Origin of the sequence: Cytobacillus firmus NBRC 15306 (assembly GCF_001591465.1) — a bacterium.
GTDB lineage: Bacteria > Bacillota > Bacilli > Bacillales > Cytobacillaceae > Cytobacillus > Cytobacillus firmus.
The window spans coordinates 57672-112229 of the sequence record NZ_BCUY01000003.1; the positions used below are offsets into that span (position 1 = coordinate 57672).

55 protein-coding genes (1 of these 55 cut by a window edge) are annotated in these 54558 nt (G+C 41.0%); all 55 read right to left on the minus strand.

Annotated elements, in window-relative coordinates; genetic code table 11:
- On the minus strand, positions 1-2894 hold the 5' portion of the coding sequence (locus BFI01S_RS01545) for a PolC-type DNA polymerase III (protein WP_115596720.1). It extends 1417 nt beyond the left edge of the window; 2894 of the gene's 4311 nt are visible here — the first part of the coding sequence; it begins with the start codon at positions 2892-2894; its stop codon lies beyond the left edge, outside the window.
- Between the two features lie 208 nt (positions 2895-3102).
- Complete coding sequence (rseP, locus tag BFI01S_RS01550; protein ID WP_061791034.1) at positions 3103-4365, minus strand: RIP metalloprotease RseP; 1263 nt, start codon at positions 4363-4365, stop codon at positions 3103-3105.
- A gap of 100 nt (positions 4366-4465) precedes the next feature.
- The gene (locus BFI01S_RS01555; protein ID WP_061791035.1) at positions 4466-5608 is read right to left on the minus strand and encodes a 1-deoxy-D-xylulose-5-phosphate reductoisomerase; all 1143 of its coding nucleotides are present in this window, start codon (positions 5606-5608) and stop codon (positions 4466-4468) included.
- Positions 5609-5774: 166 nt separating this feature from the next.
- Positions 5775-6569, minus strand: coding sequence for a phosphatidate cytidylyltransferase (locus BFI01S_RS01560; RefSeq protein WP_061791036.1), 795 nt, complete (start codon positions 6567-6569; stop codon positions 5775-5777).
- Between the two features lie 16 nt (positions 6570-6585).
- Positions 6586-7365, minus strand: coding sequence for an undecaprenyl pyrophosphate synthase (uppS, locus tag BFI01S_RS01565; protein ID WP_061791037.1), 780 nt, complete (start codon positions 7363-7365; stop codon positions 6586-6588).
- 354 nt (positions 7366-7719) lie between these two features.
- Positions 7720-8277 (minus strand): ribosome recycling factor, encoded by a 558-nt coding sequence (gene frr / locus BFI01S_RS01570; protein ID WP_061791038.1) that lies wholly within the window; start codon positions 8275-8277, stop codon positions 7720-7722.
- Positions 8277-9002, minus strand: coding sequence for a UMP kinase (pyrH, locus tag BFI01S_RS01575; protein WP_035329014.1), 726 nt, complete (start codon positions 9000-9002; stop codon positions 8277-8279). The genes frr and pyrH overlap by 1 nt, the downstream gene beginning before the upstream one ends.
- A gap of 137 nt (positions 9003-9139) precedes the next feature.
- Positions 9140-10021, minus strand: coding sequence for a translation elongation factor Ts (gene tsf, locus BFI01S_RS01580; protein ID WP_061791039.1), 882 nt, complete (start codon positions 10019-10021; stop codon positions 9140-9142).
- Positions 10022-10210: 189 nt separating this feature from the next.
- On the minus strand, positions 10211-10912 hold the full coding sequence (gene rpsB, locus BFI01S_RS01585) for a 30S ribosomal protein S2 (protein ID WP_061791040.1): 702 nt from the start codon (positions 10910-10912) through the stop codon (positions 10211-10213).
- Between the two features lie 147 nt (positions 10913-11059).
- Positions 11060-11659, minus strand: coding sequence for a DUF6115 domain-containing protein (locus BFI01S_RS01590; RefSeq protein WP_061791041.1), 600 nt, complete (start codon positions 11657-11659; stop codon positions 11060-11062).
- Positions 11660-11668: 9 nt separating this feature from the next.
- The gene (locus BFI01S_RS01595) at positions 11669-11980 is read right to left on the minus strand and encodes a hypothetical protein (RefSeq protein ID WP_061791042.1); all 312 of its coding nucleotides are present in this window, start codon (positions 11978-11980) and stop codon (positions 11669-11671) included.
- An 89-nt stretch (positions 11981-12069) separates the two neighbouring features.
- Positions 12070-12825 carry a FliA/WhiG family RNA polymerase sigma factor gene (locus BFI01S_RS01600; RefSeq protein ID WP_061791043.1) on the minus strand — a complete coding sequence of 252 codons (756 nt, stop codon included), beginning with the start codon at positions 12823-12825 and terminating at the stop codon, positions 12070-12072.
- A 276-nt stretch (positions 12826-13101) separates the two neighbouring features.
- Positions 13102-13599 (minus strand): chemotaxis protein CheD, encoded by a 498-nt coding sequence (locus BFI01S_RS01605; protein ID WP_061791044.1) that lies wholly within the window; start codon positions 13597-13599, stop codon positions 13102-13104.
- A complete protein-coding gene (locus BFI01S_RS01610) occupies positions 13592-14233 on the minus strand; it encodes a chemotaxis protein CheC (protein ID WP_061791045.1) in 642 nt (213 codons plus the stop codon). The genes BFI01S_RS01605 and BFI01S_RS01610 overlap by 8 nt, the downstream gene beginning before the upstream one ends.
- Positions 14230-14706, minus strand: a complete 477-nt coding sequence (locus tag BFI01S_RS01615; protein WP_061791046.1) for a chemotaxis protein CheW — start codon at positions 14704-14706, stop codon at positions 14230-14232. Before BFI01S_RS01615 ends, BFI01S_RS01610 begins: the two co-directional genes overlap by 4 nt.
- A 25-nt stretch (positions 14707-14731) precedes the next feature.
- Positions 14732-16768 (minus strand): chemotaxis protein CheA, encoded by a 2037-nt coding sequence (locus BFI01S_RS01620; protein ID WP_061791047.1) that lies wholly within the window; start codon positions 16766-16768, stop codon positions 14732-14734.
- An 18-nt stretch (positions 16769-16786) separates the two neighbouring features.
- A complete protein-coding gene (locus BFI01S_RS01625) occupies positions 16787-17884 on the minus strand; it encodes a protein-glutamate methylesterase/protein-glutamine glutaminase (RefSeq protein ID WP_061791048.1) in 1098 nt (365 codons plus the stop codon).
- 6 nt (positions 17885-17890) lie between these two features.
- A complete protein-coding gene (locus BFI01S_RS01630) occupies positions 17891-18763 on the minus strand; it encodes a MinD/ParA family protein (protein ID WP_061791049.1) in 873 nt (290 codons plus the stop codon).
- Complete coding sequence (gene flhF / locus BFI01S_RS01635; protein ID WP_061791050.1) at positions 18760-19908, minus strand: flagellar biosynthesis GTPase FlhF; 1149 nt, start codon at positions 19906-19908, stop codon at positions 18760-18762. The genes BFI01S_RS01630 and flhF overlap by 4 nt, the downstream gene beginning before the upstream one ends.
- Complete coding sequence (flhA, locus tag BFI01S_RS01640) at positions 19905-21941, minus strand: flagellar biosynthesis protein FlhA (protein WP_061791051.1); 2037 nt, start codon at positions 21939-21941, stop codon at positions 19905-19907. Before flhA ends, flhF begins: the two co-directional genes overlap by 4 nt.
- A gap of 121 nt (positions 21942-22062) precedes the next feature.
- Entirely contained in the window at positions 22063-23148 is a 1086-nt protein-coding gene (gene flhB / locus BFI01S_RS01645) for a flagellar biosynthesis protein FlhB (RefSeq protein ID WP_061791052.1), read from the minus strand.
- A 1-nt stretch (position 23149) separates the two neighbouring features.
- Positions 23150-23926: a flagellar biosynthetic protein FliR gene (fliR, locus tag BFI01S_RS01650; RefSeq protein WP_061791053.1), complete on the minus strand. Its 777-nt coding sequence runs from the start codon at positions 23924-23926 to the stop codon at positions 23150-23152.
- Positions 23927-23930: 4 nt separating this feature from the next.
- Positions 23931-24200, minus strand: a complete 270-nt coding sequence (fliQ, locus tag BFI01S_RS01655) for a flagellar biosynthesis protein FliQ (protein WP_009330744.1) — start codon at positions 24198-24200, stop codon at positions 23931-23933.
- A gap of 17 nt (positions 24201-24217) precedes the next feature.
- Entirely contained in the window at positions 24218-24883 is a 666-nt protein-coding gene (gene fliP / locus BFI01S_RS01660) for a flagellar type III secretion system pore protein FliP (RefSeq protein ID WP_035328986.1), read from the minus strand.
- The gene (locus tag BFI01S_RS01665; protein ID WP_235831073.1) at positions 24876-25568 is read right to left on the minus strand and encodes a flagellar biosynthetic protein FliO; all 693 of its coding nucleotides are present in this window, start codon (positions 25566-25568) and stop codon (positions 24876-24878) included. Before BFI01S_RS01665 ends, fliP begins: the two co-directional genes overlap by 8 nt.
- A gap of 29 nt (positions 25569-25597) precedes the next feature.
- Positions 25598-25960 (minus strand): response regulator, encoded by a 363-nt coding sequence (locus tag BFI01S_RS01670; protein ID WP_035328984.1) that lies wholly within the window; start codon positions 25958-25960, stop codon positions 25598-25600.
- Positions 25961-25978: 18 nt separating this feature from the next.
- Positions 25979-27274 (minus strand): flagellar motor switch phosphatase FliY, encoded by a 1296-nt coding sequence (gene fliY / locus BFI01S_RS01675; protein ID WP_061791054.1) that lies wholly within the window; start codon positions 27272-27274, stop codon positions 25979-25981.
- Complete coding sequence (fliM, locus tag BFI01S_RS01680; RefSeq protein ID WP_061791055.1) at positions 27264-28262, minus strand: flagellar motor switch protein FliM; 999 nt, start codon at positions 28260-28262, stop codon at positions 27264-27266. Before fliM ends, fliY begins: the two co-directional genes overlap by 11 nt.
- A gap of 40 nt (positions 28263-28302) precedes the next feature.
- Positions 28303-28731 (minus strand): flagellar basal body-associated protein FliL, encoded by a 429-nt coding sequence (gene fliL / locus BFI01S_RS01685; protein ID WP_048009017.1) that lies wholly within the window; start codon positions 28729-28731, stop codon positions 28303-28305.
- Positions 28718-28942 (minus strand): flagellar FlbD family protein, encoded by a 225-nt coding sequence (locus tag BFI01S_RS01690; RefSeq protein WP_061791056.1) that lies wholly within the window; start codon positions 28940-28942, stop codon positions 28718-28720. The genes fliL and BFI01S_RS01690 overlap by 14 nt, the downstream gene beginning before the upstream one ends.
- A gap of 53 nt (positions 28943-28995) precedes the next feature.
- Positions 28996-30177: a flagellar hook protein FlgE gene (locus BFI01S_RS01695; RefSeq protein WP_061791057.1), complete on the minus strand. Its 1182-nt coding sequence runs from the start codon at positions 30175-30177 to the stop codon at positions 28996-28998.
- Positions 30178-30260: 83 nt separating this feature from the next.
- On the minus strand, positions 30261-30647 hold the full coding sequence (locus BFI01S_RS01700) for a TIGR02530 family flagellar biosynthesis protein (RefSeq protein ID WP_061791058.1): 387 nt from the start codon (positions 30645-30647) through the stop codon (positions 30261-30263).
- Positions 30648-30665: 18 nt separating this feature from the next.
- Positions 30666-31304 carry a flagellar hook assembly protein FlgD gene (gene flgD / locus BFI01S_RS01705; protein WP_061791059.1) on the minus strand — a complete coding sequence of 213 codons (639 nt, stop codon included), beginning with the start codon at positions 31302-31304 and terminating at the stop codon, positions 30666-30668.
- 12 nt (positions 31305-31316) lie between these two features.
- Positions 31317-32561 (minus strand): flagellar hook-length control protein FliK, encoded by a 1245-nt coding sequence (locus tag BFI01S_RS01710; RefSeq protein WP_061791060.1) that lies wholly within the window; start codon positions 32559-32561, stop codon positions 31317-31319.
- Positions 32562-32588: 27 nt separating this feature from the next.
- Complete coding sequence (locus tag BFI01S_RS01715) at positions 32589-33203, minus strand: MotE family protein (RefSeq protein WP_061791061.1); 615 nt, start codon at positions 33201-33203, stop codon at positions 32589-32591.
- An 8-nt stretch (positions 33204-33211) separates the two neighbouring features.
- Positions 33212-33655 (minus strand): flagellar export protein FliJ, encoded by a 444-nt coding sequence (gene fliJ, locus BFI01S_RS01720; RefSeq protein WP_061791062.1) that lies wholly within the window; start codon positions 33653-33655, stop codon positions 33212-33214.
- A gap of 3 nt (positions 33656-33658) precedes the next feature.
- Entirely contained in the window at positions 33659-34975 is a 1317-nt protein-coding gene (gene fliI / locus BFI01S_RS01725; RefSeq protein ID WP_061791063.1) for a flagellar protein export ATPase FliI, read from the minus strand.
- Positions 34972-35757 carry a flagellar assembly protein FliH gene (gene fliH, locus BFI01S_RS01730; protein ID WP_061791064.1) on the minus strand — a complete coding sequence of 262 codons (786 nt, stop codon included), beginning with the start codon at positions 35755-35757 and terminating at the stop codon, positions 34972-34974. The genes fliI and fliH overlap by 4 nt, the downstream gene beginning before the upstream one ends.
- Positions 35741-36757 carry a flagellar motor switch protein FliG gene (gene fliG / locus BFI01S_RS01735; protein ID WP_061791065.1) on the minus strand — a complete coding sequence of 339 codons (1017 nt, stop codon included), beginning with the start codon at positions 36755-36757 and terminating at the stop codon, positions 35741-35743. Before fliG ends, fliH begins: the two co-directional genes overlap by 17 nt.
- A 12-nt stretch (positions 36758-36769) precedes the next feature.
- The gene (fliF, locus tag BFI01S_RS01740; RefSeq protein ID WP_061791066.1) at positions 36770-38383 is read right to left on the minus strand and encodes a flagellar basal-body MS-ring/collar protein FliF; all 1614 of its coding nucleotides are present in this window, start codon (positions 38381-38383) and stop codon (positions 36770-36772) included.
- A 149-nt stretch (positions 38384-38532) separates the two neighbouring features.
- Entirely contained in the window at positions 38533-38838 is a 306-nt protein-coding gene (fliE, locus tag BFI01S_RS01745; RefSeq protein ID WP_061791067.1) for a flagellar hook-basal body complex protein FliE, read from the minus strand.
- A gap of 12 nt (positions 38839-38850) precedes the next feature.
- Complete coding sequence (gene flgC / locus BFI01S_RS01750; protein ID WP_061791068.1) at positions 38851-39303, minus strand: flagellar basal body rod protein FlgC; 453 nt, start codon at positions 39301-39303, stop codon at positions 38851-38853.
- 2 nt (positions 39304-39305) lie between these two features.
- Positions 39306-39701 carry a flagellar basal body rod protein FlgB gene (gene flgB, locus BFI01S_RS01755; RefSeq protein ID WP_061791069.1) on the minus strand — a complete coding sequence of 132 codons (396 nt, stop codon included), beginning with the start codon at positions 39699-39701 and terminating at the stop codon, positions 39306-39308.
- Positions 39702-40129: 428 nt separating this feature from the next.
- The gene (codY, locus tag BFI01S_RS01760; protein ID WP_035328947.1) at positions 40130-40909 is read right to left on the minus strand and encodes a GTP-sensing pleiotropic transcriptional regulator CodY; all 780 of its coding nucleotides are present in this window, start codon (positions 40907-40909) and stop codon (positions 40130-40132) included.
- 147 nt (positions 40910-41056) lie between these two features.
- Entirely contained in the window at positions 41057-42460 is a 1404-nt protein-coding gene (gene hslU, locus BFI01S_RS01765) for an ATP-dependent protease ATPase subunit HslU (RefSeq protein WP_061791070.1), read from the minus strand.
- An 18-nt stretch (positions 42461-42478) separates the two neighbouring features.
- Positions 42479-43021: an ATP-dependent protease subunit HslV gene (gene hslV, locus BFI01S_RS01770; RefSeq protein WP_035328945.1), complete on the minus strand. Its 543-nt coding sequence runs from the start codon at positions 43019-43021 to the stop codon at positions 42479-42481.
- A 73-nt stretch (positions 43022-43094) separates the two neighbouring features.
- A complete protein-coding gene (gene xerC, locus BFI01S_RS01775; RefSeq protein ID WP_061791071.1) occupies positions 43095-43997 on the minus strand; it encodes a tyrosine recombinase XerC in 903 nt (300 codons plus the stop codon).
- 64 nt (positions 43998-44061) lie between these two features.
- Complete coding sequence (gene trmFO / locus BFI01S_RS01780; RefSeq protein ID WP_061791072.1) at positions 44062-45369, minus strand: FADH(2)-oxidizing methylenetetrahydrofolate--tRNA-(uracil(54)-C(5))-methyltransferase TrmFO; 1308 nt, start codon at positions 45367-45369, stop codon at positions 44062-44064.
- A gap of 223 nt (positions 45370-45592) precedes the next feature.
- Entirely contained in the window at positions 45593-47668 is a 2076-nt protein-coding gene (topA, locus tag BFI01S_RS01785; RefSeq protein ID WP_061791073.1) for a type I DNA topoisomerase, read from the minus strand.
- Between the two features lie 400 nt (positions 47669-48068).
- Positions 48069-48944 (minus strand): DNA-processing protein DprA, encoded by an 876-nt coding sequence (gene dprA, locus BFI01S_RS01790; protein WP_061791074.1) that lies wholly within the window; start codon positions 48942-48944, stop codon positions 48069-48071.
- A 114-nt stretch (positions 48945-49058) separates the two neighbouring features.
- A complete protein-coding gene (sucD, locus tag BFI01S_RS01795; RefSeq protein ID WP_035328940.1) occupies positions 49059-49961 on the minus strand; it encodes a succinate--CoA ligase subunit alpha in 903 nt (300 codons plus the stop codon).
- Positions 49962-50095: 134 nt separating this feature from the next.
- A complete protein-coding gene (sucC, locus tag BFI01S_RS01800) occupies positions 50096-51256 on the minus strand; it encodes an ADP-forming succinate--CoA ligase subunit beta (protein ID WP_061791075.1) in 1161 nt (386 codons plus the stop codon).
- Between the two features lie 304 nt (positions 51257-51560).
- On the minus strand, positions 51561-51857 hold the full coding sequence (locus BFI01S_RS01805; RefSeq protein WP_061791076.1) for an EscU/YscU/HrcU family type III secretion system export apparatus switch protein: 297 nt from the start codon (positions 51855-51857) through the stop codon (positions 51561-51563).
- Positions 51854-53710, minus strand: coding sequence for a TP0910 N-terminal domain-containing protein (locus BFI01S_RS01810; RefSeq protein WP_061791077.1), 1857 nt, complete (start codon positions 53708-53710; stop codon positions 51854-51856). Before BFI01S_RS01810 ends, BFI01S_RS01805 begins: the two co-directional genes overlap by 4 nt.
- Before the next feature lie 22 nt (positions 53711-53732).
- Positions 53733-54500: a ribonuclease HII gene (gene rnhB / locus BFI01S_RS01815; RefSeq protein WP_061791078.1), complete on the minus strand. Its 768-nt coding sequence runs from the start codon at positions 54498-54500 to the stop codon at positions 53733-53735.
- Between the last annotated feature and the right edge of the window lie 58 nt (positions 54501-54558).

Genomic DNA, 54558 nt, shown 5'->3' on the forward strand with positions numbered 1-54558 from the left:
TCGGGAACCTTATCTCCCTTGAAACCAAGGAACGTTTCGAACGGAATATCATGTCCATCCTTTTTATATTTAGCTCCGCAGCCCGGGCAATCTTTATCAGGCAGGTCGAAGCCGGAGCCCACTGACCCGTCATTGAAAAACTCGGATGTTTTGCATTCCGGGCAAACGTAATGCGGCGGCAGCGGATTTACCTCCGTTATTTCGGTCATCGTCGCAACAAAGGAGGAGCCGACAGATCCACGGGAACCAACCAGATAGCCATCATCCAGTGATTTTTTTACAAGCTTATGAGAGATCAGATAGATAACCGCGAAACCATGTCCGATAATACTCTTAAGTTCTTTTTCAAGACGCGCCTCAACAATCTCAGGAAGCGGATCACCATAGATGCTTCTTGCCATTCCGTAACTCATGCTGCGCATCTCTTTATCTGCGCCTTCAATTTTTGGGGTATATAAATCATCTTTAATCGGCTTTATTTCTTCAATCATATCTGCTATTTTGTTCGTATTCTCTACAACAATTTCCTTCGCTTTGCCTTTGCCGAGAAATGAAAAAGCGTCAAGCATTTCATTGGTAGTCCTGAAATGAACATCAGGAAGCTGATGGCGATTCAGCGGATTCGCTCCTCCCTGTGAATTAACAAGGATTTTCCGGTAGATTTTATCATTTGGATTCAGGTAATGGACATTACCTGTCGCGACTACCGGCAGGCCAAGCTTGTCCCCCAGTTTTACAATATTGCTGATGATTTCTTCCAGGGCTTTTTCATCTCTTACAAGTTCAAGCTCTAAAAGGTGTGCATAAACGGCTTTTGGATGCACTTCAAGATAATCATAGAATTGCGCTGTATCTTCCACTTCGTCCGGAGATTTCTGCATCATGCCTTCAAAAACTTCCCCTTTATCGCATCCGGAACCAACCAGTATTCCTTCACGATGCTTTTGAAGGACTGACCTCGGAATGCGCGGCACTCTGTAAAAGTATTCCATATGCGAGATGGATACGAGTTTAAAGAGGTTTTTCAGACCTGTTTCCGTTTGTGCAAGCAGGGTGCAATGGGCCGGTCTTGCACGCTGATAAGCATTTCCCTGTCCCATATTATCATTGAATTGATCATGAAATTCGATCCCTTTTTCCTCTGCACCTTTTAGCATCTTAAGAAGCAGATAGCCTGTTGCTTCCGCATCATAAATAGCACGGTGATGCTGGGTAAGTTCAACATCGAATTTTTTGGCAAGGGTATTCAGACGGTGATTTTTCATGTCAGGATATAAAAAACGTGCGAGTTCAAGAGTATCTATTACAGGATTAGGCGCCTTGCCAATACCGATTTTTTTATAGCCGACATTCAGGAAGCCCATGTCGAATGAAGCATTATGTGCTACTAAAACAGCATCTCCTGTCCATTCATGGAATTTCTTCAGAACATCTTCCACTTCCGGTGCATTCTCCACCAGATCATCTGTTATTCCAGTCAGATTAATAGTTGTTGCGGATAAAGGGTGATGAGGGTTTGCAAAGGATTCAAACCGATCAATGATTTCACCATCATGAATCTTAACTGCGGCAAGCTCAATAATCTTATCATATACAGCTGATAAGCCGGTTGTCTCAACATCAAAAACAACAAAGGTATCTTCACTAAGCTTGCGATGCGCATCATTATAAGCAATCGGCACACCATCATCCACAAGGTTTGCTTCAATTCCATACAGAATCTTAATATCATTCTTTTTCCCGGCACCATAGGCTTCAGGGAATGACTGAGCAACAGCATGGTCTGTAATGGCTACTGCTTTATGTCCCCATTTCTTCGCCTGGGAAACCAGTGCGCTGACAGATGAAACTGCATCCATTTGGCTCATCGGTGTATGAAGATGAAGTTCAACCCTTTTTTCTTCAGCTGGCGATGTATCCTGCCTTTGGATAGGTTTGATTTCATTAATATCGTTCCCTATCATTACCAGGTCACGGACAAATGTATCGTTTTGAATGCTTCCGCGGACCTTTAGCCACATCCCTTTTTGAATATGCTGGTATAAAGCGGCATCCTCTTTATCCCGAGAAAACATTTTTACTAGAATGGAACTGGTATAATCGGTAATTTTAAAAGTTAAGAGTGTCCGGCCGCTGCGGAGCTCTCTTGTCTCAGCAGCAAACACGTAGCCTTCAATGGCTACTCGGCGTTCTTCATCTACTATATCAATCAATTTGCGATAATCTGCATCGTCTTTAATGGTAAGACCAATTGTAAGCGGCCCCTGAGGTGCTGTGTGATCTGCAGATTCAGCTTCCGCTTCTTTCTTCTGCATCTCGATTGCTGCCTGGAGACCACGCTCCTGGTCTTCTTTTCGTTTGGCCTCCACGAATTTTTCATATTCTTCATTGGAGCCATCTGAGGATACTTCCGTATCAATCGTTAATGCCGGAAAGCCAAAGACTTGAAAAACATGTGAAATAGTGCCGGCATACTTCTTTTTGATAGACAATCCTTCCAATTCATTACGGACTTTTATGATAAGTTTGTTGCCCTGTACAGAAGGAACCTGTTCATTCAGAAGCTTTAAAAGCGGCGGCGCCATGCCATCCATTTCTTTAATGCAGTTATGCCAGTATTCAAGTACAAGCTGTTCAGTAAAATCCTGATTTCTCACAGTGATGCTGTATGAAATTTCTGCGATATGGGAAAATGTTTTTTCCAGCTGATCTGTGAAACGGCTATATACACTGCAAGGCAAAATCTTTGGAAAGGCAAAATAAAAATGCCATTTCCGTGACTGTCTTTCGACTATGACCCTTTCGATTTGGGCATCATGAAAGTGCTGCACAAAGGCATCTTCAGTTAGCTGCATCTGCTGGAGCAAGAGCTGAAATCTAGAAGGTTCGCTCATCTTTCTCTCTCCCATCCAATAATCTTGGTTTCTATTTTTAGTTGAATTTTTTTGATGTATTTTAAAAAACAGACGGACTTAATTATAACATATCGTAGCAGATAGTGATTGAAAAAACGGATTCCATTTTGGAACCCGTTTTTTGAGTCTAAATCAAAGGATTTTGCACATACTTTTTATGCAGGAATACTGCAGCTGCATTAACATTTTACAGGAAAAACCTCTGAATATCGTTCCAAGTGACAACTAGCATTAATAGCATTAAAAGGGCAAAGCCAATAAAATGGACCATTCCCTCTTTATGGCGGTCAATCGGCTTCCCTCTTACAGCCTCAACTGCAAAGAACATTAATCTTCCGCCATCAAGAGCCGGAATTGGAAGAAGGTTCATAATTCCCAGATTTATGCTTAGAATTCCTGCCCATTTCATCAGGTAGAAGATGCCGGATTTGGCTACAGTATCTGTTGAAACATAAATGCCTACCGGGCCAGATAATGCATCAATTGAAAACTGTCCAGTAACAAGCTTGCCAAGCATGACAAAAATTTCTTTCGTCCAGAAATAGGTTTCCTTAGCTCCGTAGGTAATGGCCTTTAATGGAGATTTTTCCATCGGGCTATACACACCTATGATTCCTATTTTTTCACCTTCTACGTCCTGAACCTTTGGTGTAACCGTTATTGTATGTTCCTGGCCGTTTCTTTCCACTAAAAATTCCAGTTCTTCACTTGGATTCTTTCTAATGATTTCCACTACATCTGACCAGCTTGAAATTTCGGCTCCATCCACACTTTGAACCATATCGCCTTCCTTAAGTCCAGCTTCATATGCTGCACCATCTGGTGTCAGCTTGCCAAGTGCAGGTTCATTTGTCGGTATGCCCTGCAATAAGGCTATTAGAACAAAAACGATAAAAGCCAGAACAAAATTCATCATTGGGCCTGCGAAAATCGCCATTGTTCTCTGGCCCAAGGTTTTAGATGCAAATTGACGGTCATACGGAGCAATGAGCGTTTCGGTCCCATCCTCAACCAGTACCGCTGAACGGCTCACTTTGAAAATTTGGATTGACTCATCCTCTTCTCCCTCAACATATCCTTTTATTACAAGGGTATGCTCAATATCAGCATCTTCAACTTCAACGATTCTTGCATCCGGATACTTATCTTTGTTGTTTAATATTATTTTGCTTACTTCCTCGTTTTTATCAAGGATTAATCCAATGCGGTAGCCGGGTTTAATTTCCACCATTTCAGGATCTTCACCGGCCATGCGGACAAATCCGCCAATGGGCAGAAGACGAATCGTGTATACTGTTTCATCTTTTTTAAAGGAAAACACCTTTGGCCCGAATCCAATTGCAAATTCCCGGCAGAGAATTCCTGCCCTTTTTGCAAATATTAAATGTCCGAGTTCATGAAAAAATACCAGTGCCCCGAAAATAACAATAAAGGCTATTACTGTACTCAAGTTTTAACCACCTTTTTTTAGAGGTTGTTCAAATGCCGCTGGCAAGTGCATTACATTAAGAAATCATCTGTTACGCACTCTTCAGCACTTGAACACAAGCTTATAGAAGCGAATTTACATATTTTCTCGTTTCCAAATCTGTCTCCTGAATTTCAATCAGGCTTGGATTTGAGATAATGTCATGGCTGCCCAGTGCTCTTTCGATGAAATCTTCTATTTGCAGAAAGGTAATCTTTCCATCCAGGAATGCAGCAACAGCAGCTTCATTCGCTGCATTTAATACGGCTGGCATTGATCCGCCGGCTTTTCCGGCTTCATAGGCAAATTTCAGACAGCGAAAACGATTATAGTCCATTTCTGCAAAATGAAGCTTGCCGATTTCAGCAAGATTCAGCCGTTTTGCTGTTCGCAGCGGAAGTCTGTCAGGATAAGTTAAAGCATACTGTATAGGTACTCTCATATCCGGGGTGCCAAGCTGTGCGATTACACTGCTGTCTTGATATTCCACCATGGAATGGATAATGCTTTCTTTATGAAGAAGAACATCTATTTTACTGTAATCCATGGAGAAAAGCCAATGCGCTTCAATAACTTCAAGTCCCTTATTCATCATAGTGGCAGAATCGATGGTTATTTTTGCACCCATTGACCAATTCGGATGATTAAGCGCCTCTTCAACAGTCACATTTTCCAGTTCCTTGCGGGAGCGGTCTCTGAAGCTGCCTCCCGAAGCTGTTAAAATGAGTCTTTCAATATTTTTTTCTCTTTCCCCCTGCAGGGATTGAAAAATAGCAGAGTGTTCACTGTCTACAGGAAGGAGCGTTACACCATTTCGCTTTGCTGCTTCCATGACCAGATGGCCGGCTGTCACAAGGGTTTCCTTATTCGCGATGGCGATTGTCTTCTTTTCCTCAATCGCCTGCAGGGTGGGGTTAAGGCCTACACTGCCTAATACAGCATTAACCAGTATTTCTGATTGATCGTAAACGGCAACTTCTATCAAACCTTCATGTCCATATGTAAATGTTATGCCGGGAAACTCCGCTTTAAGAATATCTGCGGAACTTTTTTCTGATAGTGAGACAAGTTCCGGCTGAAAGTCAGAGATAATCTTCCTGGCAAGGTCTATATTCCTGCCTGCAGACAATGCGGCAAGCTTAAATTCCTCGGGGTGCTCCTTAATAATATCGAGGGTCTGTGTGCCAATAGACCCTGTAGCCCCCATCAAACTGATATGTTTCATAGTCTCCTCCTAATAAGAAAAGCGGAAGCGCCTTGCCCACCCCCGACAAGCATAAGACGAGCCTTCCTGAAAGGCGTTCTCTTCATTTCTGGAGGACCGTCTTATGATCTTGAGGTGGCAGGCGCTGGAGCTGGACAATTGTATATTGCTCTTTTAACCAACAGGTTTAAAGCAGGTGGAAAAAGTGGAGCAATGGCAGGACGAATAACAAGCTGTCAAAACGGTCCAGAATTCCGCCATGGCCAGGCAAAATATTTCCTGAGTCTTTTACATTATAATGACGCTTTAATGCTGATTCCACTAAATCCCCTATTTGTCCAAACACGGACAGGATGGCTGTAATTATTAATAGCCCCAGCAGGGACTCATCAATATCTGTAAAGATAATAAATAATACCGCAACTGCAAGCGCACAGGCTACACCGCCAAGCGAACCTTCAACAGTCTTATTCGGGCTGATTTCAGGCCAAAGCTTCTTCTTTCCCAGCGATTTTCCTATAAAGTAGGCACCTGAATCTGTTGCCCAAATAAGGAATAATGCAAAAAAGAGATATGTCAGGCCTTGATCGGCGAAGCGGGTCTCCATAAAATAGTAAAATCCTATGCCAACATAAAAAGTAGACATAATCGAAAAAGCCACATCGTCAAAAGTAAATTTATTTTTTGTTGCGACAGTATACGTTAAGAAAAGAAGCACTCCAAAAAGAGCTACCTCAATTTTTGTATAATTCAAATCATCCAGGATTGATTGAAATTCTTTAGGCAAAAGGAAAATCCACAGTAATAGTAAAGAGATAATGCCTGGAATCGAAAATAAACTTAAATTCCTCATTTTCAATAGTTCATACAGTGCAATGGATGCCAGCAAATATGCCAGGATGATGATTGGCATGCCTCCATAAATAATGATCGGCAGGAGGATTGCTCCAAATATAATGGCTGTGATAATACGCTGTTTCATTCAATTTTCAACACCTTTATTGTACTCCACCAAAACGCCTTTGGCGGCTTTGGAATACTTCGATCGCTTCAAGCATTTGCTCTTCATTGAAATCCGGCCATAAAACATCAGTAAACCAGAATTCTGTGTATGCAAGCTGCCAGAGCATAAAATTGCTTAATCTGATTTCACCGCTTGTGCGTATCAGCAGATCAGGATCCTTCATCCCGCCTGTCATAAGGTAGGATGAGAATTTTTCTTCATTCAATTCATTTTCATCCAGTATACCACTTTTGCAATCATTTAAGACATGCCTGACGGCTTCGAGTATTTCGGCTCTGCTCCCATAATTCAGTGCAAAGTTCAGCACCAGTCCCGTGTTATTTTTTGTCTCTTCCATTGCTTTGGAAACTGCTTTGCGGGTATGGGCAGGCAGATGGTCAAAATAACCTATCATTCTTACTTGTACATTTTCTTCTACCAGCTCAGGCAGAAAAGTGCCCAGAAATTCCTCAGGCAGTTTCATCAGAAAGTCCACTTCCATTTTTGGCCGTTTCCAATTCTCAGTTGAGAATGCATATAAAGTTAGAGTCTTCACTCCAATATCGCTTGCAAACCTGGTGATTTTTCGGACAACCTTCATTCCCTCATGGTGGCCGGCAACTCTTGGAAGCGCTCGTTTTTTAGCCCATCTGCCATTCCCATCCATAATGATGGCAACATGCTCAGGAATATGCAATTCTTTTATTTTTTCAACTCTCTCTCGGAGATCGGAAGAACTGTTTTGGGACTTCCATAACTTCATTTTATCAAACATAAGTCTGCTCCTTTAAAATAGGTTAATCCTCCGATAAAAGACAAAGTGTGAAACTTCAATCAGCCGGGGCTTTTTCACCGCAAATTGATAGTTGATATTCAGTCATAGTATCTTTTAGAGATTATTCTAATGGTAAAATTATGATATTGCCTCTTTCCGCATGATAATATCATACCAAAAATAATTAAATATATCTCTATAAAAGAGTATGTTACCAGAAAGTTAATTCAGATAGGAAACTGCCTTCTTCGCATATTTCAGCTGAGTCGGCGCCTTAACGCCTGAGCAGATTATGTAAGCTCCCAAAGAGTAAAAGAACCCCCTATTGATAGAGGGTTCTAACTATAGAATAAATTAGACTGCAAGGATTTCTTTTTCTTTTTCTTTTGTTAATTCGTCAATCTTGCTGATGTGGTCATCAGTAAGTTTTTGAATATCATCAGAAAAACCGCGGAGATCATCTTCAGTGATCTCTCCATTTTTCTCAAGCTTTTTCAGGTCATCATTGGCATCGCGGCGAACATTTCGGATGGCAACTTTTGCTTCTTCTGATTCTTTTTTAACAACCTTAACAAGCTCTTTACGGCGTTCTTCTGTAAGCTGTGGAATAGCCAGTCTGATTACACTGCCGTCATTTGAGGGATTTAAGCCGATATCAGATTTAAGGATGGCCTTTTCAATTTCTCCAAGAATTGATTTGTCATAAGGAGTTATGACTAAAAGGCGCGCTTCAGGAGCAGACACCCCGGCAAGCTGGTTAACAGGAGTAGGCGCACCGTAGTAATCAACAGTGATGCGATCAAGCAAAGAAGCGTTGGCTTTACCTGCACGGATGCTCGCAAGCTCCCTTGTATAAGCTGAAATCGCTTTAGTCATTCTTTCTTTTGCATCTGCAATAACTTGTTTTGGCATTATTTTTTCCCCCTAACGATTGTTCCAATTGTTTCACCCATTACGGCGCGGTTAATATTTCCTTTTTCCATGATTGAAAATACAATTAACGGAATGTTGTTATCCATGCATAAAGATGATGCTGTAGAATCCATTACAGCCAATCCTTCTTTCAATACATCAAGATAGGAAAGTTCATCGTATTTTTTTGCGTTTTTATCAATGCGGGGATCAGCTGAATAGACCCCATCCACATTGTTTTTCGCCATAAGAATTACTTCTGCTTCAATTTCCGCAGCTCGCAATGCTGCTGTAGTATCAGTGGAGAAGTACGGATTTCCGGTTCCTGCAGCAAAGATCACAACCCGCTTTTTCTCAAGATGGCGGATAGCTCTTCTGCGGATGTACGGTTCAGCAACCTGTCTCATCTCGATTGAGGTTTGAACTCTCGTCTCCACTCCTAGATTCTCGAGGCTATCCTGCAATGCCAATGAGTTCATAACAGTTGCAAGCATACCCATATAGTCGGCATTTGCTCTGTCCATACCCATTTCTTCTCCGATCTTTCCTCGCCAGATGTTTCCGCCGCCGACAACAACAGCAACCTCAACACCTAGTTCAGCCAGATCCTTAACCTGTGCAGCAATTGATTTAATCACTGAAGGATTAATTCCGAAACCTTGCTCTCCTGCTAAAGCTTCTCCACTTAATTTCAAGACCACGCGTTTGAATTTTGGGCTGCTCATAAGAACCTCCATATGTAGTATAAAAAGCTCAAGCGCTTAAATGCGCTATTGCTGCATTTACAATTTTATCTCATTCTTGAAAAACAGGGAACACAAAGTGTTCCCTGAGTCATAGCTTGCTTAATTTCTATTCAAAATTATTTCTTAACTTGGTTCATTACTTCTTCAGCGAAGTTGTCTTCACGCTTTTCGATGCCTTCTCCAACTTCGTAGCGAACGAACTCAAGGATTTTTCCGCCTTTAGATTCAACGAATTTGCCTACTTTTTGATCAGGGTTTTTAACAAAAGCCTGGTCGTTTACGCAAACATCTTCGAAATATTTGCCAAGGCGTCCTTCAACCATCTTAGCAACGATGTTTTCAGGCTTGCCTTCGTTAAGAGCTTGCTGAGTCAATACTTGACGCTCGCGCTCTACTTCGTCCTGTGATACTTCATCACGAGAAACATATTTAGGGTTTAGGGCAGCAATATGCATTGCAACATCTTTCGCTGCATCTTCGTCAGTTGTTCCCTCAAGAACTGTTAACACACCAATGCGTCCGCCCATGTGAAGGTAAGCACCGAAAGCATCGCTGTCAGTTTTTGTTTTGATTTCGAAGCGGCGAAGAGAAAGCTTTTCTCCGATTTTAGCAATCGCACTGTTGATGTGAGATTCTAAAGTTGCACCGTTAGCCATTGTCTGGCCAGCTGCTTCTTCTACAGAAGCCGGCTTGTTAGCAAGCAAATGCTCAGCGATTTCTTTTACAAGAGTTTGGAATCCTTCGTTCTTGGCCACGAAATCTGTTTCAGAGTTTACTTCAAGGATAACAGCTTCGTTTCCGTCAACTTTAACAGAAGTAAGACCTTCCGCAGCAATACGGTCACCTTTCTTAGCAGCTTTAGCGATTCCTTTTTCACGAAGGAAGTCGATTGCTTTTTCCATATCACCATCAGTTTCCTGAAGTGCTTTTTTGCAGTCCATCATGCCTGCGCCTGTTTTTTCACGAAGTTCTTTAACCATTTGAGCAGTAATTGCCATTATGAGATCCTCCTTAATGAGTTATGTAATAATATCTTTACCATTTATAGCTGTATGGAAAACTAAACTTTGCCTTTTCTTTAAAAAAAGGTGATAAAGGGTGCTCCCTCTTATCACCTTCTTTAAATCAAGAAAAAAGGACCTTAGAGCAATACAGCTCCCGCGCTCCAAGGCGCCTCCGCTTTTCTATTAAGCAGTTGTAACTTCTTCACCTTGTTTAGCTTCAAGGATAGCATCTGCCATTTTGCCTGTTAACAATTTAACAGCACGGATAGCATCATCGTTTGCAGGAATTACAACATCAATTTCATCCGGATCACAGTTTGTATCAACGATACCAACGATAGGGATGTTTAATTTATGTGCTTCTGCAACAGCAATACGCTCTTTGCGCGGGTCAATGATGAATAGAGCATCTGGAAGGCTCTTCATGTCTTTGATACCGCCCAAGAACTTCTCTAAGCGCTCTTGCTCTTTCTTCAATTGAACAACTTCTTTTTTAGGAAGAACTTCGAAAGTTCCATCTTCAGACATTCTTTCGATATCCTTTAAACGCGAAATACGCTTTTGGATTGTTTCAAAGTTTGTTAAAGTTCCGCCCAACCAGCGCTGGTTAACATAGTACATACCAGAACGGATAGCTTCTTCTTTAACGGAATCTTGAGCTTGTTTCTTAGTTCCTACGAAAAGGATTGTACCGCCGTTTCCAGCAAGCTCCTTAACGAAGTTGTAAGCTTCTTCTACCTTCTTAACAGTCTTTTGAAGGTCGATGATGTAGATGCCGTTACGCTCAGTGAAGATATATTTCTTCATCTTAGGGTTCCAGCGGCGTGTTTGGTGTCCGAAGTGTACACCAGCTTCAAGCAATTGCTTCATTGAAATTACTGACATTTGTGTTTCCTCCTAATGGTTTTTATTTCCTCCGCCTATATCATTTTCAGCCGGCAACTGCATGTGAACAGCACCATCCGGCTAAATCCATAAGCGTGTGTATTAACACCATTTGTTAATATAGCATAAGTGTTTTTCACAATCAAGCTATTCTTGCTGATTTTGACGAAATTTAAGCATTAACTCGACTTCTGTCTTCCCTTTACCTAATTTTTTGGCAATATCGCCCGCACTCATTCCCTGTTTTTTCAGAATAAATACTTTATCATTTATTGATGAAGGATTCTCTTCCTTAATGGACTGACTGCTATCTGACTGTATGATAGATTCAGTTTCCTTTAAGGATGATAAGCTTTCTTTTTCACTCAATTTATCCTGAGCTTCCCTCAAATTCTGTTTGTAGGCTTTAGATGCCTGGTAGATGGACGCTCTGGCTAATCGCATTGATTTCTCATCTGCTTTAGCTATATCTTGATCATTTTTTCTATTCATATTTACTGGGATACTTTTCTCTTTTATGGCAGGATCGTTTTTCGCATTGATCTGTGAAAATTTGCTTATAAAATCGTCGTTTTCTTCTTTCATTTGAATAAGGTACGACGATATAACCTCTTCCATTTCAACAAGCACTTTTTCCTGTCTTTTCTCTGTATGCATTAGTTTATTCTGACGCAAATAAAGCAGAATAATGGCTAATAAGGCTATAATATTTAATAGCAGGCTTATAGCTAATAGAAAAGCTGTCATGATATCCCTCTATCCGCTGTAGTCAATAACCTTCCCTTTGTAAGGATGGTTCTGTCTGTCATTGCTGTCTTTTTTCCGATTTTCTGTCCGATCATGTCCCCCGGCCTCTTTTTGTCTTTCGCTGTCATCATTGCCAAGATTGACATTTTGTTTATGCTCCTGTTTTATTACAGTTTTCCGCTGTTTTTCAGCATTTTCCTCTGTACTGTCGGCAGCAAACCCGCTGATTGTCTGTCCTCTCTGCTGAAGCTGGTCCTGAATTTTACCTGCTTCGAACGTTCTGGGAAGTGCTATCTGCAGTTCTATTGATTTCAAACTCATCCCAGATCACATCCTTGATAACGTCTCACTTCTTATTTTCACTTGCCAGATCTTCATTTTTTTCCTTTGCAGAAAGAAATGGCATAAGACTATATGGCTTTTTCCAGCAGCTGTCTCAGCTTAAAAATTGACTTTGAATGGATTTGGGATATGCGGGATGTTGATAGGCCCATTACTTCGCCAATTTCTGTAAGAGTTAATTCCTCTTTGTAAAATAAACTTAGCACAAGCTGCTCTTTTTCATTTAATTGTAAGATTTTTTCAGCCATTTCTTCCAAGATTTCATTCTTTAATACCTTTTCTTCTGGAATAATTGCTTTTTCATCCTTAATTGAATAACTGGCATCCTTTTCTTCTGAATCAGGCTGCTCATCAATTGAGAGGATATTTGCGTAAAAGTGTTCGTTCATAACAGAATACACTTCGTCTTCCTGCATTTCTGTTTCTTCAGCAATTTCACGCACTGTTGCATTGCGCATCAGCCGCTGCTGCAGCTTCTCAGTGGCAGCTTCAATTTTTTTCGCCTTATCCCTCGTACTTCGGGGAAGCCAATCTTCTTTTCTTAATCCATCTAGAATTGCACCGCGAATTCGAAAGGAAGCATATGTATCAAATTTCAAATCTCTTGCAGGCTCAAACTTTTCCAGCGCATCGTACAAACCCATTAACCCAAGGCTTCGTATATCATCTCTTGAAACATTCTTCGGCAGGGCAGCGGATATCCGCTGTACATGATAGCTTACAAGAGGCAAATATTTTTTCACAAGAAAATTCCCCGCTTGAGCATCACGAGAGTCGACCCATTTAGCCCAGTATGTGCTTTCTTCAGTTATCATGTCTGCCATGGCCATCCTCCTCAAACGTTTCCATTTCTATTAATTATTGTTAGTATATCAAAATGTTTCCTATAAAAATATTATCTTTCATCTTAACTGCTCAGTTCTTAATCAATAAATAAGGGGCTTGTCCTTCGAGGAAATAATTAGAGAGAATAATAAATAAGCCGGAGAGAAAATCAGCTTTTATGGCTGGCAGTGATCATCCGGCAGCATTTAAAACTAGTAAAGCCGACCTATATAAAGCTGATTCACTTGTAACTGCCCATATCTTAGAGCGGGAGCTTAAAGAACAACTTTGCCTTTATTAACAGTCCGAACCATCAGTTCGCCTGATTCAGGATTGAATTCAATTGTTCTGCCGCTATGCCCGCCAACATCTTCACCTAAAATAGCAATCTTTAATGAATATAGTTCCTTTTTAACCGCTTCCACATTCCTTGGGCCAATTCTCATTAAATCACTTCCGGAGGAGTATTGGAACATCTGGGCTCCGCCGGCAATTTTGGCATTTAATCGTGAAGCTTTTGCACCGCTTTTCAACAGAAGGCTCACTAAATCCCGGATTGCTGTATCAGCATATTTTGCTGAATTAAAGCTTGTGTTCTTTGCTAGAGAAGAATCAGGCAGCATAATATGTGCCAGCCCGGCAATTTCTGCACTAAGATCATAAAGAACCACACCGACACAGGAACCAAGTCCTGATGTCCTGATTAATCCGGGATTTTTAACTATATTCATATCTGCTATGCCGACTTTTACAATTTCTAAAAGACTATTCATAATCCGGAACTCCCAATGCCTTAAAGATTATTTGAAATGATTCAGGATCAGGAAGCAGAAAGAAATGGCCATTAACAGCATTCGTATTTTGAAGTTCATCATTTAAAGCTGTATCAATTACGATGGCGTAATCGCTCACCTGCGAAATTTCCAGGAGACCCGTTCCGATAATTGCCCCCACCATATCAATGCTAAGCATCGGCACTGAAGGGAAAAGTGACAGCTTAGTAAAATCCGATAATGAAGATAAATAGGATCCTGATAGAATGTTGCCAAGCTCCTGGAGCGCGGATAGAGCAAGTTCATCATATGGCAGCTCATCTGCACAGAAAGGAATATTTCCAGGCAGTTCCCGAATAAAGATTTCAGCCTGTACAAGAGGCAGGACAAAAAACATGCTGCCAGGGGCGTCTCCTTCTATCCTTAGGAACACCCCTGCCACAACACTTTCCGGTCCTCCGGCCATATCGATCATTTCATCAAAAGAAACAATTTTCACATCCGGGACAGACATATCGATTTTTTTATTAAGCAGCGTTGATAATGCAGTAGCCGCATGACCTGCACCAATATTCCCGATTTCTTTAAGAATATCCAATTGAATGCTGCTGATATTTTTTTCTGAAAAATTCATCCCGCGAATCCTTTTCCATCCTGAGCTGCCAATTCTTCCGGATTCAGGACTTTTTCCAAATCTATTAGGATAAATAATCGTTTTTCGATTTTTGTAACACCTTTGATAAAATCGGCCTCTTCTGAACCGATTACCTCCGGAGGGGGTTCAATTGATTCAGGCGCCACATCAATCACATCATTTGCAGAATCTACAATCAATCCGACTTCCATATCTTTCATTACTGCGATGATGACTCTTGAATGCTCATTATATTCAGCCTCTTCGAGGTTAAATCTGCTTCTTAGACTAATGATAGGTGTAACAACACCCCGTAAATTGATCACTCCTTTAACAAAACCGACTGTTCGAGGAACCCGGGTTATATGCTCAACCTTTTCAATGGAACGCACCTGATTAACCGGAATCGCATATTCCTTATCTTTCAGCTGAAATACAATCAATTTTAAATCCGCGGCTGCCGTCTCACTCATCATGTTCACTCCTCGTCAAAATTTATTATCTAATCAATGCATTGCAGTCCACTATCAGGGCAACCTGTCCATCTCCTAATATAGTTGCTCCGGAAATGGCAAACACGCTTGTTAAGTAGTTTCCAAGTGATTTTAAAACGACTTCCTGCTGCCCGATAAAGGAATCCACCACAAGCCCGGCCATCTTTTCCCCTTTTCTTACGATAACAACGGAAATGTATTCATCTTCATGATTGTCAGATGGCACTTCAAAGATTTCCTTCAATGAAAGGAGCGGAACAACCTTGCCTCTGAAATCAATCACCTTCTGATTATGTGCACTTAAGACGTCTTCTTTCCTGATAATGGCTGTTTCAATAATAGAAGATAGAGGGATTGCGTATTTTTCCTTCTCAATCTCGACGAGCATGACAGAAATAATGGATAAAGTTAATGGCAGCTGTATGGAGAATATGGACCCCTGTCCAACTTTTGAATCGATTGAAACTGATCCTCCCAATGACTCAATTGTATTCTTGACAACATCCAGCCCTACACCCCGTCCGGAAACATCTGAGATTTTATCTGCAGTTGAGAATCCTGAGGCAAAAATAAGTTCATATGCCTGTTTGTCGGTTAGTGCTGAAGCCGTTTGCTCCGTAATGATGCCATTTTTTAACGCTTTCTTTATAACCTTATCTTTGTTTATGCCTGCGCCATCATCCTCTATTTCAATGAAAACATGATTGCCGCTGTGATAAGCCTTTAGAATCACATTTCCTTCTTCACTTTTACCATTTGCTTTTCGGACTTCCGGTGTTTCAATACCATGGTCTAATGCATTTCGGATTAAGTGAACAAGCGGATCGCCAATTTCATCGATAACCGTTCGGTCCAGTTCGGTATCTGCACCGACAATATCGAGATTGATCATTTTATTTAAATCTCTTGCTAATTGTCTGACCATTCTCGGGAAACGATTGAATACTGTTTCTATTGGGACCATGCGCATATTCAGAATAATATTCTGCAGGTCTCCGGAAATTCTTGACATATGCTCAACCGTTTCATGGAGTTCCTGATTGTTTAATTCCTTGGATATTTGTTCAAGTCTGCCTCTGTCAATCACCAATTCTTCAAACAGGTTCATAAGGATATCCAGTCTCTCGATATTCACCCTAATGGTTTTGTTGCTGACTTGCTTTGCTGCAGGCGCCTTCTTTTCCTCTTTTGGCATCTCTGAAGCACGCTCTGCCTTCTCCTCCACATCAGGCTGCAGAGTACCTTCATCCTTCACAGCTTCCCGGGAGATATCATCACCCATAGAAACCTCGAGCACATCTATCCTATCCACTTCTGAGACCTTCAAAAGTTTTTGACGGATCACTTCGGGTGTTTCTTTGGTCACAATTGTTACAGAGAATTCCTGATCAAATTGCTCTTCTTCAAGCTGCTCAACAGAAGGAGTAGCTTTGATCACTTCCCCGCTCTTCTCAAGGACCTCAAAAACCATATAGACTCTGGCTGCTTTCAGCAGACAATCTGCCCGCAAGGCTATTGATATTTCATAGGTCTCAAAGCCCTGCTCCTTCGATTGCTGAATCACGGTCCACTCGAAATCATCATATGTACTCTTGACTGGTCCTGGCGGTTCAGCAATAGCTGCTGCCGTTTCGGCTCTTGCTTGCGACTGTGCCGGGCTTTCCCCTTTTTCAATAAGCATCAATTTTTCAACAGCAGCGGAAACATCCCTTTTGCCGTCTCCGCCTTCTGCAATTGATTGAACCATTGCTTCAAGATCATCAACAGCCAGAAAAACGACATCGAGAATTTCAGCATTTACCTTAATCTTCTGATTTCTGATGGCATCCAGAACATTTTCCATCTGGTGAGTTAGATTAGCGAGATCTTCATACCCCATAGTGGCCGACATGCCTTTCAGCGTATGGGCTGATCTGAATATCTCATTAACTATTTTTATATCATCAGGATTTTTTTCTAATTCAAGAAGCTGTTCATTGCACGACTGCAAATGCTCCTTGCTTTCTTCGATAAACACCTCTAAATATTGGTTCATCTCCATGTGCCTGCCCCCTCGGCTTTAAACAAATTTCAATATGGATTCTGCTATACGTTCAATATTCTGCACATCATCTGCCAGGCCCGACTCAATCACCGCTCTTGGCATTCCAAATACAATTGATGATTCTTTTGATTCAGCAATGGCTTTTACTTCACCGCTTTTCTTCATTGCCCTCAGGCCATTTCTGCCATCTGCTCCCATTCCTGTCATTACGACAGCAATTTTTCTGATCCCGTTAATTTCACCTATAGACTCAAACATCACATCAACTGAAGGTCTGTGTCCGTTCCTTGGCGGTGATTCATCCAGGTGAATCACAAGATCCCTGCCTGACCTTGCTGCAGTCAGATGAAAGCCACCAGGAGCAATGTAGGCTGTACCGTTTTTAAGAATATCCCCTTCTTCGGCTTCCTTAACCGATAACGCCGATAGTCCGTTTAGTCTGCTCGCCAGTGACTTCGTAAATCCGGCAGGCATATGCTGTACAATCAGAATCGGTGCGTTAAGATTTCCTGGAAGGCCGTTCAGCACTTTTTGAAGTGCCCGAGGTCCGCCCGTGGAAGTTCCTATACAGATAATCTGTTTGACTTTAAGGCTCGATTCAACAGCAGAACGATTAAGCTGAATAGATTGACACGGTTCTATTTTACTATAATTTCGATGAAGTCCGGCAGATTTTTTTCCAATACCTGAAAAATTAACCAGACCTTTCATATTCGCTTTGCTTGCCTGCACTACTTTATCTGTTAATTCAGTTTTTATTTTATGCAGGTCCAGTGAGATTGGCCCAGATGGCTTCGCTATAAAATCTACTGCCCCATATTCCATGGCTGTAAAGGTATTTTCAGCACCTTCTTTCGTTGTGCTTGAAAGCATGACTACAGGAACCGGCATAGTTTTCATAATTATTTTGAGAGCTTCCAGGCCGTTTAGAACCGGCATTTCAACATCCATGGTTACTGCATCAGGATTTAATTCTTTAATCTTCCTTAAGCCCTCTTCTCCGTTTCTGGCTGTCCCGATAACTTGAATTCTCTCATCTTCAGACAGGAGATCTGCAATCAGTTTCCTCATAAAGGCTGAATCATCTACCACAAGCACTTTGACACTCTTCATGCTGATTCACCGCCTATTAAAAAGAAATTTTTTTAGCTTCGAAATAAACTGGGAAGTATGATATTCACCAGCCTGCCCGCCAGCTCTGCCGCCAACTTTCTCAGTCATATTCCGAATCGCTTTTGAAGCAGCTGAATTTTCCTGATAAATAATGAAAGGAATTTGCCGTTTAACAGCCAGCTGTATGCTGCGATCATCCGGAATAATTCCCAGGAGGTCAGTATCTCTCCCTAAGAATCTTGATGCGACAGCAGAAATCCTCTTATATGTTTCCTGCCCTTCTCTCTCTCCTTCAGACCGATTAATGACCAAATGAAATGGAATCGTATCATCCAAAAGATGTATATGCTTCATTACTGAGTATGCATCAGTGATAGACGTTGGTTCAGGTGTAGTAATGACCGCAATTTCCTGAACTGAGAGTATGAACTTCGCGGATTCTTCTGTAATGCCTGCACCCATATCAAAGATGATATATTCATAATTTTGAATGAGCTGGGCAAGTTCTCCGGTGAATCTTGAAATTTGCTCATCATCGAGTTTCACAATATGCGAAAGGCCCGTCCCGCCGCCAATATAATCAAGTCCATATGGTCCCTCAGAAATAATATTATTTAAAGGCATATCCTTTTCTAAAAAATCAGCAATTGAATAACTGGCTGATCTTCCCATAAGAATCTCAACATTCCCCATGCCAATATCCAAATCGAATAACAATACTCTGTGGCCCGTTTTGCATAATGAAATAGAGAAATTCAATGAGAAATTTGATTTCCCTACTCCCCCTTTTCCGCTCACCACTGCTATTGTTTTAAATTGATGACTTCTGCTGTCTTCTTCTTTCAGCCTGGCTCTTAGCCTTTCTGCCTGATCGTTCATTTCTTATTCCCCATTAGTTGTTTTACAATATCTTCCGGCCCTGCCATCAGGATATCATCAGGAACATCCTGGCCATTTGTAATATAAGCTGTGCCTTTTTTATATTTATGAATGATGTTGTACATCGCACCGTAAGTTGACGTTTCATCTGCCTTTGTGAAGATAAGTTTATCAATGTCTATAATTGAGAACTGATTATATATATCTTCCATATCCTTTTGTTTCGCGGTAAGCGAGAGCACTAAAAAGGTTTCCATATCCTTCTCGAAATCAATCACATTCTTTAAATCTTCTACATACTGTCTGTTCCTGAAATTCCGTCCGGCTGTATCTATTAAAACAAGGTCATATTCTTTCAGTTTCTCTGCTGCCTGTCTGAAGTCATCTATTGTGTAGCAAACTTCTAAAGGTATATCCAGGATGCCTGCATATGTTTTTAATTGATCGATCGCCGCTATCCTGTAGGTGTCGGCTGTGATAAATGCAGCCTTTTTTTTATGTTTTATCACACACTCTGCTGCCATCTTCGCCAAGGTAGTTGTTTTCCCTACTCCAGTAGGACCTGCTACATTGATATATTTTTTGGTGAAAGAAATCCCGCTGAATGGAATATCCTCAATTTGCTTTATAAGTTCTTCTTGCAGCCAGGCCTCCACTTCAGCAGCTTTAGCTTTGGCACCGCCCAGGTACCATTTTTCCAGCAATACTTGAAGCACCTGATCCTGTATTGAATTGTCAATTTCCTGTTCATTAAGTAATTGCATGACTTTTCTTATCGCTTCAGGGTAGACAGTACTTATCTGCTTTCCACCTGCCAATGAGGACATCATTTGTTTCAGGCTGCTTATCTCTCTAATCAGCTCATCTGATGTTCTTGATCCGGGAAATTGAGAATCTTCAGTGTTTCCCTTGAAATGATTTGAAGCAGCAGGGATTGCTGCAGGCTTAACAGCGGGTTTTTGTTCTATTTCCTGATTTGAATCCGCTGCGGCCATTACTTCTATATTTCTCTTTTTAAAAAAGCCTAAAACCCCGCCTGTATATACTACTCGAGAATTTAAAATTACGGCATCCTTACCCAATTCCGCGCGTATTTGTTTCATCGCATCAGGCATGGACGCTGCCATGAACTTTTTTACCTTCAATCTATATTCACCACCCCGACACTTTGAACTTCCGCATTTGCTTCCAGCTCGTTATAGGAAAGGATAGGTATCTGCGGGAAATACCTTTCAGTTAATTGCCGGACATACATCCTGACTGCTGGAGAACAAAGGACGATTGGCGTCTGCTCCATCAATGAAAGCTGTTCAACCTGGGAAGCAATTGATTCAAGAATATTCTGCGATACCGTTGGATCCATGGATAAATAATTGCCATGTTCTGTCTGCTGAACACCTTCTGCAACCATTTTCTCGACTCTCCCTGATAGGGTAACAACTTTTATAGAGTCACCCTGCTGTGAAAACTGGCTGGTAATTTGTCTGGCCAAAGACTGACGGGCATATTCTGTAAGCAAATCTGTATCGCTGGTAGATTTGGCAAAATCGGCAAGTGTTTCAAAAATAACCGGCAAATTCCGGATCGAAACGTTTTCCCTCAATAATTTTGCAAGCACCTTTTGAACTTCACCAACAGACAATGGATTTGGTGTAACTTCTTCAACAAGGATAGGATAACTTTCCTTAACATGATCAATCAGCTGTTTTGTTTCCTGGCGTCCCAATAATTCATGAGCATTGCTTTTTATAACTTCTGTTATATGAGTAGAAACAACAGATGGCGGGTCAACGACTGTATAGCCGAAAATTTCTGCCTGCTCCTTCATTTCTTCTGTTATCCATTTTGCCGGCAGGCCGAAGGAAGGCTCAACCGTATCAATTCCTTCGATGCTATCATCTTCAATACCGGGACTCATTGCTAAATAATGATCGAGCAGAAGCTCGCCGCGGGCCATTTCATTTCCTTTAATCTTCAATCTGTATTCATTCGGCTGCAGCTGAATATTATCACGTATTCTAACAACCGGAATGACTAGGCCTAATTCAATCGCCAGCTGTCTTCTGATCATTACAATCCTGTCCAGAAGGTCCCCGCCCTGATTCATATCGGCAAGAGGTATTAACCCATAGCCAAACTCGAATTCTATCGGATCTACATTTAATAGGTTAACCACGCTTTCAGGGCTTTTCATTTCATCGGTTTCGATCTCTTCTTCCATCTCCAGCAGCTGCTCTTTATCCGGCTGTGGAGTCTTAGCTATCGTATATCCGCCAAAAATCATCAAGCCGCCAATCGGCAGTGTTAAAACGAGCCCTATCGGTGTCAATAACCCCAGCAGAATGATAGTTCCGCCAGTAACATATAACATTTTCGGATAAGCAAACAGCTGGGAAGTAATGTCTTTTCCAATATTTCCATCTGATGCTGCCCTTGTTACTACAATACCCGTTGCTGTGGAGATTAACAGTGCCGGAATTTGACTGACAATTCCGTCCCCAACCGTCAGCATTGAATATTTCATGGCAGCCTCTGCAAACGGCAGCCCCAGCTGCATCATCCCAATGACAATACCAAATAATAGATTGATAAGCGTGATAATGATTCCTGCTATGGCGTCACCTTTTACAAATTTACTCGCGCCATCCATTGAACCGTAGAAATCAGATTCACGGCTGATTTTTTCACGGCGTTCCCGGGCTTCGTGCTCAGAGATCATTCCTGCATTCAAGTCTGCATCAATGCTCATCTGTTTACCCGGCATGGCATCAAGTGTAAAACGCGCTGCCACTTCGGAAACCCTCTCAGACCCTTTGGTAATGACGATAAATTGAATAATAATGAGGATTAAGAATACAACAAGTCCGACTATGACATTACCGCCGGTTACGAATGAACCAAATGTTTCAACGACCTTTCCTGCTTCCCCTTCCGATAAAATGGATCTTGTTGTAGAAACATTCAATCCCAGCCTGAATAATGTCATTAACAATATTAAGGAAGGAAAAATGGAAAACTCGAGCGCTTCCTTCATATTCATGGCCGTCAGCAAAACCATAAGTGCAAGCGCAATATTAATGATTATCAGTACACTTAAAAGCCAAGGCGGGAAAGGAATAATAAGCATGGCTACTATTAGAATTACACTCATCAATACTGATAAGTCTCTTACTTGCATTGAAACTCTCTCCTTACAAGAAAAGCGCAGGCGCTGGAGCTGGTCAGTTATCGCTGTTCAAATAACAATAGTTTTTTATCTTACAAAAAGCGGAACCGCCAGCTATTTCATATTTCTTAAGTTAAATTTTGTTTTTAGTTCTGTACACGTAGGCTAAAATCTCTGCAACAGCTTTGAAAAACTCTTCAGGGATAGCCTGGCCAATTTCTGCCTGACTATAAAGAGCCCTGGCAAGCGGCCTGTTTTCAACAGCAACCACATCATGCTCCTTTGCGATCAATTTAATCTTTTGGGCAACAAAGTCCACACCTTTCGCCACTACAATCGGAGCATCACTTTTAACTTCATCATAGCTCAGGGCTATGGCAAAATGTGTTGGGTTCGTGATAACCACATCCGCTTTAGGGACTTCCTGCATCATCCTTCTCATTGCCATTTCCCTCTGTCTTTGCTTAATCTTGGATTTAATTAACGGATCCCCTTCAATATTTTTGTGTTCATCCTTAATGTCCTGTTTTGACATTCGGATGTTCTTTTCAAAATCGTATTTTTGATAGAGATAATCCAGGACGGATAAAAATAGCAGTGCCGCTGAAGCAATCAAACCCATTTGAACGGTTAGGCTGGCAATTGTGGCCATCGCCGTTCCGACTGATTTTTGAGATAGGATTAATATTTCATCTATTCTTACCCATAAAACCGCAAACGCAGCGACACCCACAAAAGCAATCTTGAGCATCGACTTCAGCAGTTCCACGATCGCCCTCATGGAAAAAATACGCTTAAAGCCTTTTATTGGATCCAGTTTCTCCAATTTAGGCTGTATTGCTTCTGTTGACAAAAGAGTACCTACCTGCATGAAGTTAGCAAGCACACCCGCAAGCATAGCAACCAGCATGATCGGACCTAAAAATAGAATCAGTTCCTTTAAGACATCAAGAAAGATCACCTGAACATTCGCCTCTGTCAGCGGCATCATCATATAATCATTAAATGAATGCGTAAATATATAAAGAATGATATTCTTCAAATACGACCCGGCAAACAGTAAAAACAGAAACACCGCTAAAAGGACGATGGCTGTATTTACATCCTGGCTTTTGGCTACTTGTCCTTTTTTTCTGGAATCCTGCCTCTTTTTCGGAGTGGCTTTTTCTGTTTTTTCTCCGGAAAAAAGCTGGAGATCTAAAGAAAGCAATAACCTCATTCTATGAACCTCCCATAAGCTCCATCAGCCCTCTCATTGTCTGAAGCATCGTTTCAATTGCAAGGGAAAAAGCGTATATTAATACACTCATAACAATGATCAGAACAATAAAACTGACGCCTATTTTCAAAGGAAGTCCGACGACGAAAACATTTAGCTGCGGAACTGTCCTGGCGACAATCCCTAACGCGACATCTACAAGAAACAGACTGCCGACTACAGGGATGGACATCTGAAAGGCAATGACGAACATCGTATTCATGGCTTTAATGACATATTCAGCCATATTTTCATCCCCAAAAGAAATCCATGCCTGATCTAGCGGGATAAAATTATAGCTGTAAAACACTCCATCAAGCATGAGATGGTGGCCATTGATAGTTAATAAAAAAAAGAGAGCGATCGTATACAAATACTGTCCCATTAATGGGCTCTGCGCTCCTGTCTGCGGATCAATCACATTCGCAATGGCAAAACCCATCTGAAAATCAATAAATCCTCCGGCAATTTGAATGGCTGAAAGGATCAAATAAGCAATAAATCCAACCATCAGCCCAACCAATGCTTCTTTTATGATTAAAAGAAAAAATGTGCCGTCAATTTCTAGAGCAGGGACATCCATGCCAAGGAACATAATCCAGGCCAAAAAGAAGCCTAGGCCAATTTTGTGTGATGCCGGGATGGATCTGTATGAAAAAAGGGGCATCATTAAAAAGAAAGATGTCACCCTAACAAAAATAAGTAAAAAAGCAGGAAAAGAAGGCAGAAAATCTAACATATCATCAGCCTACAAACCTGGTCAAATTAGAAAAAATCTCATTTGCATAAGAGAGCATATGGCTAAGCATCCATGGTCCAAAGAAAACAACGCCGACAAGGACCGCTACGATTTTAGGAATAAAAGCCAGCGTCTGTTCCTGAATTTGAGTGGTAGCCTGAAAGATGCTGACTACCAAGCCGACTACTAGTGCCAGAATTAGCAAGGGACCGCAAATCATCAATACTGTGATGATCCCTCTTTCTGCAATGGATATAACTGTTTCTGGAGTCATTCTGAATGTTCACCTGCTTAAAAGCTTTGTAAAAGGGATTTAACTACTAAGTACCATCCGTCCACGAGTACAAATAATAATATTTTGAACGGAAGCGAAATCATAACGGGAGGAAGCATCATCATCCCCATGGACATCAAAACACTGGCAACAACCATGTCGATAACCAGAAATGGAATAAAAATCATAAAGCCAATTTGAAATGCTGTTTTAATTTCGCTTATGGCAAAGGCCGGAACAAGACTCGTAAGCGGAATATCTTCAATGGAAGCCGGTGCTTCAGCTCCGGAGTATTCAAGAAATAAAGCCAAATCCTTCTGCCTGGTATGGGCACTCATAAATTCTTTAAAGGGTATTGAAGCTTTTTCATATGCTTGTTCCAGATTTATTTCTTCATTGAATAAAGGTGTTAAAGCCTGTTCGTTCACTTCCTGCATGGTCGGAGCCATTATAAAGAATGTCAGGAACAAGGATAAGCCTATTAAAACTTGGTTCGGCGGCATTTGCTGAGTAGCAAGCGCCGTTCTGACAAAGGAAAGAACGATGACAATCCTTGTAAAACAAGTCATTAATATTAGAATACTCGGCGCGAGAGAAAGTACCGTCAGCAATAAAAAAAGCTTCACAGATGTAGATACATTTTCAGGAGAGCTGCTATTAAAAAACTCCATGAATTCATTCATCTTTCTTCTGGCCCTTTCTTTCTAACTCATCAAACAGTTTTTTTCTGCCCTTTTTCATTTCAGCCAGCTGAATCCCGAGCAGTGTACTGAAATTTTGGCTGCCTTGCTTGCTTTCCTCTGTTTGCTGTGTTCTTTTCATCACCTTTGTCACAATATCGCTTGGACGGATAAGCTGTTCCAGTTTGTCATTATGCTCTTTGATGATCTGGCTGTACTCTTCTGAGTTGTCTATTTCTTTTAACAGCTGAATATTTTCTCCTACCCCTACTACCAAAATGCGCTTTCCCACTTTAATCAGCTGGACTGACCTGTTTGCACCTAAAGCTGTACCACCGAGGTTTTCAACTAATTGCGACCTGTTATATACCTTGCTTTTTTTATTGATGAACTTTAGGAGAGCATATAGTAATCCAATAGTGAAGCCTGTTGCTAAAATCATTTTTATAAAATCCCAGGAAGTAAGACCGACCTTTCCGCTTTCATCCTTTTCAGGCTGTCCTTCAGCTGCCTCTGAATCCTTTGATTCTTTTGTTTCCTTTGATTCCTGTTCCTTGCATTTATCAGGGTTATCCATACATTCTTTAACACTATTATTCAATTGCTCTGCCTGGGCCAGCGGCTGCACGCCCAGCAGAACAATTGATAACAACAGCAGCAAAGAAATCACTTTCTTTACATTCCACACTATTTTGCACCCTCTAAAAAGAATAATCACTAGCCCAAAGTTTTGCCGATTGCTTCAAGTACTCTATCAGCCTGGAACGGTTTTACGATAAAATCCTTCGCGCCAGCTTGAATGGCATCAATAACCATCGCCTGCTGGCCCATTGCAGAACACATAATGACTTTTGCACTTGGATTTAATTTTTTGATTTCTTTCAGAGCTGTAATTCCATCCATTTCCGGCATGGTGATATCCATTGTGACAAGGTCGGGCTGTGTTTCCTTATATTTTTCAACAGCCTGCGCACCGTCAGCAGCTTCACCTACAACGTCATAGCCATTCTTGGATAAAATATCTTTTATCATCATTCTCATAAAAGCTGCATCATCAACTATTAAAATTTTATGTGCCATTCTTATATCCCCCGCTTATTATCTTAATTTTTTTATACGGTCACTCTGGCTGATAATATCTGTAACCCTCACACCAAAGTTCTCATCAATGACAACCACTTCACCCTGGGCAATTAACCGGTTATTCACCAGAATGTCAACAGGTTCACCGGCCAGTTTATCCAGTTCAATAATTGATCCTGAAGACAATTCAAGAATTTCCTTAACGGAACGTTTGGTCCTTCCCAGCTCAACCGTTACCTGAAGCGGTATATCCAAAAGCATATCTAAATTTTTTGTTTCAGTCTCTTGCATATGGTATGGTTCAAAGCTCGAAAAAGCTGCCGGCTGTACATTCGGCTGCACTCCATTTGCATAAGAGCCTCCGAAATGCTGCGGTCCGGAATGCTGGGCATGGTTTTGTGCAGGTGTATAGCTTTGAGGGTTTGAACCCTGATTCATAACCGGCTGTGAATAAGCCGGAGTCTCTGGATAATTTGTTTGAGCATACTGCTGGTCATAACCGGAAGTGTTAACTTCTGGTTTTTTATCAAATGAAAGCTGGCTTTCCTGATAATCAGGCTGTGCTTGCGCCGCTGGCTTCTCTTCAGAGACAGCGCTATTTTCTGGAAGATCCTGACCCGGATTTAATAATTCATTTACAAGGCTTTTGCCAAATTCCAGAGGAAGCAGCTGCATAATATTCGAGTCGATCAGACTGCCAATTTTCAGTCGGAACGAAATCCTTACAAGCATGTCATCAGCTGGAACTCTGTCGGCACCTTCTCCCTGGGGCAAATCAAGAATGTCGATTGCCGGCGGTGAAATATCAACCTTTTTTCCAAAGATGGTTGACATTGAAGTGGCTGCAGAACCCATCATCTGGTTCATTGCCTCCTGAACAGCGCTTAACTGAATTTCCCCCATTAGTTCAGCAGGGCTGGTTCCATCTCCCCCAAGCATTAAGTCAGCAATGATGGCAGCATCCGATTGCTGTATTACCAGCAGGTTGCTTCCGAAGAAACCTTCCGTATAATTCACCTGAATTGCTACATAAGGATGCGGGAATTCATCAGCTAATTTCTTGCGCAAAACAACTGAAACAGCCGGAGTTGTGATATCAACTTTTTGATTCAATAACGTAGACAATGCTGTTGCAGAACTTCCGAAAGAGATATTGCCGATTTCACCTAAAGCATCCTGTTCCATAGGGGACAAATAATCCTCAGTTTGAAAAAATGCCTCATTATAACTTTCTGTTTCGTCGCTGTCGTCAGCTGCTCCCCTTAATAGAGCATCAATTTCATCTTGCGAAAGCATATCATCACTCATCATCCTCATCTCCCCCTTTCACAGTGTCTAAGATTTGCACAGCCATTTTTTTGTTCAATTTTCCGGGCTGTCCAATGAATTTAGGGATATTGCCGACTTTAATAGTAAGCGGCCTATCAATTCCCTGGTTTAACTCAATGACATCTCCAATATCAAGTGATAAGAATTCCTGAATGGCTATGTCAGAACTGCCGAGTTCACATATGACCGGAACTTCCGCTTTCTGAATGTTTCGTTCAAGCCTGGCAATGACCTCCGGCTCCCTTTCCTTTTTGTCCGTCTGCATCCAATAATGTACAGACAGCTTAGGAATAATGGGCTCGAGAACGACGTGAGGTATACATATATTAATCATTCCGCTCGTTTCCCCAATGGTCGTATTTAGTGAGATGACGACGACTGTTTCATTTGGCGAGACCATCTGCAGAAATTGCGGATTCACCTCAAAATCAGACAATATCGGATCAATGTCAGCGATTGTACTCCAGGCTTCCCTTAAGTTTTCAAATGCCCTTTCAAATGTAGCTGACATGATTTTTGTTTCAATTTCTGTTAAATTATCAACTTTATTGATGCTTGTCCCTCGGCCGCCCATCAGCCTGTCCATCATGGCATAGGCGACGTTTGGATTCACTTCCATAAGAATTCTTCCATCCAGAGGGGGCACTTCAATTACATTCAGTATTGTCATTTTCGGGATGGACCTGATAAATTCTTCATATGGTATCTGGTCTGCAGAAGCAACCGAAATCTGGACATAGGTCCTCAGCTGGGCAGAAAAAAAAGTGGTTAGAAGCCGGGCAAAATTCTCATGAATTCTAGTTAAACTTCGTATTTGATCTTTAGAAAATCTTAAAGCTCTCTTAAAATCATAAACTTTTACTTTTTTCTCAGTTTGTTCCTTTTTCAGTTCATCTGCATCCATTTCTCCGGTAGAGAGAGCCGAAAGCAGGGCATCAATCTCGCTTTGCGATAAAACCTCACCTGACATGAATCCTCACCTCCATCTATTGCAGTTAATTATTTGGTTATCACTGGAGGAGAGATTCAGTTATGTACACCTGAACGATCTTTCCTTCTTGCATTAAACCGTTTATCTTGGTTTTCAAATCTTCCTGCAGCTTAATTTGACCTTCTTTCCCCTGTATATCCTCTGCTTTCATTTCAGACAATTCCTGAATGATGAGATTTTTAACCTGAAAATCTCTTTTTTGCAATTCCTCTTTTGCTTTTTTGTTTTCAGTCTGGATTTTAAAAGAAATCCTGATATAATCATCACTCGCTAAATTGGCTGTAACTTGCGGAATATCCACAGAGGCCTCCAGCACTTCATCAATGGTCGGCTCTTTTGTTTCATTATCACCCGAAAACTTCATTACAAGCACAAGGGCAATAGCTCCTATAAGCGTGATTGCTACAAGCATCATTAACATTATCATTAACAGCTTATTGTTCTTCATTTTCATTTCCCTCCGACAGCTGCTGCCCCAGTAGATTAACAGATTGATAGAATCCTAATATCAGTTGCATGACTCGGTCTTCAGATTCCTTTACAACATACTTCTTTCCATTAGTGAGTGTAATTGTCGTATCTGGAAAAGACTCTACTGTTTCTATGTACAAAGCATTCAATACAAAAGTTTTGCCGTTCAGGCGAGATACTATAATCAATGTTTTTTTCAGGGCTAAAGATCGTGTATCTTCAGCCCTGACCCTCCTTTAGATTAACGTTTTAAATTAACAAGCTCCTGCAGGATTTCATCTGATGTTGTAATGATTCGGGTGTTTGCCTGGAAACCGCGCTGGGCTGTAATCATTTCAGTGAATTCTTCTGATAGGTCTACGTTGGACATTTCCAGGGAGCCAGCAGCAATAGTTCCTCGTCCTTCTCCTGCAACATTTATGTTTGCTGTACCTGAATTGATTGACTCTTGAAATAAGTTATTCCCTGCTTTGGTTAAACCTGAAGTATTGCTGAATTCAGCCAAAGCTAATTGACCGAGAACATTAATTTCGCCATTCGAATAGACCCCATTAATTTCTCCCATGGCACCTATATTAAAGCTTTCAAGTTTTCCTTCTGCATATCCATCCGGATCAATAACAGCATTTGATGCATTGTTTGATTGAGTTAATTGAGTAACATTTAGTGTTAATCCTGTTAAATCATTAGTTCCGTCACCATCCAGATCCAGATCAAAAGTACCAGGGTTAGTGCTTCCAGTAAAACTAGTTGTCCTGGTTGGTGATGATGGATCATCTGGATGACTTGTATTTACATATACATCCCACTGATTAGCCGTACTAGTTTTCTTTAAATGAATATTAATTGAATGAGCTTTTCCATCATTATCAATCACTTTAACTTGCTGTGTTACAACAAATCCAGATTGTGTGTTTGTTAAATTTCCTATAATATCAATATTTTTTGTAGGCTTGGCTGCTAATACAGCATTTACATCTACTACTACATCACCTAATTGATTGTTTTGATTATAAGCTTGTACTTTTAACCCATCTCCATTTACAAGTGTTCCTCTATCATCAAGATAAAAATTCCCTGCCCTTGTATAAAATTGCGCATCACCCTGTTTAACTACAAAATATCCATCACCATCAATCCCAAGGTCTAACGAACGCCCAGTGGTCTGCAAACTTGAACCCGTATGAATCGTATCAATTGTAGCAATCGTTGACCCCAGCCCTACCTGCATCGGATTCTTACCACCGCGATTATCCTGGGCGGCACTTGCTCCAGAAATTGTCTGGTTCATCGTATCTTTAAAAGTTACACGTCCCTTTTTGTAGCCGAATGTGTTTACATTCGCAATATTATTTCCAATGACATCAAGCTTCGTTTGAAAGTTTTTCATTCCGCTTATTCCTGAGTACATCGAACGTAGCATATCTTGAATTGCTCCTCTCTTTATTGGCAGCTTCTGTCATTCCGCAGCCCAGGCTTCCTTAATAAAGGTCCAGCCTTGTTAATTTAATCAAGAATAATAGTTCCATTAATGTTGGTGAAAATTTGAGTACCTGCTTCTTGTCGATCCATAGCAGTTATTACTGTATTGTTTTTGGCGCTTACAACAAGTGCAGCATCCTTCAGTAATACAAGGGATTCATTTACACCCAGCTTTTTTGCTTCATGCATTTTATTTTCAATTTGATGCCAGCGGTCACTTGTGATTTCTATGCCTCTTTGATTCATCCGCTGTTCTGCATGTTTACTGACAATTAGTTTGCTGTTATTTTCCAGGGCAGTCTGCAAATGTTTTGAAAAACCATTTTGCACCTTGTTGGTTAAATGAACAGGGTTAGCCTGTTTGGTGACTACATTCTGGCTATGGATCGGACGAAACATCAACTTATCCATCCAATCACGCTCCTTTATTTATTCAACACCGATAATTTGAGACGCTGTTATGCTCATTTTGCCATCTTCCAATTGGAAAAGTGTCTTGCCATCTCTAAAAGAAACTGACTTGATTAGAGAAGAAACTTCCTTTTTATCAGCATCCAGAAAAGTAACCTTTTTGCCAATCATCATACTGGCCTGCTGTACATGACTATCTTTGGATGCTTCTTTAACCTGTGATATATTTGCTGGTTCCAGCTTGGTTCCATCTTCTAAAATAAAGAGTACACTGCTGTCTTTAAACTGAATAGAAGCTACTTTGCCATTCCCCTCTTCAATAGTTGGCGGATTAGCCGGGTCATCTGATTCTATCAATTTATGCCATGTAACATTTTTCCCAACAAATTGATTGTATGAAATTAATTGATTTTGCTCATTGGCTTGAACAAACTTCTCCATTGTCTTATTCATATTGGTCATCTGCTCCAAAGACGAGAAGGTTGCCATTTGCGCAATGAAGTCCTTGTCCTGCATCGGATTCATAGGATCCTGGTTTTGCAGCTGTGTCATTAGAATCTTCAGGAAATCATCTTTGCCTAATATATCTGAGCCGGTTTTTCGGGATTGGCTTTGGTAGTTTGATAGCATCAGGGAAGAATCTATTGTGTTTGCCAATTACTATCACTCCTATGCTTCTGTATTAAGAAGTGCTTCTTCAAAAGAGCTGTTAAATTCTCTCTCAGGCTGCGGATTATTTTGATCATCCTTGTTCTGCTGCTGCCTCTGTTCCTGCTGCTGGTGATCTTTGTTGAAGGACCGATCCTGCTGTGTCATTTGCTGAGAGATTTCTATTCTCTCGATCTGGATGTTTTGTGAACTAAAGGCCTGCTTCAATCCGTTAATATGTGAATCCAGAATTTCTTTAGCTGCTCCAGTGGAAGTAAGTATCCTTGCAAGCATCGCAGAGTCCTTTTGAATAAGCTCTATGCGCAGCGCTCCAAGATGGTCAGGATTCAGCTTGATAAATAACTTTTGTGTCCCTCCCGTTTTGAGGAAACTGCTCCTGGATAAAATGTTTTCAAATTGCTGCATAAGCTGGTCTGCACTTACTGTCTTTCCCTGAGGATTCAGGAGAGCCATCTGTTCAGGTTTTGAAAAGGATTGAACCTGAATAAATCCCTGTAAACCAGTTTCTGCTCTGTGTATGGTTTTAGCGGCAGTCTGACCAGCAGATTCATAAGCAGTATTATTTTGTTGTTTTATAGAGTTTAATTCGGCTGCAAGCGGGGTAAAAATCTTCTGTAAAATACCCTCTCTATTTTTTATCAAACTCTCAATTTTCACTTGAACATTATTCAGGAAATCTTTCAGGTTTAGTTTACTAGTGTGAAAGTCCTGTTTCGCAGACAGCAATTCATATAATTTCAGAACTTTTAATGCCCCGCTAAAATCTTTCCCCTGCAAGCTGATGCCTTCTGTTTGATCAAAATTGGAGATTGCTGAAATTAATAAACGGATTTTGTTTTCTGGATCTATATCTTCTTTAGAATATACACCCTTAAGTTTTACTTCCGGCAGTACCTGTTCAATAAAACCCTCAAGCATCTGCACCAATTCTTCCTGTGAAAGATCCAGCTGCTTTGAAATGATATCAATGATGTCAGTTTCATTTTGAAACGAAATCTTCTTTAACAGCTCGCTTCCGTTTTCTAATTCAGTGACCTCACTCACTTTAAGAAATTCAATTATTTCCTTTAACTGTTCGTTCTTATTCTCATCTGCTGCAGAAGATAAGTTTTCTCCTTGCACTTTGGAGCTTCCAGTTAAAGCGGAGAAAAGACTTCCAAAACCACTGCTGCCTGTATCTTGCAGAGATAATTTATCATCGGATGAATATTTTGATTGAATGAATCCTAATCCTCCTATTTGCATATTTACACCTCCTCTCAAGACTGGTTACTAGTTATCCGATACGCCGCCTTTTTCTTTGGCAGCAGTCAGGAGCGCTGTATACCGTGCAGCATCTTCCGGATTCATCTTTTCCATGATGGCAGCCAGCGTATCAGAATTAACATTTGATAGTATTTTTACTGCTTCTTCATCCTTCATCTCCGTTAAAATGGGTGCTGCTTTTTTAGCAGAAATGTTTTCATAAGTCTTTACGATATCTTTAAATGCGCGCTTGTTCTCTTCCTTTATAGCCGTAAGTTCGCTGATTTCTTCTTCTAGCCTCTGCTTTTCCAGCCCTGCTCTTTCTATTTCCAGCTCTTTGCTGTCAAGCTCGCTTTCCAGCTGAGATATCCTTGCTTCACGATCTTTAACTTCTGCCTGCAGTCCGATAAGCTGCTCCTCCATCACTTCCTGTGAACGGGAATTTGTATCATCAAAAACCGAAGCTATAAATGGCACTTTCCGGCTAAATTCTTTAGCTGTTTCAAAAATGTTATTTCCGGTAATTGTAAAAACCAGCAGAGCTACAGTTATTCCGAACAGGATCGGGATTAAGAAAGCATATATAAACCACTGAAACCTGCTTGTTTTTGGTTTCTCTTGTTCTTCTGACATTCTTTCCATTTAACCACCTAATTTCCCCGATTCATATACAGCTGAATCGAGATATCATCCATTTGCCTTCCTTCTGCTTGCTTCATACTTTCCAAAAAGCCTGCTAAATCTTTTTCCTGCATTTTTTCATATTTTTTTACTTCTATATTTTTTTCCATCAGTTTTTCCTGCTGGAAATTCATTTGGTTTCTTGCATTTGCCACCATCTTTTGATAGTGGTCAATTGTTTTCTCAAGGCTGCTCACAAAATGCTGGTGATGCCTGATTTCCTGAACAGGAAGTCCTTCAGTCAGTCTTGATAGCTGATATTCTTCCAGATCTTCTTTCTTTTTCAGCAGATCGTACAGTTTCTTTGCAGTTTCTTCGAATCGTTTTACAGCCTGATTGTATACATCAAACGCCTGATCTTTTTCTCTTTCTTTAATCTTCAGGATTTTATTGAATTTAAATTGGTACTGCATTTTTTATTCTCCTTTTCCAGCTAATCCCTTTAATTGGCCAATGCTTTCCAAGATAGAAATTTTTTCATTCGTTTCTTGTTTCAAAAAAGAGATTATCGAAGGATACAATCGTATGGCTTCGTCTATTTCCATAGATGACCCGCGTTTATAGGCTCCTATATTTATTAGATCCTCTGCATTGATATATGTGCTCAGCATTTCTCTTAATTTTTCTGCTGACTTAATATGAGAAGCATCTGCAATATGGTTCATTACCCTGCTTACACTTTTCAGGACATTTATAGCGGGATATTGCCCCTTATTCGCTAATGACCGGTCCAGGACAAAGTGTCCATCCAGTATTCCCCTGACTGTATCCGCGATTGGTTCATTCATATCGTCGCCGTCCACCAATACGGTATAAAATGCCGTTATAGAGCCATATTCGTTTGTTCCTGTTCTTTCAAGCAGCTTAGGCAATACGGCAAAAACAGATGGCGTATACCCTTTTGTTGTTGGCGGTTCACCGACTGCAAGGCCAACTTCCCGCTGCGCCATTGCCACCCGTGTTACCGAATCCATCATTAACATGACATTTAAGCCTTTGTCTCTGAAATATTCAGCAATTGCTGTGGCTGTGTATGCCCCTTTAATTCTCATGAGTGCCGGCTGGTCAGACGTAGCGACAACCACGATGGATCTTTTTAACCCCTCCGGGCCTAAGTCCCTCTCAATAAACTCCCTAACTTCCCTGCCCCTCTCGCCAATAAGGGCAATCACATTTAAATCTGCATTAGTATTGCGGGCTATCATTCCAAGAAGAGTGCTTTTTCCAACTCCGCTTCCTGCAAAAATCCCGACCCGCTGTCCGTTTCCTACAGTGAGCAGGCTGTCGATCATCCTTACACCTACTTCAATAGGTTCAGAGATCGGTGGCCTTTTCAGCGGATTAGGAGGAGTTTGTTCCGTTAGGACAGGCGTCAGCCCTTTTGGCAGAATTGACCCATCGAGAGGCTGTCCCAGTGAGTCTATCGCCTGGCCAATTAGAGCTGGACCTATCTTCACCTCAAGAGGTCTCGCAGTTGTCTCGACAAGAGAGCCTGGTGAAATATCCTGTACATCTGTATAAGGCATAAGAATCACATTCTCATTCTTAAATCCGACTACTTCCGCCTGGATCTTTCTTATGCGCCCTTTGCCGATATGAATAATGCATACATCCCCAATTGAACTTTCCGGGCCTTGGGACTCAATCATCAGACCCACTACTCTTTTTACCCTGCCAAAACGCTTAAAGCTATCTACTTTTTCAATCTCGCTGATCAGCTGTTCAAGTTTCAATTTGGTTCACTCTCCAGCATTTCAAAGAGTTTTATTTTTATTTCTTCAAGCTGGCTGTCAACACTGGCTTCAATTCGTCCGTTTGCTGATTCAATTATGCAGCTTGTATTGCTTAGTTCATCATCTGGATAAATATATAAATCTGTCTCTTTAGGAAATACCCGGATTAGATCTTCCTTATGGGATAGCAGCAAATCATAGTGCATTGGGTGCACATGAAGCTGAATCTCAGTATATTCTCTCGCTTCCTTTAAAGCCCTTTTTACAATAGAAAGGAAATGGTCACTATTCTGTTCAAGAACTTCGCCGAGTATTTTCCCTGCAACCTTTAATCCGAGATTCAGAATGGTCCGTTCTGATGATTCGATGTGCAGCTGATAATCATGTTTTGCTGAGTGTACAACCTCTCTTGCCATATGAATCAGTTCACTGTATTCCCTGAGAGCGCTTTGCCTGCCTTCATCTGCTCCCGCAGCAAATCCTTGTGATCGGGATTCCTCAAGAACTTTTTGTTTTTCCTGTTCAAGCGCCCCTCGCTGCTCTTCCATTTGCCGGGCCAAATTTTCTGAATCTATTCTTGCAGAGTTTACAATCCTCTCAGCTTCCTCACGGGCACTTTTCAGCATGGCTTGAAGCTCTTCATGGGGTCTTGCCGCACTCTGCTCTACTGCCTCTTCAATGTGGTTTGAATTGCTTTGCAGCAGTCTGATCGAAATGACCTTCTTTTCTTCTTTCGGCACTGCGGGAGAGTATGATTTTATTAGCCTAGACAATAATATCATCTCCTCCGCCGCGAGCGACGATGATCTCCCCTGATTCTTCCAATCTTCTTATAATGCCAACTATTCTTGATTGGGCTTCTTCAACATCTCTTAATCTCACAGGACCCATGTATTCCATTTCATCCTTAAAGGTTTCAACCATTCTGGATGACATATTTTTAAAGACAATTCCTTTAACTTCATCACTGGATACCTTGAGTGAAAGCATAAGGTCTTCACTTTCACAATCCCGGATAACACGCTGTATAGCGCGGCTATCAAGAGTAACGATGTCTTCAAAAACAAACATTCTCTTCTTAATTTCTTCAGCAAGCTCCGGATCCTGAATCTCCAGCGCATCCAAAATGGTTCTTTCGGTCGCACGGTCAACTCCATTAAGCACATCGACAACAGACTCGATGCCCCCGGTCTGGGTATAATCCTGAGTTACTGTTGAAGATAGTTTTCGCTCCAGGATCTGTTCAACTTCATTTATAATCTCAGGAGAGGTGCTGTCCATAACGGCAATTCTTCTGGCGATATCCGCCTGCATCTCCTGAGGCAATTCTGATAGAATCTGCCCTGCCTGAGCCGGATCAAGATAGGACAATATTAATGAAATGGTCTGCGGATGTTCATTCTGAATAAAATTCAGTATTTGTGCCGGATCCGCTTTTCTGGCGAAATCAAATGGCCTTACCTGCAGAGAAGACGTTAATCTGTTAATAATTGCTGAAGCCTGCTCTGTACCTAATGCTTTTTCCAGAACTGTTTTTGCATATCCAATCCCGCCCTGGGTAATATAATCCTGTGCCAGGGCAATCTGATGGAATTCTTCAAGGATTTCTTCTTTAACATAAGAATCAACTTTCCGAACACCCGAGATTTCCAGGGTCAACTTTTCAATCTCTTCCTCGCTTAAATGTTTATAAACAGAGGATGCAACATCAGGACCAAGGGAAATAAGAAGAATAGCCGCTTTTTGCTTACCTGTTAATGCTTTCTGATCTTTTTTTGGCATCTTTCACCCTCCTTAATCTTCAGCGATCCATGTACGAAGAAGCTTTGCAAAGTCTTCAGGCTTTTCCTTTGCCATTTTTTCAAGCTGCTTGCGTTTCATTGTACTTTCTGTCTCATGCTCTTCATTAACGTCAGGAAGATTGAATGTCTCAACATCCTGTACATCTATCTCATCATCTTCTTCCTGTTTTTTCTTCTTTCTCGCCCTCACAAATAGGAAGATTAATATAGCAATAATTAATAGCAGAAGGCCACCAATTGCATAAATCCACCAAGGCAGCTTGGTGCTTGTCTCATTAGGAAACTCAACTTTACCGTTGAAAGGCTGTACCGAGACAACAATTTTATCCTGAATCGCTTCGTCTGTTAATTCCTCTTCTCCAGCAGCGTCTTTATTAATGGTTGTACGGACTATCGTTCCGAGGATTTGTGTAATATCGTTGATTCTCTCCTGCGGAAGTGATGCAGGGTCATCCGCTGTCGGTGGTTCCACCATTACCTGGATGCCTAAATCCCTGACTTTATATGGGCTTTCAACAATCTCTTTGCGGATTTTATTAACTTCATTATTAATAGTCTCTTCTATTCGTTCATAATCCCCGTTGGAATTTCCATTTTCCTGATAAGTAGCAGCATCAGTGCCGGCAGGTTCATCGTTGCCGCCAGCCGGAGTAAATCCGCCTGCAGCACCACCGTTTCCAGTAAACGTTTCCGTAATCTTTTGAGCACTGATAGCTATACCTTCCATATTTTCTTCATCAACAGGCGTAACCAGGTTTTCTTCCCTGTTTTCCTGGGTAAAATCAATATCGGCGGTTACAGATACCACCACCTTATTCTGTCCCATTAAAGTGCCCAGCATATTCTGCACCTGGCGCTGCACATCCCGTTCTATCTCTTTTTTGATTTCATGCTGTGCCGCAAAGGTGCTTTCAGATGAAGAATTTTCTTTATTTTTTAAATCAAAATACTCAAAAAACTGATTGGTAATGACGATATTATCAGTGGGAAGATTAGGTACACTTTTCGCAGCCAGGTGATAAAGCGCCTGAATTTGTGATTCTTCAAATTGGTGTCCTGGTTTTGTGTTAAGAACAATAGAAGCAGAGGCTTCCTCTGAAGGATCATTTACAAAGATACCTTTCGCTGGGAGGTTAATCATTACCTTGGCATCGTTGACTCCGTCGATCCCTTTCATCAAATTCGCAAGCTCAGTCTGCATGGCTTCCAGCTTCAGAACATTGAACTCGTTTTCAGTCATGCCAATGCCGGCATTTTGGCTGAAAAATGAATAATCAATGCTTCCTGATTTCGGAATTCCTTCTGCTGCCAGTTCTACTTTCAGGGTATCTACTGATTCTTCAGGTACTTTAATTGTTGTTCCGCCATCTGCTATTTCAGATACAATCCCTCTAGTATCGAGACTTTCTTTTATCGTTCCAGTTTCAGAAGGCGTCAGGTTGCTGTATAAAGGAACGAGATTGGTCCTGGTACTAAGGAAAGCAGCAGCTGCAATCAGCATTATACATATTGCAGCAGCACTAATCATAATTGTCTTTTGTTTTTTTGACCTGCTTCCCCAGTATTCTTTCAATTTGCCTATATATCTCTGTAGCGTCTCTTTCATCACAATCCTCCGGTTATTCTGTCTTAGCTAATAACCGCCATAACTAGTTTTTAGCTTTAATCATTTTCTTTCATTAAAAAATTGAAAAAACCCCACCAATCAGCGGATTCTTTCAATTTTCTAAGTTTTTCAATGGAACAGCTGTAAAATTAAACCTGCATTCTCATAGCTTCCTGATAAGCTTCAATTACTTTATTTCTAATTTCTAGTGCAGCCTGCATTGTAATGCTCGCTTTTTGAGATGTAATCATCACCTGGTGAAGATCAATATTTTCTCCCCTGGCAAGTTTTTCAGTCATAGCATCTGACTGAAGCTGTGCATTGTTTATTTTTTCAATTGATTGCTTTAAGACCGACGAAAAGCTTTGCTGAGCATCGAATGATGTATATGTATGAGTCTTTTGATTTTCAGCAGGCTTTATAGCATTCACTGGCATAAAAGTTACGTTATTCATTTAAGGTTCTCCTTATTTGCCGATTTCCAAAGCTTTCATCATCATGCCTTTAGAGGCATTAAAAACCGTTACATTAGCTTCATAGGATCTTGTTGCACTAATAAGATCTGCCATTTCTCTTAAAGGGTCCACATTTGGCATTTCAACGTAACCATTTTCATTTGCATCGACATGGGTTGGATCATAAACCATTTTAAATGGTGTTTCACGATCTTCTTCTATTCTTGACACCTTTACACCGTTCCCAGCTGTGCTTCCCCCGGTTCTGCTCATTGCCATATTTAAGAAAGATGAAAATTGCCCTTCTTTCGGCTCCAAAACAACCGACTTTCTCCTATAGGGTCCATCTCCATTTACACTTCTTGTTGAGTCAGCATTAGCCATATTTGAAGAAATCACATCCATACGGAGCCTTTGGGCAGTTAGTGCCGATGCTGTGTTATTCATGCTATGAAACATAGACATTACTATTTGCCTCCCCGCAATACATTCTGCAGACTGGAAAACTTACCGCTTACCCGTTCAATAACCGCATTATAGTAAATCTGATTTGTAGCCAGATCCGCCATTTCCTTATCTAAATCAACGCTATTGCCATTATGATTGTAAGAAGTATCAGGTTTTGTCACTATACTTTGACCTGAGGATGAACCATTTTTAAAATCGTAATGTCTGTAATCACTTTTGTTTGCTTCCATTGAATCATTTAAAGCGCTCTTGAACGCAGCTTTAAAGCTTGCATCTTTTGCTTTATAGTTTGGAGTATCAGCATTTGCAATATTTTGTGATATTACTTTTTGTTTAAGCGAAGAATAATTCAGTGCTTGTTCTAATGTTGATATAGTGCCGGAAAACAGCTTCAATCATAACACCTCGTATAAAAACTATTTTTACATGGAAATTATTGTAGAAATTTGGTGATAATGGACAAAATATGTCATCATAAACATTATTGTAATGAATATGAAATAATATGTCTATGTACATAAGGTTATTTTTAATGATTCTTTTGACCTATTTTCGACAAATCTTTTAAATATGCTGAAAGTTGCACAAGTTATTTTGTAATAATTACCAGAACTGCTTTAATCTTTATACATTCTGATTTTTCCTAACACCCCCTTTGTAGTTCTTTTGAACTATATAATTGAATATCACACTTGAAAATTATGTAATCTATGACTAATGAACTTATAAAAAATGTTTAAAATACATAAATTTACCAATTATGACGTAACAAATTTGTAACAAAAAAAAACCCGCCATTAATGGACGGGTTTTACGGATTTTATTAGTTTGATTTAAGTTTTTCCAATTCAACCAGGAACTTGTCATTCAGGACTTTGATATAAGTACCCTTCATACCTAAAGAACGGGACTCAATAACTCCTGCACTTTCGAGCTTTCTTAGGGCATTTACGATTACAGAACGGGTAATGCCTACACGATCAGCAATTTTTGATGCAACAAGAAGTCCTTCGTTGCCGTTAAGCTCTTCGAAGATATGTTCGATCGCTTCAAGCTCGCTGTAAGAAAGAGAACTGATTGCCATTTGTACAACAGCTTTGCTGCGCGCTTCTTCTTCAATTTCTTCCGCTTTCTCACGCAGAATTTCCATGCCAACTACAGTAGCACCATATTCAGCAAGAATTAAATCATCATCATGGAACTGTTCCTGCAATCTCGCAAGGATTAGTGTGCCTAGACGCTCACCGCCGCCGATGATGGGAACAATAGTAGTCAAACCACTTGCAAAAAGGTCCTTGTTTTCTACTGGGAATGCAGTATATTCGCTTTCCATATCCAGATTCGATGAAGTTTCCTGGATGTTAAATAAATTTTTCGTATATTCTTCAGGGAATTGACGATCTTCAAGCATTTGCTTCATTCGCTCATTTTCGATTTGCTGGTTTACTGCAAATCCAAGCAGTTTGCCTCTGCGGCTTACTACGAAGATATTTGCTTCGATTACATCACTAAGTGTTTCTGACATTTCTTTGAAGTTAACCGGCTTGCCGGCTGCTCTTTGAAGCATTGCATTAATTTTTCTTGTTTTTGTTAATAAATCCATTGTATTTCCTCCTATTTGCTGCAACCCATAAACATATATTTTGTAAAAATTAAATATCTTATTGCTTCTGTTTGAATCATACGTAATTTGACTTTTTTCAGGATTCCCTTTCCGTTACCCTTTGACCTTGATCTTTAAACTATAAGGTCACAGAATAAACTGGCTTAAATCCTTATTGCGGGAAATGGCTCCGAGTTTCTCCTCAACATACTGAGGGGTAATTGTGATTTTTTCCATGGTGATGTCCGGTGCTTCAAAAGATAAATCTTCGAGCAGTTTTTCCATGATGGTATGAAGACGCCTTGCACCGATATTATCTGTATTTTGGTTAACTTCGAAAGCAAATTGAGCAATCCTACGAATAGCATCGTCAGAAAATTCAATTTGTATACCTTCAGTTACCAATAATGCTTCATATTGTTTTATTAATGCATTATCGGGCTCCACAAGTATTTTGTAGAAATCTTCAACAGTTAGCTTAGTGAGCTCCACACGGATCGGAAAACGCCCCTGTAATTCAGGAATAAGGTCAGATGGCTTTGCCATATGGAAAGCACCTGCAGCAATAAACAAGACATGGTCCGTTTTTACAGATCCGTATTTAGTTACTACTGTTGAACCTTCCACCACCGGCAAAATATCTCTTTGAACCCCTTCCCTTGAGACATCAGCTGATGAACCGCCGCTGTTTTTGCTGGCAATTTTATCAATTTCATCAATAAATATTATTCCTGACTGTTCAGCACGGAATACAGCCTCTTGGCTGACTTCATCCATATCAATCAGCTTTTGGGCTTCTTCATTTGTCAGGATCTTTCTGGCTTCCCTTACAGTCAGTTTTCTTTTTTTCCTTTTCTTTGGCATAAGGCTGCTGAGGGCATCCTGCATATTCATGCCCATTTGCTCCATCCCCGAGCCCTGCAGCATGTCAAACATGGAAGGCTGCTGCTCTTCCACTTCAACCGTAATAACTTCATTTTCCAATTCGCCAAGTGCAAGCTTTTCTTTTACAATCTTGCGCTTTTCCTGGAGGTTTAAATCTTCTGTCTGATACGTATCCTGCTGCTGATCATTACCTCCGCCAAATAGCATCTCAAGTGGATTTTTATAATTAGCAGCCTTTTTGGCACCAGGTACAAGGAGTTCAAGTATGCGGTGGTTGGCACTTTCTTCTGCTCTTTCCTTTACACTCGCCATCTTCTCTTCTTTTACCAGACGGACAGATGTTTCCACAAGATCTCTGACCATGGATTCAACATCTCTGCCCACATATCCCACTTCAGTGAATTTGGTTGCCTCCACTTTAACAAATGGTGCACCGACTAATTTAGCCATTCTGCGCGCAATTTCAGTTTTTCCAACTCCAGTTGGACCGATCATCAATATATTTTTAGGATTTACTTCTTCCCGCAATTTTTCTTCCAGCAAGCTGCGGCGATAGCGATTTCTAAGAGCAACAGCAACTGCTTTTTTTGCATCCTTTTGACCGATGATATATTGATCCAAGCGCTCAACAATTTGGCGCGGAGTTAAACTAGTTCCTTTACCCATGCAACAGCACTCCTTTTATTAGAGTTCTTCCACAATAATGTTGTGGTTTGTATATACACATATTTCGGCCGCCATTTCAAGTGAGGCCTTGGCAATTTCTTTGGCTGACAAATGTTCGCCTGCAAATCTTTTTAAAGAACGTCCGGCTGCAAGAGCATAATTGCCCCCTGATCCAATAGCCAGAATTCCATCATCCGGCTCAATAACTTCACCTGTACCGGAGATGAGCAGCAGACTATCCGTATTCATTACGATAAGCATTGCTTCAAGCTTGCGCAAAACCTTATCGCTTCTCCATTCTTTTGCAAGCTCTACAGCTGCTCTCTCAAGGTTTCCATTATACTCTTCAAGCTTTCCTTCAAACATTTCGAATAACGTAAATGCATCTGCTACTGAGCCTGCAAATCCAGCAAGCACCTTCCCGTTGAATAGCTTTCTGACTTTTCTTGCAGTGTGTTTCATTACAACTGCATTTCCAAAGGTAACCTGGCCGTCGCCGGACATGGCACATTCTCCATTATGATGCACAGCAAATATTGTGGTTGCATGAAATTCGGACATGAAAGACTCCTCCTTTGGAGCATATTGCCTTTGATTTTTTTCTGCAGACTATTCGTTAATGGCTTTATTTCCGCTACGCCCGCGGATGATGGGCCATATAAGTTTTTTTCAAGTATTCATTCGTAACATGTGTATATACCTGGGTTGAAGATAGAAATGCGTGTCCAAGCAATTCCTGAACTGTTCTCATGTCAGCCCCATTAGCCATTAAATGCGTCGCAAATGTATGGCGAAGCATATGGGGGTGGATTGTGCCTGTTAAGGATGATTTCTCTATGATCCGATTAAGAATAGTCCTGATTCCCCTTGCTGTAAGAGGACCGCCCCGGGCATTCAGAAACAAACTTTCCTGCACGTTCCCATTTGCAAGCAATTCTTTGCGTCCATGGTTTATGTATGTGTCAATTGCGTCCTGGGCGAAGCTTCCGAAAGGGACATACCGTTCTTTGCTGCCCTTTCCTCGTACAAGAACCGTTGATAAATGCATATCCAGGTCTTTTAAGCGGATTTGACTGCACTCACTTACGCGGATGCCGGTTGCATATAATAATTCAAGAAGGGCTTTATTTCTTTGTCCAAGAGGAGTGCTTGATTCACAAGCATCAAAAAGCTGTTTCATTTCCTCTTCATAGAAAAATTCCGGCAGCTTCTTCTGTGCTTTCGGAATGGAAACAAGTGCGAAAGGATTCTCAGCGACTATCTCTTCTCTCAGCAAAAATTTAAAAAAGCTCCTTAGGCTTGATATTTTTCTGGCAACAGACTTGCGTGACATCTTTCTTTCGAAAAGATCAGTTAGAAATATCCTGACATCCTGATACTCGACCTTTGTTAAATCTGAAATGGCTTGTTCAGACATGAACATAAAGAACTCACTAATATCATGCTGGTAATGTTCAATAGTATATTGTGAATAATTTTTCTCGATTTGTAAATATTCAATAAACAATTTTAAAGAAACGTTCACATTTTCAGACATTAAATGTTCACCTCGCATGGGCTACTAAATAGTATCACAACTCAGCAGCCCAACGCAACATAATTTACAAATTTTTCATAAAGTTCTGAATTGTTCCCAATGCTCTTTCTGCATGTTTTTCATTTCTTTCTTTTTTCCCTCTGATTTTTTCAGGAAGTTCAGGGAATAAACCAAAATTAGCATTCATAGGCTGGAAACTCTTCGGGTTTGCTGTAGTAATATAACGCGCCATGCTTCCAATCGCTGTCTCATGAGGAAACTCAATTGGATCTTCACCCATAATGAGCCTTGCAGCATTGATGCCTGCCACAAGTCCGCTGGCTGCAGATTCGACATACCCTTCAACTCCGGTCATTTGACCTGCAAAGAATAAATCATCCCTATTCTTGAACTGATATGTTGCACGAAGGACTTTTGGAGAATTGATGAATGTATTCCGGTGCATAACACCATATCTTACTATCTCAGCATTTTCAAGACCAGGAATCAAACGGATTACTTCTTTTTGAGGACCCCATTTCAAATGTGTCTGAAAACCTACAATATTATAAAGGGTTCCTGCAGCATCATCCTGGCGAAGCTGGACAACTGCATATGGCCTTTTGCCTGTCTTAGGATCTTCTAAACCTACAGGCTTCATCGGGCCGAAAAGCATAGTTTTCTTCCCCCTGTTTGCCATCACTTCTATTGGCATGCAGCCCTCGAAAAAGATTTCCTTTTCAAATTCCTTTAATGGAACTGTTTCCGCGGAGGTAAGAGCCTCGTAAAAACGGTCAAATTCTTCTTCAGTCATTGGACAATTCAGATATGCCGCTTCTCCCTTATCATAACGTGATTTCAAATAAACTTTATTCATATCGATTGAATCTTTTTCGATAATTGGAGCAGCCGCATCATAGAAATATAAATAATCTTCACCGGAAAGCTCTTTTAATTTTGCGGATAAAGCTTCACTTGTGAGCGGTCCAGTAGCGATAACAGTTGGCCCTTCCGGAATATCTGTCACCTCTTCGTTAATGACCGTTACATTCGGATGGTTTTTGACTTGTTCAGTTACACGGGCTGCAAAATCATGCCGGTCAACTGCCAAGGCTCCGCCAGCTGGTACTGCACTGCTGTCAGCTGAATGGATAATAACCGAATTCAGCTTCCTCATTTCTTCTTTTAATACTCCAACTGCATTTGTTAAAGTATTTGCACGCAGGGAGTTGCTGCAGACAAGTTCTGCAAATTTATCGGTGTGATGAGCAGGAGTCTGTCTTACCGGCCTCATTTCATAGAGCTTTACCTTTATTCCCCTGCTGGCAAGCTGCCAAGCCGCCTCACTGCCAGCCAAACCTGCGCCAATTACATTCACTGCTGTATCTTTCATAAATTGAACCTCCATATATAACTTATGATGACGATGTCATGAATAATTTATATTTTTAAGAACAGTCTCTCTTACTTTACCCTGTTCTTATTCATTTTGCCATTTTACAGTACGATTTAAAAATAAAAAAGTTTCATGTACTAATTCCTCTGAAAAAAGCCGGGCTGGAACTTTTTTGGATCCTGATTCATCAATAGAAAAGAGTGAGCATTTAAGCTCACCCTTAACTTTGCTTTTCTTCCTTATAGTCGCATTCAACACACTGAACCTGAACACCTTTTTTGAGTTTTTTCTCAACTAGAAGGTTATCGCATTTTGGGCAGCTTCTCGGCAGCGGCTTATCCCAAGATATAAAGTCACATTCAGGGAACTTGTCACAACCGTAGAAGATCCGGCGTTTTTTGCTTTTTCTTTCAATTATATTTCCTTCTTTGCACTTTGGACATTTCACACCGATGTCCTTGACAATCGGTTTGGTATTGCGGCAGTCAGGGAAATTGCTGCAAGCCATGAACTTGCCATAGCGTCCCATCTTGAACACCATAGGATTACCGCATTGTTCACAATCCTCACCGGCAGGTTCATCCTTAATTTCTACTTCCTGCATTTCCTTTTCCGCTATTTTAAGATTCTTTTCAAAATCTATATAGAAATCATCTATGATCTGTACCCAGTTGACTTTGCCCTCTTCAACATAGTCAAGGTCTTTTTCCATCTTAGCGGTAAACTCTATATCAAGGATTTCAGGGAAGAATTCCATGATTAATTCAAGAACGATTTCACCCAGTTCGGTCGGAATAAAACGTTTATTGTCCAGAGCAACATAACCCCGTTTTTGAATTGTATCAAGAGTCGGAGCGAAAGTGGATGGCCGCCCAATGCCCTGTTCTTCAAGTGTTTTCACCAGCCTTGCCTCAGTATACCTTGGAGGAGGCTGTGTGAAGTGCTGTTTAGGTTCGATGTCTTTTTTAAGGACTTCATCCCCTTGCTTCAGATCAGGGAGCATATTATCTTTTTCCTCCGACTGATCATCAGTGCCTTCGACATACACTTTCATGAATCCTGGAAATTTCACTTTAGAGCCTGTTGCCCTGAAGATCACTTCACCATTTTTCAGATCGACACTCATGGTGTCCATAACCGCTGGTGCCATTTGGCTCGCAACAAAGCGTTCCCAGATAAGCCTGTATAATCTAAGCTGATCACGCGACAAGTATTCTTTTAAACTTGCAGGCGACCTTAATGTGCTTGTCGGGCGGATGGCCTCATGGGCATCCTGGGCATTGCTGTTTTTCTTTTCTTTTTTCTTTTCACCCTGCAGGAACTCTTTCCCGTAGGAGTTTTGAATATAGTCTGCAGCTTCACTTTGCGCAATTTCGGATATGCGTGTTGAGTCGGTTCTCATATAAGTAATTAAACCGACGGTTCCTTCCTTGCCCAGTTCAATTCCTTCATAAAGCTGCTGTGCAAGCATCATTGTTTTCTTGGCACGGAAATTTAATTTTCTTGCAGCTTCCTGCTGAAGGGATGACGTAGTAAAAGGGGCTGCAGGATTCCGCTTTCTTTCCTTCTTGGTAACCGATTCCACCTTGAATTTATTGCCCTTCATTTTACTTAAAATATTTTGAACTTCGCTTTCCGACTTCAATTCCACTTTTTCATTCTTAAATCCGTAAAATGATGCATCGAAGGCTGTTTTTCCTTTAAGGAACTCTCCGTCAATGGACCAGTACTCTTCAGGTATAAAGTCTTTAATTTCCTTTTCGCGGTCGATGATCAACCGGACTGCAACAGACTGTACTCTCCCCGCACTTAATCCTTTTTTCACTTTCTTCCATAGTAAGGGGCTGATATTATAGCCGACCAGTCTGTCCAGCATCCTTCTTGCCTGTTGTGCATCAACAAGATCCATGTTGATTGGCCTTGGATGCTTGAAGGATTCTTTAATGGCATCCTTCGTAATTTCATTAAAAACAACACGGCAATCCGACTTGATATCCATATCCAGGCTATGTGCCAAATGCCAGGCAATAGCTTCCCCTTCCCTGTCGGGGTCAGCTGCGAGATAAATTTTCTTAGCTTTTTTGGCCGCTGTCTTTAGCTCCTTTAAAACAGGGCCCTTTCCGCGAATAGTTATGTATTTGGGTTCAAAATTATTTTCCACATCTATGCCCATTTGGCTTTTGGGAAGATCCCTGACATGTCCCATGGAAGCTTTAACTTTATATTTTTTTCCTAAATAACGCTCAATCGTTTTTGCCTTTGCAGGTGACTCAACGATAACAAGAAACTCTGACATCAATAGTCCTCCTTGAGAGGGAATTTTAAAACATCCAGGCAAAAATCTTTTTGAAATGCGGTATTTTTCACCTGCTAAACTTGCCTGTATTTCTTATCTATTACCAATAAAACAGCCTCACTTACTGCATGTGTATTGAAATATTCATTATTATTCTACATTCTATTCAAGTTTGTCAAACTTAATCGGATTATTTCCGCAACCGTTTCCAATAAAAAATCCTAAATTAACTAAATAAGCATTCTCTTACTTTCTTTAATACCTGTTGCAAAATGTATAACAGTTTTAATAGAATTTCAACCTTTTTGTAAAAAATCCTTTAAATAAACAAATATAATATGAGTGATGTAAGAGAAGGAGCCTTTAATCTATTTCAAGACTCCTCTTTCATTTGACCTGATCAGTAAGGGAACTCCTCTAAGATTTCTTCAGCTGATTTTACCAGTTTGGCGCCTTGCTGAATTAATTCATTCGTTCCGCCTGAGTATGGGCTAAAAATATTCCCTGGTACTGCAAACACTTCTCTTCCTTCTTGCACTGCATAATTAGCTGTTATAAGAGAGCCGCTTTTGCTTTTCGCCTGGATAATCAGTGTCCCTCGGCTAATGCCGCTTATGATTCGGTTTCTCATTGGAAACTGCCATCTTGAGGGCCTTGTATCAGGCGGATATTCAGATATAACCAGATGATTTTTCATCATTTCATATGCAAGCTTCTGGTTTGCCTGTGGATAAATATGAAACAGGCCCCCGGCTATGACACCGATTGTTTTTCCTTTATTTTTTATTGCTTCCTTATGCGCAATGGCATCGATGCCGGCAGCCAGACCGCTTACAATAATAACCCCCTGTTCAATAAGCTTGGGAAAAATGGACTGAATGGCTTTTTCTCCATACTCTGTTGCCTGTCTGGAACCAACAACAGCCAGATGAACCCCGCTATTCAAAAGACTGGTATCACCTCGGGCATACAAAACCCAAGGCGGCTGGTATGTTTCTTTTAATAGAATTGGATATTCCTCGTCAAAAATTGTAATGGTTTTAATGCCATTTGGTGAGTATTGGCGAATTTGTTCCTGGATTCGATCAGAATGCAGATCCTGGAGTGCATTGGAAAGGGATTCCTGAGTGGTGATAACCTGGGGAATTATTCGGCGGGGCGCATCATTATACAAAAATTTTAATTCGGGATCTTTCTTTAGAATGTAATAAATCATCTTCCAGCTCATTCCTCTGCAGTGATGGAGATGGGTGAGCTTCATATTAAATTCATTCATGGGAGCCTCCTGAAATGTTTTTGAAAAGACGGGGTATGTGCGGAGAAAACCGGATTTAGCAATGCAGAAATAGTCCCTCAAAAAGAGGGACTACTCTTAAGTTATTTGAAAAGATTAGTGTGTTTTACACTGGTCATAAAGGCCTTTTTCTTTGAGAACCTTAATCAGGGTTTCACCCATTACGGATGGAGTGTCAGCTACCTGAATACCGCATTCATTCATTACACGGATTTTTTCATCAGCTGTTCCTTTGCCTCCTGAAATAATTGCGCCGGCATGGCCCATACGCTTTCCTGGAGGTGCAGTACGTCCGCCGATGAAGCCTACAACAGGCTTAGTCATGTTCTCTTTAACCCATTCTGCAGCTTCTTCTTCAGCAGTTCCGCCGATTTCACCAATCATGATGACAGCATAAGTTTCCGGATCTTCATTGAATGCTTTTAATACATCAATGAAGTTTGTTCCGTTAACAGGATCTCCGCCGATTCCAACAGCAGTAGATTGGCCAATTCCTTCCTGTGTCAGCTGGTGTACAGCTTCATAAGTCAATGTTCCGGAACGGGAAACAACTCCAACATGGCCTTTAGTGTGGATGTAACCAGGCATAATGCCGATCTTACACTCTTCAGGAGTGATAACACCCGGGCAGTTAGGACCTACAAGGCGGGTCTTCTTGCCTTCCATATAACGTTTAACTTTAACCATATCCAATACAGGAATATGCTCAGTAATACAAATTGCAAGATCCAATTCTGCATCTACAGCCTCAAGAATAGCATCAGCAGCAAATGGAGCGGGAACATAGATAACAGAGGCATTTGCACCTGTCGCCTTAACTGCTTCCTCCACTGTATTGAAGACAGGAACACCCTCTACTTCAGTACCGCCTTTACCCGGAGTTACACCGCCGACAATTTGCGTTCCGTATTCAAGCATTTGCTTTGTATGGAAGAGGGCTGTTGAACCAGTAATCCCTTGAACTATAACTTTAGTATCTTTATTAATAAATACGCTCACGTTAATTCTCCTTTCTGGTCTAAAGAGTGCCATCCTGCGCTCAAAGGTTATAAGCAGAAAATCTTCAGGTAAAAAACTGACTATCGGATTTCGCTGAATGCCTTTAATACTGAACGGCCGCTCATTTTTGATTCTTATCCTACTAAAGAAACGATTTTTTGTGCGCCGTCAGCCATGGATTCAGCTGCGATGATATCGATATCGGATTCAGCAAGAATCTTCTTGCCCATTTCAACATTCGTGCCTTCCAGACGTACAACTAATGGCACATTCAAGCCTACTTGCTTCGCTGCTTCCACTACACCAGTGGCGATGATGTCGCACTTCATGATTCCGCCGAAGATATTAACAAAAATACCTTTTACGTTTTTATCAGAAAGGATGATTTTGAAAGCTTCAGTTACTTTCTCAGCCGTTGCTCCGCCCCCAACATCAAGGAAATTGGCCGGGTCTCCGCCATAATGCTTAACGATATCCATAGTAGCCATCGCTAAACCTGCCCCGTTAACCATGCAGCCGATGTTTCCATCAAGGGAAATATAGCTCAGGTCATATTTTGATGCTTCGATTTCCTTTGCATCCTCTTCTTCAAGGTCACGAAGATCCATGATGTCTTTTTGACGGTAAAGGGCATTTGCATCAAAGTTCAGCTTAGCATCAAGAGCCATAACCTTGCCGTCGCCAGTTACAACTAATGGATTGATTTCAGCAATAGAGCAATCCTTTTCAATATAAGCTCTGTATAAGCCCATCATGAATTTAACAGCTTGTCCGACAAGCTTTGATGGAATATTGATATTGAAAGCGATTCTGCGGGCCTGGAATGCTGTTAAACCAAGAACAGGATCGATTTCTTCTTTGAAGATTTTCTCTGGCGTTTGTTCAGCCACTTCTTCGATTTCTGTGCCGCCTTCTTCCGATGCCATTAAAACAACGCGGGATGTGGCGCGGTCCAGTACGAGACCCACATAATATTCCTTCTTAATGTCACAGCCCTCTTCGATCAGTAAACGCTTTACTTCCTTGCCTTCCGGGCCTGTTTGATGTGTAACAAGTGTTTTTCCTAAGATTTCACCTGCATATGTACGAACTTCGTCAAGATTTTTGGCAACCTTTACACCGCCAGCTTTACCGCGTCCTCCGGCGTGGATTTGCGCTTTAACCACACATACCTCAGTGCCAAGCTCCTTTGCAGCTTCGACAGCTTCTTCTACTGTAAATGCCACTTTTCCGTTCGGAACGGCTACCCCGTATTGTCTGAGGACTTCTTTACCTTGATACTCATGTATATTCATTTCCCATCCTCCTATCTAACTCTTCAAAAATATAGACTGCGCTTTCATTTTATTAAATGACACAACCCTTGTCTACCATTTACTCTAAAATATTATATTTCTTTAAAAATTATAAATATTAGATAGTATACAAACCCTGTTATTATAGAGGATTTGAACCTGATTTTATTGAAAAATATTTTATTAAAATAAAGAAAAAACTGCCTTTCGACAGCTTTCAATTCTATTTTATTTAAGTATAATCCCGCTAATTGCATCTCGAAATGTTTCCTGTGAGAGAAACATATTGGTTTACCAGAATAGATTATTTACTATTTTCCCTCTTTCCAGCTTCCTGATCAGCCCTGTAGATGAAAGCAAATACCTCAGCAACAGCCTGGTAAAGCTCTTCTGGAATTCCTTCATTGATATTAAGCTTGCCAAGAAGCTCAACAAGGGCAGGATCCTCCTGAACCGGAATACCATGTTCCTTAGCCTTTGCAAGGATATTTTCAGCTGTCAGGCCCTTCCCCTTTGCAGATATCTTTGGTGCCCCATGACTCTCTGGGTCGTATGTTAATGCTACCGCTTCTTTCCTTTGTGCAACACGCTTTTTTTTCATATTCTTATATCTACTCCGCTGAATTGATTTGCCTGTACAATCGATGTCATTGTTTCTCTTGCTAAAAGTGAATCTCCTGCAGGCTCCGGCTTCTGAAAGGAAACCGAGGACAGCTTATAGTTTAATTTTAATAAATTTGCTTTTAGTTCAGCTGCAAATGGAGCTGTTAAATTCTTTATTTCGCTGTGCTCATTAATAACTGAAATGTTGATGATTCTGTTTTGGACCTGCAGGTCGATAATCGTTTCATTCAGATGCTCCAGATCCAAATAAAAGATAACCCGGCAATGGCTCGGATCAATGTTTCCGCCTTCTGTTCTCCTCCCGCTCCATTGCATTGTCAAATCGGAGATCTTTCCCCATAAAGAAACCGGCAGCTGAAAGATGTAGTGCTGCAATGGTCCGGATTCCTGCGAGAGAGCCTGAAAGCCGGTTATTTTATGCAGAAGCCGTTCCGCTGCATCTTTAGCTGCATGTGCAGGTTCTTCGGTTAAGAAGCCCATCAGGAGCGGTTTGAGGGTGTCCAGATTTTTGGCGGCTTCATCATCATACTGTTTTAATAACTTTAGAACGTCATGTTCATGAGAAAACCCCAATGTTGTGATTATTCTCTTTAACTCACTATGTATATTACGCTGGTCATATGGGAAATAAGATGCTGGACGCATGCTATTTTTCAGTTCTTCCAGCATTGTGCTTTCCTGAGGGTTGAGAGCAGCTGCCGCGGATGGTTTTTCACCGCCCAATAATCTCCCCGCCTGAACAGCAGCCTGCCTGAACTTGTCTCTATCTAATAAATGTTCTAAATCATCATTTAATGTAAGAGATAGAACCGATTTGAAAAGGGTGGTAAGTAAATTTTTTTCTGCAGGAAAAGATATTCTGCCATTTCGAAATTCATTGAGTAAGGTTTGTAGAGCTTGAGCTTGTCCGCTGCTTTCAGACCTTTGTGCAATAACCCCATTGAGTTTGGCCAAATTCAATATAAATTCCTGCCTGTTCCCTGTTTCGCTTATTTTTAGAAGTTCAGTCAGTGACTGAATAATCGGTTTATTTTGCTCGCCGCCCTCAATAAGCTGTTTTATGGCAGCACCATCTGCAACTTCCCCCGGAAACATCCCCACTGCTTTCAGGAGCTGGAAAGCTGTACGGGAACTTGCCTGATCTTTTGCATTCAGCCACCCTGAAAACAGTCTGACTACTGCCTGCTGGCCCAGTTTGTCCCTTGAAGTCTTTGTCAGATTCCCCAGCAGGGAGTATATTTGCTGCCCTTTGGATGATAAATCGGCTCCCTTTAACTCATCCTGCAATTCTCCCATAAGCGAAGAAAGAGAGTCCCCGTTTATTACTGAGGATAGCGCTGAATAAACATCCTTCGTAAAGGGCAGCTGCCTTATTATCAGCTCTTTTACTGTCCTCAGGCCATCCGCAGCAGATTTGCTTTCATAGATCCATTCCGATGCCATTCTTAAAGTTTCACCTGTTATCGGAAGCTGCTCCTTAAGAAAATATTGAATGAGCATTTTATTTTCCCGGGACAGCTGCATTCCCAGCTGAATTAAAAGGCTCTCAGCCGGAGCTCCTTTACTTTGTCCTTTTACAGATTCCATTACTCTTAATCGCAGCAGTCCTTCACCCGGCTCGACTCTGAACCAATATCTATTGTCCGCTGACAAAGGGGTTTCTAGCTGCGCAATCACTTTATGTGAACCGATCTGCACCTCTGCCGTCTGATTCGGAAATAGCTTTGCCACTTTTCCGCTGACAATTTGCCCTGGCCTGAATGCAGCCGTATTTCCTGCATTGCTCTGGTCATGCCTTATGATTTTTTGAATTATATCAGACGGCTTCATACCTTCACCTTCTATTCTATTTTTAATAAGAATCTTTTATTGGAGCAAAGCTTTTCCGGTGATAAGGTGTTATTCCATGAAGTGTTATCGCTTCAAGATGCTCCTTAGTCCCATAGCCCATATTTTTCCCAAATCCATACTGGGGAAACTCTTCGCCTATTTCAGCCATCATTCTGTCTCTTGTGACTTTGGCTATGATTGAGGCTGCAGCAATCGTTACGCTTTTGCCATCTCCCTTAATGATTGCTTCCATTGGATAAGGTGTTAAAAGTTTTACGGCATCTACAAGCAGGAAGTCCGGTTTTGGATTCAGGCCTTCAATCGCTGACAGCATTGCCTTTTTTGTCGCTTCAAAAATATTGATGCGGTCGATTTCCCCGGGTTCAATGATCCCAATGCTGACCGCCTCAGCCTTAGCGTTAATGATTTCAAAATATTCTTTCCTTTTTCGTTCAGGCACTTTTTTGGAATCATCTAATCCCGGGAGGTAAAAGTCTTCAGGCAAAATGACTGCTGCAGCTACCACCGGGCCTGCAAGCGGTCCTCTGCCGACTTCATCTATTCCGGCAATAAATTGAAAACCCTGGCTTCTATAATGCCATTCATACCGGGTCATTTCTTTATGCTTCTCATATATTTTCTTTTGGAGCAGCTGACGGGAATGCCATTTTGCCAAAAGCTGCTGCACGCCTTTTCTGTCATCCTGTTTAATTGAGTGAAGGAAAGGGTCATCCTCTAACTCAATAGTTTTTATCTTTTCTTCTATTTGGCGAATGGTTAACTTTGCCATGTTTTCTCCTTTATCATCTCAGGCTCTTTTTTAATGATTGTTGTTTTGAATCCAGCCC

What these genes read in the sequence shown, in the direction of transcription:
- BFI01S_RS01555 (WP_061791035.1), bottom strand. Translation starts at nt 5,608, where the DNA reads ATGAAACATATCAGTTTGATGGGGGCTACAGGGTCTATTGGCACACAG.
- BFI01S_RS01560 (WP_061791036.1), bottom strand. Translation starts at nt 6,569, where the DNA reads ATGAAACAGCGTATTATCACAGCCATTATATTTGGAGCAATCCTCCTG.
- uppS (WP_061791037.1), bottom strand. Translation starts at nt 7,365, where the DNA reads ATGTTTGATAAAATGAAGTTATGGAAGTCCCAAAACAGTTCTTCCGAT.
- frr (WP_061791038.1), bottom strand. Translation starts at nt 8,277, where the DNA reads ATGCCAAAACAAGTTATTGCAGATGCAAAAGAAAGAATGACTAAAGCG.
- pyrH (WP_035329014.1), bottom strand. Translation starts at nt 9,002, where the DNA reads ATGAGCAGCCCAAAATTCAAACGCGTGGTCTTGAAATTAAGTGGAGAA.
- tsf (WP_061791039.1), bottom strand. Translation starts at nt 10,021, where the DNA reads ATGGCAATTACTGCTCAAATGGTTAAAGAACTTCGTGAAAAAACAGGC.
- rpsB (WP_061791040.1), bottom strand. Translation starts at nt 10,912, where the DNA reads ATGTCAGTAATTTCAATGAAGCAATTGCTTGAAGCTGGTGTACACTTC.
- BFI01S_RS01590 (WP_061791041.1), bottom strand. Translation starts at nt 11,659, where the DNA reads ATGACAGCTTTTCTATTAGCTATAAGCCTGCTATTAAATATTATAGCC.
- BFI01S_RS01595 (WP_061791042.1), bottom strand. Translation starts at nt 11,980, where the DNA reads ATGAGTTTGAAATCAATAGAACTGCAGATAGCACTTCCCAGAACGTTC.
- BFI01S_RS01600 (WP_061791043.1), bottom strand. Translation starts at nt 12,825, where the DNA reads ATGGCAGACATGATAACTGAAGAAAGCACATACTGGGCTAAATGGGTC.
- BFI01S_RS01605 (WP_061791044.1), bottom strand. Translation starts at nt 13,599, where the DNA reads ATGAATAGTCTTTTAGAAATTGTAAAAGTCGGCATAGCAGATATGAAT.
- BFI01S_RS01610 (WP_061791045.1), bottom strand. Translation starts at nt 14,233, where the DNA reads ATGAATTTTTCAGAAAAAAATATCAGCAGCATTCAATTGGATATTCTT.
- BFI01S_RS01615 (WP_061791046.1), bottom strand. Translation starts at nt 14,706, where the DNA reads ATGAGTGAGACGGCAGCCGCGGATTTAAAATTGATTGTATTTCAGCTG.
- BFI01S_RS01620 (WP_061791047.1), bottom strand. Translation starts at nt 16,768, where the DNA reads ATGGAGATGAACCAATATTTAGAGGTGTTTATCGAAGAAAGCAAGGAG.
- BFI01S_RS01625 (WP_061791048.1), bottom strand. Translation starts at nt 17,884, where the DNA reads ATGAAGAGTGTCAAAGTGCTTGTGGTAGATGATTCAGCCTTTATGAGG.
- BFI01S_RS01630 (WP_061791049.1), bottom strand. Translation starts at nt 18,763, where the DNA reads ATGAACGATCAGGCAGAAAGGCTAAGAGCCAGGCTGAAAGAAGAAGAC.
- flhA (WP_061791051.1), bottom strand. Translation starts at nt 21,941, where the DNA reads ATGCAAGTAAGAGACTTATCAGTATTGATGAGTGTAATTCTAATAGTA.
- flhB (WP_061791052.1), bottom strand. Translation starts at nt 23,148, where the DNA reads ATGAGGTTATTGCTTTCTTTAGATCTCCAGCTTTTTTCCGGAGAAAAA.
- fliR (WP_061791053.1), bottom strand. Translation starts at nt 23,926, where the DNA reads ATGTTAGATTTTCTGCCTTCTTTTCCTGCTTTTTTACTTATTTTTGTT.
- fliQ (WP_009330744.1), bottom strand. Translation starts at nt 24,200, where the DNA reads ATGACTCCAGAAACAGTTATATCCATTGCAGAAAGAGGGATCATCACA.
- fliP (WP_035328986.1), bottom strand. Translation starts at nt 24,883, where the DNA reads ATGAATGAATTCATGGAGTTTTTTAATAGCAGCTCTCCTGAAAATGTA.
- BFI01S_RS01670 (WP_035328984.1), bottom strand. Translation starts at nt 25,960, where the DNA reads ATGGCACATAAAATTTTAATAGTTGATGATGCAGCTTTTATGAGAATG.
- fliY (WP_061791054.1), bottom strand. Translation starts at nt 27,274, where the DNA reads ATGATGAGTGATGATATGCTTTCGCAAGATGAAATTGATGCTCTATTA.
- fliM (WP_061791055.1), bottom strand. Translation starts at nt 28,262, where the DNA reads ATGTCAGGTGAGGTTTTATCGCAAAGCGAGATTGATGCCCTGCTTTCG.
- fliL (WP_048009017.1), bottom strand. Translation starts at nt 28,731, where the DNA reads ATGAAGAACAATAAGCTGTTAATGATAATGTTAATGATGCTTGTAGCA.
- BFI01S_RS01695 (WP_061791057.1), bottom strand. Translation starts at nt 30,177, where the DNA reads ATGCTACGTTCGATGTACTCAGGAATAAGCGGAATGAAAAACTTTCAA.
- BFI01S_RS01700 (WP_061791058.1), bottom strand. Translation starts at nt 30,647, where the DNA reads ATGGATAAGTTGATGTTTCGTCCGATCCATAGCCAGAATGTAGTCACC.
- BFI01S_RS01710 (WP_061791060.1), bottom strand. Translation starts at nt 32,561, where the DNA reads ATGCAAATAGGAGGATTAGGATTCATTCAATCAAAATATTCATCCGAT.
- BFI01S_RS01715 (WP_061791061.1), bottom strand. Translation starts at nt 33,203, where the DNA reads ATGGAAAGAATGTCAGAAGAACAAGAGAAACCAAAAACAAGCAGGTTT.
- fliJ (WP_061791062.1), bottom strand. Translation starts at nt 33,655, where the DNA reads ATGCAGTACCAATTTAAATTCAATAAAATCCTGAAGATTAAAGAAAGA.
- fliH (WP_061791064.1), bottom strand. Translation starts at nt 35,757, where the DNA reads ATGATATTATTGTCTAGGCTAATAAAATCATACTCTCCCGCAGTGCCG.
- fliG (WP_061791065.1), bottom strand. Translation starts at nt 36,757, where the DNA reads ATGCCAAAAAAAGATCAGAAAGCATTAACAGGTAAGCAAAAAGCGGCT.
- fliF (WP_061791066.1), bottom strand. Translation starts at nt 38,383, where the DNA reads ATGAAAGAGACGCTACAGAGATATATAGGCAAATTGAAAGAATACTGG.
- fliE (WP_061791067.1), bottom strand. Translation starts at nt 38,838, where the DNA reads ATGAATAACGTAACTTTTATGCCAGTGAATGCTATAAAGCCTGCTGAA.
- flgC (WP_061791068.1), bottom strand. Translation starts at nt 39,303, where the DNA reads ATGTCTATGTTTCATAGCATGAATAACACAGCATCGGCACTAACTGCC.
- codY (WP_035328947.1), bottom strand. Translation starts at nt 40,909, where the DNA reads ATGGATTTATTAACAAAAACAAGAAAAATTAATGCAATGCTTCAAAGA.
- hslU (WP_061791070.1), bottom strand. Translation starts at nt 42,460, where the DNA reads ATGGGTAAAGGAACTAGTTTAACTCCGCGCCAAATTGTTGAGCGCTTG.
- hslV (WP_035328945.1), bottom strand. Translation starts at nt 43,021, where the DNA reads ATGTCCGAATTTCATGCAACCACAATATTTGCTGTGCATCATAATGGA.
- xerC (WP_061791071.1), bottom strand. Translation starts at nt 43,997, where the DNA reads ATGTCTGAAAATGTGAACGTTTCTTTAAAATTGTTTATTGAATATTTA.
- trmFO (WP_061791072.1), bottom strand. Translation starts at nt 45,369, where the DNA reads ATGAAAGATACAGCAGTGAATGTAATTGGCGCAGGTTTGGCTGGCAGT.
- topA (WP_061791073.1), bottom strand. Translation starts at nt 47,668, where the DNA reads ATGTCAGAGTTTCTTGTTATCGTTGAGTCACCTGCAAAGGCAAAAACG.
- dprA (WP_061791074.1), bottom strand. Translation starts at nt 48,944, where the DNA reads ATGAATGAATTTAATATGAAGCTCACCCATCTCCATCACTGCAGAGGA.
- sucC (WP_061791075.1), bottom strand. Translation starts at nt 51,256, where the DNA reads ATGAATATACATGAGTATCAAGGTAAAGAAGTCCTCAGACAATACGGG.
- BFI01S_RS01805 (WP_061791076.1), bottom strand. Translation starts at nt 51,857, where the DNA reads ATGAAAAAAAAGCGTGTTGCACAAAGGAAAGAAGCGGTAGCATTAACA.
- BFI01S_RS01810 (WP_061791077.1), bottom strand. Translation starts at nt 53,710, where the DNA reads ATGAAGCCGTCTGATATAATTCAAAAAATCATAAGGCATGACCAGAGC.
- rnhB (WP_061791078.1), bottom strand. Translation starts at nt 54,500, where the DNA reads ATGGCAAAGTTAACCATTCGCCAAATAGAAGAAAAGATAAAAACTATT.